This window comes from Rathayibacter sp. AY1G1 (assembly GCF_002932095.1).
Classification (GTDB): domain Bacteria; phylum Actinomycetota; class Actinomycetes; order Actinomycetales; family Microbacteriaceae; genus Rathayibacter.
This window is the reverse complement of sequence record NZ_PSUZ01000001.1, coordinates 57,672-114,945: the sequence shown is the minus strand read 5'-3', so window position 1 is coordinate 114,945 and position 57,274 is coordinate 57,672. Positions and strand designations below refer to the sequence as shown.

Here is a 57,274-nt window from a genome sequence, read left to right as displayed (position 1 = left end):
GACGGCCATCGTGAGCATGAAGGCGGTCGAGAGCCACTGGCCCACGTGCGCCTCGACGTCGAAGTCGCGCATGAGGTCGGGCAGCGCCACGCTCATGATCGTCTCGTTGAGGATCACGACGAACGCCGACACCAGCAGGAGGCTGATGACCAGGCGGCTGCGCGGCTCGAGGGTCGTGGCGGCGGCGGGTGCGGCGGGCCGCGCGGCGGGAAGGGTGCTGCGCTCGGTCACAGGTGTTCTCCGGTCGTGAGGGGATCGGTGTGAGGGGCGCATCGACGGCTCGACTCGCGGGCGCGGATGCGGGGTACGGAGGGAGAACAGCGGCGGACGCCCCGGACATTCCCGATCGACGGGGATCCGCTGCGAGAGGTCTCAGGTGAGGACCGTGGAGAGCGCGGAGGACGCGGCCTCGGCCTCCTCGAGCGTGGCGCCCTCGCCGAAGCTGAACCGCACGGCGGTCCGGGCGACGTCGGGGTCGAGGCCGAGGGCCAGCAGCGCGGGCGAGGGCTCGTCGCGCCCGGCGGCGCACGCCGAGCCGCTCGAGACGACGACGCCGCGCTCCTCCAGCTCGAGGAGCGTCGACTCGCCGCTGCGCCCGGGGACGGCGTACGCGGCGATCGAGGGGAGCCGGTGCGCCGCGGAGCCCAGCGGCACGGCCCGGGGCGCCAGGGCCGCGACCCGCTCGGCGAACGCGTCCCGGACCGCTCCGACCCGCGCCGCGCGGTCCGGATCGAGCAGGCGCACCGCGGTGCCGAGCGCGACCGCGAAGGCCACGTTCTCGGTGCCCGAGCGCCGCTCCCGCTCCTGGCCGCCGCCGTGCAGCAGGGGCTCGAACGGGAGCCGGCTGCGCAGCAGCAGCGCCCCCACGCCCTTCGGCGCCCCGAGCTTGTGCCCCGAGACCGAGACCGCGTCGGCGCCCCAGCCCGCGACGTCCAGCCAGCCGGCGGCCTGGACGGCGTCCACGTGCAGCGGCACGCCGCGCGATCGGCAGAGCGCCGCGATCGCCGGAACGTCCTGCACCGTCCCGATCTCGTTGCTCGCCGCGAGCACCGAGACCAGCGCGGTGTCCGGCCGGACCAGCGCGGCGAGCGCGTCGAGGTCGAGCAGGCCGGTCGCGTCGACGGGGGCCGTCGACACCTCGAAGCCGTGCAGGCGCCGGAGGTGGTCGGCCGACTCGACGGTCGCCTCGTGCTCGAGCGCCGAGATCACCAGGTGCCGTCCGCGCGGCGATCCCAGCGCGAGGCCCTTGACCGCCGTGTTGATCGACTCCGTGCCGCCGGAGGTGAAGAGCGTCTCGGAGGCGCGGCCGCCGAGGAAGCGGGCCACGTGAGCGCGCGCCGCCTCCAGCGCGCGCGCCGCGGCGTCGCCGAGCGAGTGGCTGCTCGACGGATTGCCGTACTCGGCGGTGAGGAACGGCCACATGGCCTCCAGCACCTCGCGGCGCACGGGCGAGGTCGCGGCGTGGTCGAGGTAGATCACTCGACCGCGATGTCCAGGCCGAGGTCGAGCGAGCGGACGCTGTGGGTGAGCGCGCCGACGGAGATCACGTCGACCCCCGCCTCCGCGATCGCGCGCACGGTCGAGAGGTCGACGCCGCCGCTCGCCTCGACCACGGCCCGCCCGCCGATGAGGGCGACGCCCTGGCGGAGCAGCTCGGGGGTGAAGTTGTCGAGCATGATCGTGTCCGCGCCTCCCGCCAGCGCGGGCTCGATCTGGTCGAGCCGGTCGACCTCGACCTCGAGGTGCGCCGTGTGCGGGATCGAGGCGCGCGCCGCCCGCAGGGCCGCGGTCAGGTCGATCCCGCGCGCGGCGAGCACCGCGAGGTGGTTGTCCTTCGCCAGCACCGCGTCCGAGAGCGAGAAGCGGTGGTTGCGGCCGCCGCCGCTGCGGACGGCGTGCCTCTCGAGCGCACGCAGACCCGGCGTGGTCTTGCGGGTGTCGACGATGCGGGCGCGCGTCCCCTCCACCGCTGCGACGTACTGCGCCGTCAGGGTGGCGATGCCGCTCATCCGCTGCACGAGGTTGAGCGCGACCCGCTCGCCGCGGAGCACGCCGCCCGCGGGGCCCTCGATCCGGGCGAGGGTCTGCCCGGCCTCGAAGACCGCGCCGTCCTCCACGAGCACAGAGCAGCGGATCCGGGAGTCGGCCTGCCGCATCGTGCCGACGAGGACGGCGCCGCCGCTGAAGACGCCGGGCTCGCGGGCCACGAGGGCTGCGCTCGCGGTGGCGTCCGCGGGGAGGAGGGTGTCGGAGGTCAGGTCGCCCCAGGGCGCGTCCTCCTCGAGGGCGAGGGTGACGACGCGGTCGATGCTCTGGCGGGTCAGCACGGAAGGGCCGCCTCTCTGGTGGGGGCGGCGGCGCTCGCCGTCGCGGGGTCGGGGGAGTCGGTGCGGTGGTGGGCGCCGACGGAGTGCGTGCGCGCGGTCGCGGCGTCGATGAGAGCGAGGGCGCAGGTCAGCAGGTTCGCGTCCTCGAGCGTCCTCAGTCCGAGCGGAGCGGGCGAGGCGGAGGCGACGAGCGCGTCGCGCGCCGCTGTGAGCCCCGCCGCGTCCCGGGAGAGGCCGGCTCCCGCCCACATCGCGTCCTGGAGAGCGGTGCGGTCGAGCGTCATCGGGACGACGGCGCGGGGAGGCGCGACCGGGCCGCCGCTCCAGGAGAGGGAGTCGAGGGCGAGCGCCGCGCGGCGCGCGAACACGACGCCCTCGAGCAGGCTGTTGGAGGCGAGGCGGTTCGCGCCGTGGACGCCGGTGCGGGCGACCTCGCCCACTGCGAGCAGCCCGGGGAGGCTGGTGCGCCCGTCCAGGTCGGTCGCGATCCCGCCCATCCAGTAGTGCGCGGCCGGAGTCACGGGCAGCAGGTCGTCGGCGAGCGAGAGCCCGTTCTCGCGGCAGGCCGCCGAGATCGTCGGGAACCTCTTCGCCAGCACCTCGGGGTCGATCGCCCGGGCGTCCAGGTGCACGGGCAGCCCGCCCTGCAGCCGCATCCGCTCCGCGATCGCGCGCGCCACGACGTCGCGCGGCGCCAGCTCGGCCTCGGGGTGCACCCCGACCAGGAACCGCTCGCCCGCGGCGTCGCGCAGCACCGCGCCCTCGCCGCGCACCGCCTCCGAGACGAGGAAGCCGCCCGGCAGCGCGAGCGTGGTCGGGTGGAACTGGTAGAACTCCAGGTCCGCCGTCTCCGCTCCCGCCCGCAGTGCGGCGGCCAGCCCGTCCCCGGTCGCGACGGACGGATTGGTGGTGTGCCGGTAGAGCTGCCCGGCGCCTCCCGTGGCCAGCACGACCGCGTCGGCCGTCAGGCGCTCGAGCACGCCGTCGTGCAGGACGTCGGCGCCCGTGACCGAGCCGCCCTCCCGCACCAGGTCGACCAGGGCGGCGTGCTCGCGCACCTCGACGGACGAGCCCCGCACCGCCGCCACGAGCGCGGCCTCGATCGCGGCGCCCGTCGCGTCGCCGCCGGCGTGCAGGATCCGCGGACGCGAGTGGGCGCCCTCGAGTCCCCGCGCCAGCTCGCCGCCCTCGCGGTCGAAGCCGACGCCCCACTCCTGCAGCACCGCGACCGCCTCCGGCCCCTCGGCGCAGAGCACCTCGACCGCCGAGCGCACGGCGAGGCCCGCACCGGCGGTGAGCGTGTCCTCCACGTGCAGCGCCACGGAGTCGCCCGGCGCCGTGACCGCGGCGATCCCGCCCTGCGCGGCGCGCGTCGACGACTCCGCCAGCGCGCCCTTGGTGACGAGCAGCACCTCGTGGCGGCGCTGCGCCGTCAGCGCGGCGACCAGCCCGGCGATGCCGCTGCCGACGACGACGACCCGCGCCATGTCAGACCGCCGCCGGCCCGGCGGGCGGAACGGCCGCGAGCATCCGCTCGAGGGCGATGCGCGCCTCGGCCTGCACCGACTCCGCGACCTCGATGCGGTTGAGCACCGTCCCCGCGACCAGTCCCTCGAGCACCCAGGCGAGGTAGCCGGGGTGTATGCGGTACATGGTCGAGCAGGGGCAGACCACGTCGTCGAGGCAGAAGATCGTGTGCTGCGGGTACTGGACAGCGAGGCGCTGCACCAGGTTGATCTCGGTGCCGATCGCGAAGGTCGATCCCGCGGGTGCCGCTTGGATCGCCTTCACGATGTAGTCGGTCGAGCCGTACTCGTCGGCCGCGTCGACGACCGCCATCGGGCACTCCGGGTGCACGATCACGCGCACGCCCGGGTGCTCGGCGCGCGCCTTCGCGATCTGGGCCGTCGTGAAGCGCTTGTGCACCGAGCAGAAGCCGTGCCAGAGGATCACCTGCGCGTCCAGGAGCGTCGCGGTGTCGGAGCCGCCCTGCGGCTTCCGCGGGTTCCACATCGGCATCCGCTCCAGCGGCACGCCCATCGCCTTGGCGGTGTTGCGGCCGAGGTGCTGGTCGGGGAAGAACAGCACCCGCTGCCCGCGCGCGAACGCGTCCTCGAGCACGGTCGCCGCGTTCGAGGAGGTGCAGACCACGCCTCCGTTGCGGCCGCAGAACGCCTTCAGCGCGGCGGAGGAGTTCATGTACGTGACCGGGACGAGCGGCACGCGGCCGTCGGTGTCCGGCTCGGTGCCGTAGAGCTCGGTGAGCTCGGCCCAGGCGTCCTCGACGGAGTCGATGTCGGCCATGTCCGCCATCGAGCAGCCGGCCGCCAGGTTCGGGAGGATCACGGCCTGCTCCGGACCGGAGAGGATGTCGGCCGTCTCCGCCATGAAGTGCACGCCGCAGAAGACGATCGCCTCGGCGTCGGGCCGGCTCGTCGCCGCCTTCGCCAGCTGGAACGAGTCGCCCACGTAGTCGGCGTACTGCACCACCTCGTCCCGCTGGTAGAAGTGCCCGAGCACGACGACCCGCTCGCCGAGCGTCTCCTTCGCCGCGAGGATGCGGTGGTGCAGCTCGTCGGCGCTCGCCGTCGTGTACTCCTCCGGCAGACGTCCCTGGACCGGGGCGTCGGCCGGGATCGGGTCGGCCTGGGAGGCGCCGGGCCCGTAGGCGGGCAGGCCGAGGTCGAACGACCAGGGGGCCTCCGCGAGCTCGGGCGCGCAGGTGGCGCCGGGCGCGGAGCCGCCCTCGATGAGCCGGATGGTGCTGTCGACGGATGTCACGGTGTTCTCCTCGTGAGGCGGGTGGGGGAGTCGGGCGGCGCGCTCAGACGGGCAGCGGGCCGTTGTCGACGAGCGCCGCCGACTCGTCGTAGCGGTAGAGGCGCGGGGGACGGTGGCGGGTGCCCGTCAGGCGCTCCCCGGTGGGCACCACGGTGCCGGAGCTCTCGATCGTCCGGCGGAAGTTGGCCGGGTCGAGGGGCTTCTGCAGGACGGCCTCGTGGACCTCCCGCAGCTGGGACAGGGTGAAGGCGCCGCCGAGGAAGGCCTGCGCGATGCGGGAGTACTCCATCTTGTTGCGCAGGCGCCAGAGGGCGTAGTCGACGATCAGTCCGTGGTCGAAGGCGAGCTCGAGCGGCAGATCGGTGCAGAGCCAGGCGACGTTCTCTCCCACGATGGCCTCGTCGGCCTCGGCGGAGCGCACGAGCGCCCAGTAGACGATCGACACGACGCGGTCCTCACCGGGGGAGCGGTCGGTGCCGCCGACGGCGTAGAGCTGCTCGAGGTAGCGCGGAGCCAGGCCCGTGGTCTCGCGGAGAGTGCGGCGGGCCGATTCGGCGAGATCCTCGTCCGGATGCAGCGGTCCGCCGGGCAGTGCCCAGAGTCCCTCGAACGGCTCGCGGATGCGCCGGACGACGGGGATCCAGACGGTGCTCGCTCCGGTCTCCGGGTGCGGCCGCAGGGCGAAGATCACCGTCGACACGGCGAGCTGCACGTCCGGCATCCGATGCCCCCTACTAAGAGTCGCACCGACTGTAAGTGCTGGGATCACCTTAGTGTCACCAACACCTGAACACCTAGCGGGAGAAGCGACACGCCGCTACGGGCCCGCCCCGCCCGCTAGGCTGACCGCACAACCGAATACCGGGCCGCAATACGCGACGCGGGAGAGCCGACTCCGGTCGGCACCGAAGGAGCAAGCCTCCCCGCCAATCTCTCAGGTCTTGTACCGCGTCGAACTGGCCACTCTGGAAAGCGATCCGCTCGGATCCGCCCATGGTGAAAGCGCTCGACCCCGCGGGGCGGCGCGAATCTCTCAGGCTCCACGACAGAGGGGGAGTTCCCACGGCACTGCTGTGCTCTGCCGCGAACGCGGCGCGAGTCCAGCACTGCGACGAAATGGAGAACTCATGTCCGAGACCCCGACGACCAGCCCCGAAGCCCGCTACTCGCCCCTGCACGAGGTGCATGTCGCCGCCGGCGCGTCCTTCACCGACTTCGCCGGGTGGCAGATGCCGGTCCGCTACTCCGGCGATCTCGCCGAGCACCACGCCGTGCGCACCGCCGCCGGCCTCTTCGACCTCTCGCACATGGCCGAGATCCTCGTCGTCGGCCCCGAGGCGGTCGACGCCCTCGACTACGCGCTGGCGAGCGACATCTCGGCCGTCGCCGCCGGCCGCGCGAAGTACACCCTCCTCCTGGAGCGCACGGGCGGCGTGATCGACGACCTCGTCGTCTACCGCACGGGCGAGGACCGCTTCATGGTCGTCGCGAACGCGGCCAACCGGCACATCGTCGTCGAGACGCTCCGCGACCGCACCGCGATGTTCGAGTGCGAGCTGTTCGACGAGAGCGACGACGTCGCCCTCATCGCGCTGCAGGGCCCGCGCTCGCTCGAGATCCTGCAGAACGTCCAGGGCCTCGCCGTCGAGACCGAGCGGGGAGCGGAGTCGGTGCTCGACACGGACGACGCCGCCCGCCTCCTCGCGGAGCTGCGCTACTACCGCGCCGTGCCCGCGACCTTCGAGGCGCACCCGATCCTGATCGCGCGCACCGGGTACACGGGGGAGGACGGCTTCGAGATCTACGTCTCGCCCGACTCCGCTCCCGCGCTCTGGCGAGCTCTCGCCGAGACCGGCGCCGGAGCGGGCCTCGTCCCCGCCGGCCTCGCCGCCCGCGACACCCTCCGCCTCGAGGCGGGCATGCCGCTCTACGGCCACGAGCTCTCCCGCGACGTCTTCCCCGCACAGGCCGGCCTCGGCCGCGTCGTCGCCTTCGGGAAGCCGATCGACTTCGTCGGCCGCGCGGCCAGCGAGGAGGGTCCCTCCGGAGACGCTCCCGTGCTCGTCGGGCTCGTCGGCGAGGGCCGCCGCGCCGCCCGTGCCGACTACACCGTCCTCTCCGGCGACGACGAGGTCGGAGTGGTCACCAGCGGCGTCCTCTCGCCGACCCTGGGCGTCCCGATCGCGATGGCCTACGTCGCCCCCGCCTCCGCGCAGCCCGGGACGGCGCTCGCCGTCGACATCCGCGGCACGCGCCTCCCGATGACCGTCACCGAGCTCCCCTTCTACTCGAGAAAGAAGAACTGACATGGCCGTGCCCACCGAGCTGCAGTACACCTCCGACCACGAGTGGATCCGGGTCGACGGAGAGGTCGCGACCGTCGGCATCACCGCCTACGCCGCCGACAAGCTGGGCGACGTCGTCTTCGTCGAGCTCCCCGAGGCGGGAGCCCGCGTCGAGGGCGGAAGCGTCGTCGGCGAGATCGAGTCGACCAAGTCGGTGGGCGAGCTGTTCGCCCCCGTCGACGGCGAGGTCCTCGAGGCCAACACGGCCGTCGTCGACAGCCCCGAGCTCGTCAACTCCGATCCGTTCGGCGAGGGGTGGCTGATCCGGGTCCGCTTCGACGCCCTGCCCGACGGCCTCCTCGACTCCGCCGCCTACACCGAGCTGGTCGGCGAGTAGATGGCGGCCACCAGGACCCCCGGCGCCTTCGAGTCCCGCCACATCGGGACCGACGCCGACGCGCAGCGCACCATGCTCGCGGCTCTCGGCTACGACTCCGTGGAGGAGCTCGTCACCGCCGCCGTCCCCGAGTCGATCCAGGTCCGCGACCTCCCGCGGGTGCTGCCCGCTCCGGCCACCGAGACGGAGGCGCTCGCCGAGCTGCGCGCCCTCGCCGCGAAGAACACGGTGCGTCGGCCGATGATCGGCCTCGGCTACTACGGCACGCACACCCCCGCCGTGATCAAGCGCAATGTGCTCGAGAACCCCAGCTGGTACACGGCCTACACGCCGTACCAGCCCGAGATCTCGCAGGGGCGCCTGGAGGCGCTGATCAACTTCCAGACGATGGTCTCCGACCTCACCGGCCTCGACACGGCCGGCGCGTCGATGCTCGACGAGGGCACCGCCGTCGTCGAGGCGATGCTGCTCGCGCGCCGCGCCTCGAAGGCGCGCACCGACGTCTTCGTCGTCGACTCCGACGCTCTCCCGCAGACCCTCGCGCTGCTGCGCGGCCGCGCGGAGGCCGTCGGCATCCGCATCGTCGAGCTCCCGCTCTCGCGCACCGCCGCGGAGGAGGTGCCGGAGTGCTTCGGCGCCCTCGTGCAGTACCCCGGCGCGTCCGGGCACCTCTGGGACCCGTCGGCGGTGCTCGCCGCGGTGAAGGCCCACGGCGGCCTGGCCGTCGTCGCCGCCGACCTGCTCGCGCTGACCCTGGTGCGCTCGCCGGGCGAGCTCGGCGCGGACGTCGCGGTCGGCACCACGCAGCGCTTCGGCGTCCCGCTGGGCTTCGGAGGACCGCACGCCGGCTACCTCGCCGTCCGCAAGGGACTCGAGCGCCAGCTGCCCGGCCGCCTCGTCGGCGTCAGCCAGGACGCGGACGGCCACCCCGCCTACCGCCTGTCCCTCCAGGCCCGCGAGCAGCACATCCGCCGCGAGAAGGCCACCTCGAACATCTGCACCGCGCAGGTCCTCCTGGCGGTCATGGCCGCGATGTACGCGGTCTACCACGGGCCGGACGGGCTCGCCGCGATCGCCGAGCGCGTGCACGGCCGGGCCGCGCTCCTCGCGCGCCTCCTCCTCGACCGGGGCCACTCCCTCCGGCACGCCGACTTCTTCGACACCGTCTCGGTCGTCGTGCCCGGCGGTGCGGAGGCGGCGGTCGCCCGCGCCCGCGAGGCCGGCTTCGACGTGCGCCTGGTCGACGCCGACACGGTCTCGGTGTCGATCGACGAGACGGTCACCGACCTCGAGGTGATCGCCGTCGCGACCGCCGTCGGGCAGCTGGACTCGTCGTTCGGCTTCCTCAGCGGCTCCGCGCGGAGCATCCCCGCCGAGCTCGACCGCCGCACGCCGTTCCTCGTGCACCCGGTCTTCAGCAGCCACCACAGCGAGACCTCGATGATGCGCTACCTCAAGCGCCTCGCCGACTCGGACTACGCGCTGGACCGCGGCATGATCCCGCTCGGCTCCTGCACCATGAAGCTCAACGCCGCCACCGAGATGGAGGCGGTCAGCTGGCCCCAGTTCGCGGACCTGCACCCGTTCGCCCCCGAGGCGGACGTGCAGGGCTCCCTGGCGCTGATCGACCAGCTGGAGGGGTGGCTCGCCCACCTCACCGGCTACGACTCCGTGTCGCTCCAGCCCAACGCCGGCTCGCAGGGCGAGCTCGCGGGCCTGCTGGCGATCCGCGGCTGGCACCGGTCGAACGGCGACGAGGACCGCACGGTCTGCCTGATCCCCTCGAGCGCCCACGGCACCAACGCCGCGAGCGCGGTCCTCGCCGGCATGCGCGTCGTCGTCGTGGCCTGCGACGAGCTCGGCAACGTCGACCTGGACGACCTCCGGGCGAAGATCGCCGAGCACGCGGGCTCCCTCGCCGCGCTGATGATCACCTACCCGTCGACCCACGGCGTCTACGAGCACGAGGTCGCCGAGATCTGCCGCCTCGTCCACGAGGCCGGCGGACAGGTGTACGTGGACGGCGCGAACCTCAACGCGCTCCTCGGCTTCGCCCGCTTCGGAGACTTCGGCGGCGACGTCTCGCACCTCAACCTGCACAAGACGTTCTGCATCCCGCACGGCGGAGGCGGTCCCGGCGTCGGTCCCGTCGCCGCGAAGGCGCACCTCGCGCCGTTCCTGCCCGGCCACCCGCTCGCGCAGCGGCTCGATCACGGCGTGGGCACGCAGGGCGAGCGGATCGTCCACGGCGGCGCACCGGTGTCGGCAGCGCCCTACGGCAGCCCCGGCATCCTGCCGATCTCGTGGGCGTACGCCCGGATGATGGGCGAGGAGGGCCTGCGGGCCGCGACCGGGGCGGCCGTCCTCTCGGCCAACTACGTCGCCGCGCGCCTCCGCGAGCACTACCCGGTGCTCTACACGGGGGACAACGGGCTCGTCGCCCACGAGTGCATCCTCGACATCCGTCCGCTGACGGCGGCGACCGGAGTGACCGTGGACGACGTCGCCAAGCGCCTCGTCGACTACGGCTTCCACGCCCCGACCATGAGCTTCCCCGTCGCCGGGACCCTGATGGTCGAGCCGACGGAGAGCGAGGACCTCGCCGAGATCGACCGCTTCATCGACGCGATGATCGGGATCCGGGCGGAGGCCGACCGCGTCGGCGCGGGGGAGTGGCCGGTGGACGACAACCCGCTGCGCGGCGCCCCGCACACCGCCGAGTGCCTGACGGCCGAGGAGTGGACGCACCCCTACAGCCGCGAGCAGGCCGTCTACCCGGTCCGCTCGCTGGTGCGCGGCAAGTACTGGCCGCCGGTCCGCCGGATCGACCAGGCCTACGGCGACCGCAACCTCGTCTGCGCCTGCCCGCCCATCGAGGCCTTCGCCTGATCCGCCCGCACGCGCTCGTCCGCAACCGAGGGTGAGAGAGCAGGAACGGAGCCTCGAGCCCGTCCTGTCATCTCCCACCCTCGGCTGCGGACACCGTCGGTCCCGCACAGGCGCGGAGTGGGGCGCAGTTCTCCCGATCCGGGGGGAACGGCGCACGGCGACTCCGATGCACGAGGGAGCCCGACCGTGTGGAACGCGTGGTGGAGGTGCCGGCAGGGCTCGACGGAGTCGCGACGAGCGAGCAGCTCCACCGTGCGGGCGTCACGCCGCGGCAGTGGAGAGCCGCGGCGCGGTCCTGCGGCTCCTCAAATGCGATCGGTCCGTCGTCACGGCCGCGGAGCCGGCGGCGCGAACAGCTCGGGCCAGAGGGCGACGGCCAGCGGGTAGCCGACGAACGAGACGATGTCGATGATCGAGTGGGCGATCACCAGGGGCAGGGTGCGTCCGAAGCGCTGGTAGAACAGTCCGAACACCAGGCCCATGACCACGTTCCCGATGAAGGGCCCGATGCCCTGGTACAGGTGGTAGCTGCCCCGGAGCAGCGCACTGGTCACCAGGATCCGCCACCGCCCCCAGCCCAGATCGCCCAGGCGGGCGAAGAGGTACCCGATCACGACGACCTCCTCCTGCACTCCCGCCCGGATCGCGGAGAGCACGAGCACCGGCACCGTCCACCAGTACGCATCCAGCGGCGAGGCCACCACCGCCACGGTGATGCCCAGCGCGCGTCCGACGGCGTACAGCGCGATGCCCGGCGCGCCGATCGCCACCGCGAGGACGGTCCCGGTCCCCAGGTCCGCGAACGGCCGGCGTAGGTCGAGCCCCAGGCGCCCGAGCGGACGGCCCGAGCTCTGCCAGAGCAGGAACGCGCAGAGGGCCACCGGCACCAGGTCGAAGAAGAGCGCGAGCAGCTGGTAGACGAGGTCGAAGCCCGGGCGGTCGCTGAGGGCGCCGTTGATCGTCGCGGTCTGGTCGGCCAGTGCGGTCGAGCGGGTGAGCCGGTTGGCGATGGAGACCACCGAGTAGACCGCGGAGGCGCCCAGCGAGAGCCCGAGGACCAGCAGGATCTCGATGCGGATCCGGCGCCGTCCGGGCGCGGATCCTGACAGGTCGGTGGACACTCCGTGCGTCTCCTCTGAAGTCGATGTGTTGCGCGACGGCCGCCCGGTACGCACGTTTCGTGCAGAACAGCGCAAGGATTCCACCTCCCGGTTACCGCTGTGTAACGGTTGCCACATGCTTTTGTGCAGATAGCGGGCGAATACATAGTCTCGTTGAAGGCATCCGCGCGACGGCCACCAGTCTCGTGCGCCGCCGCCGTCGCCACGCGCACGGCACTCCACGCGTCAGGGAAACCACTTCTCGCGCGCCCCCACATCACTGGAGGAATAGTGAACATCAGACGTTACGGATTCGGGGCTCTGGCGCTCGTCGCCGCGAGCACGCTGGTCCTGGCCGGCTGCAGCAGCTCGAACGACTCGGGCGGAGGTGCATCGGGAGGCGACGCCGCCGCGATCATCTCCACCAACGGCTCCGAGCCGCAGAACCCGCTGATCCCGACGAACACCAACGAGGTGGGCGGCGGCAAGATCCTCGACGAGATCTTCGCGGGCCTGGTCTACTACGACGCCAAGGGCGCCCCCGAGAACGACGTCGCCGAGTCCATCGAGTCGGACGACGCGCAGAACTACACGATCAAAATCAAGTCGGGCCTGACCTTCACGAACGGCGACCCGGTCACCTCCAGCTCGTTCATCGACGCCTGGAACTACGGCGCCAAGCTGTCGAACAACCAGCTCAGCGCGTCGTTCTTCTCGAACTTCGAGGGCTTCAGCGACACCGAGGACAGCGAGCTCACCGGCCTCAAGGCCGTGGACGACACCACCTTCACCGTCGCGCTCAAGTCCCCGCAGTCGGACTTCCCGATCAGCCTCGGCTACTCGGCGTACTACCCGCTGCCCGCCGCCGCGTTCGACGACATGGCCGCCTTCGGTGAGAACCCGATCGGCAACGGCCCGTACAAGCTCGACGGCGACGACGCGTGGCAGCACGACGTCCAGATCGAGCTCGTCAAGAACGACGAGTACACCGGCCCCCGCGAGGCCCAGAACGGCGGCCTGAAGATCGTCTTCTACGCCACCCAGGACGCCTCCTACGCCGACCTCCTCGGCGGCAACGTCGACGTGATCGACCAGATCCCGGACTCCGCCTTCGGCACCTTCGAGAGCGACCTCGGCGACCGCGCCGTGAACCAGCCCTCGGCCGTGTTCCAGTCCTTCACCATCCCGGGCCGTCTCCCGCACTTCGACGGCGAGGAGGGCCAGCTCCGCCGCCAGGCGATCTCGATGTCCTTCGACCGCAAGGAGATCACCGACGTGATCTTCGAGGGCACCCGCACCCCGGCCTCCGACTTCACCTCCCCGGTGATCGACGGCTACAGCGACGCCCTCTCCGGCGCCGACGTGCTCGAGTACAACCCCGACGAGGCCAAGGCGCTGTGGGCTCAGGCCGACGCGATCAGCCCCTGGGACGGCACCTTCAAGATCGCCTACAACGCCGACGGCGGCCACCAGGGCTGGGTCGACGCGGTGACCAACTCGATCAAGAACACGTTGGGCATCGACGCCGAGGGCGACGCGTACCCGACCTTCGCCGAGGCGCGCACCAAGATCGTCGACCGCTCGATCGAGACCGCGTTCCGGACCGGATGGCAGGCCGACTACCCGAGCCTCTACAACTTCCTCGGACCGCTCTACGTGACCGGCGCCTCGTCCAACGACGGCGACTACTCGAACCCCGAGTTCGACACCCTGCTCCAGCAGGGCCTGTCGGACGCCGACGCCGACGCTGCGAACAAGACGTTCCAGCAGGCCCAGGAGATCCTCCTGAAGGACCTCCCGTCGCTGCCCCTGTGGTACGCGAACGTGACCGGCGGCTACGGCGAGGGCGTGTCGAACGTCGAGTTCGGCTGGAACTCGGTGCCGCTCTACTACGAGATCACCAAGAACTAAGCTCGAACCACTGGGGCGCTTCGCCCGTGCCGTCGGCCACCAGGTCACGGCACGGGCGGAGCGCCCTGTTTCGGTCACAATCGAATGAGGTCCCCATCCATGCGACTCCGGAACCGGCTGGGCTGACATGCTCGCCTACATCGTCCGACGCATCCTGCAAGCCGTCCCCGTGCTCATCGGCACCACGTTCCTCATCTACTTCATGGTCTTCTCCATGCCGGGGAACCCGCTCCTGTCGCTCTTCGGCGACAAGACGCCGAGCCCCGCACTCCTCGCCCGCCTCGAGGAGCAGTACCACCTGAACGAGCCCTTCTTCGTCCAGTACCTGTACTACCTGGGAGGCGTCGTCCGCGGCGACTTCGGCATCTCGTTCTCCGGCCAGTCCGTCAACGAGATCCTCGCCCGCACCTTCCCGGTCACCCTGACGCTCGCCATGATGGCGATCGTCATCGAGATCGTCGTCGCGCTGACCATCGGCCTCGTCAGCGGTCTGCGCAAGGGCAGCTTCTTCGACGCGAGCGCGCTGGTCGTCAGCCTCCTGCTCGTGTCGGTGCCGATCTTCGTGCTCTGCTTCATCGCGCAGTCCTTCTTCGCGATCCAGCTGGGATGGTTCCCTCCGACCGTCGGAGCCGACGCGTCGTTCCAGAGGCTGCTGCTGCCCGCGATCGTGCTCGCCCTGTTCGTGGTCGCCTCGGCCATCCGCCTCACGCGCGGCTCGGTCATCGAGACGGCCGGCTCGGACTTCGTCCGCACCGCGTACAGCAAGGGGCTCTCGCGACGCCGCGTCATCCCCGTGCACGTCCTGCGCAACTCGCTCATCCCGGTCACGACGCAGTTCGGAGCCGACTTCGGCCTCCTGATCGTCGGCGCGACCGTGACCGAGGGCATCTTCAACGTTCCCGGAGTCGGGAACACGCTCTATCAGGCGATCATCCGAGGTGAGCGGCCGACCGTCGTCTCCTTCGTCACGGTCATGGTGCTGTTCTACCTCGTGGTGAACATCCTCGTCGACCTGCTCTACGCCGTACTCGACCCGAGGATCCGCTATGCCAAATGAGTCCACCGGCGGCGCGCAGAAGGCCCGCCGCATCGACCACTTCGTGGCCCCGCTCGAGGAGACGCCGATCGCGTCGGTCGACGCCGTCAGCCTCGACGAGAAGCCCAGCAACCTCTGGACCGACGCGTGGCGCGACCTGCGCAAGCGGCCCATGTTCTGGATCTCGGGCGTCCTGATCCTCGTCATCATCGCCGTCGCGCTGTTCCCGGGCCTGTTCACCTCGGTGGACCCCCGCCAGTGCGCGCTCTCGTTCAGCAACCAGGGCCCCGGCGACGGCAGCCTGCTCGGCTACACCAAGCAGGGGTGCGACGTCTTCTCGCGGATCATCCACGGCACGTCCACGTCGCTGACCGTCGGCCTCATCGTGATCGTGATCACGACGGTCTCCGGCGTCATCGGCGGCGCTCTGGCCGGCTTCTTCGGCGGCTGGGTCGACACCGTGATCATGCGCCTCGGCGACATCTTCTTCTCGATCCCCTACATCCTCGCCGCGGTCGTCATCATGTCCGTCTTCTCGGCCTACCGGAACGTGTTCGTCATCGCCCTGGCGATCGGCGCGTTCGCCTGGCCGACGACGGCGCGCGTCCTGCGCTCCGAGGTCCTCCGCGTGAAGCAGGCCGACTTCGTCGGCGCCGCCACCGCGACCGGCCTCTCCCGCATGGCGATCCTGTTCCGGCACGTGCTGCCGAACTCGATCGCTCCCGTCATCGTCGTCACGACGATCTCGCTCGGCGCGGCCATCACCGCGGAGGCGACGCTGTCGTTCCTCGGCGTCGGCCTTCCCGGCTCGGTCATGTCGTGGGGCAACGACATCAGCCAGGCCCAGCGCGATCTGCGCACCAACCCGCAGACGCTGATCTACCCGTCGATCGCCCTGACGGTCACGGTGCTGAGCTTCATCCTCCTCGGCGAATCGCTCCGCGACGCGCTCGACCCGAAGGCGAGGGCCCTCCGATGACCGCCACGACACCGAACGCACCGCACGGGCCGCTGCTCGAGGTCACCGACCTCGAGGTCGGCTTCCAGACCGGCAGCGGACTGGTCCCCGCCCTCCGCGGCGTGAGCCTCACGATCGAGCACGGCCAGACCGTCGCGATCGTGGGGGAGTCGGGCTCCGGCAAGTCGACGACCGCCGCCGCGATCATCGGCCTGCTCCCCGGCACCGGCCAGGTCACCGCCGGCTCCGTGCTGTTCGACGGCAAGGACCTCGCGAAGGCGACGAGGACCGAGCTCGAGGACATCCGCGGCCGCCGGATCGGCTACGTCCCGCAGGACCCGATGTCGAACCTGAACCCCGTGTGGTCGGTCGGCTTCCAGGTCGAGGAGACCATCAAGGCCAACGGCCTCGCGACCGGTCGCAAGGAGGTGCGCGCCAAGGCGATCGAGGTCCTGCAGAACGCGGGCCTCGCCGACGCGGAGAAGCGCCTCAAGCAGTTCCCGCACCAGTTCTCGGGCGGCATGCGCCAGCGCGTGCTGATCGGCATCGGCCTGGCCGCGGCTCCCCAGCTGCTGATCGCCGACGAGCCCACCTCGGCGCTCGACGTCACGGTCCAGCGCCGGATCCTCGACCACCTCGAGACGCTGACGAAGACCGACGGCACCGCGCTGCTCTTCATCACGCACGACCTGGGCCTCGCCGCCGAGCGCGCCGAGAAGCTCATCGTCATGTACAAGGGCCGCATCGTCGAGTCCGGCGCCTCGGTGGAGGTGCTGCAGAACCCGCAGCACCCCTACACGCAGCGCCTGATCGCGGCGGCGCCCAGCCTCGCGTCGCGCCGCATCCAGTCGACGGCCGGCCGGGCCGTGGAGTCGGTCTCCGGCGAGTCGGAGGCCGTGCGCGAGGTCGACCTGGTCGGCGCGGGCGCCGCGCACCACGCCGGCGCGGTCGCCTCGGGCGCCCCGATGATCGAGGTCGACGGCCTCACGAAGGTCTTCAAGATCCGCCGCGGCGGCCTGAAGGCCGAGGACTTCACCGCCGTCGACAACGTGTCGTTCTCGATCCCGAAGGGCACCACCACGGCGCTCGTGGGCGAGTCCGGATCGGGCAAGTCGACGATCGCCCGCCTGGTGCTGGGCCTCGAGACGGCGACGTCCGGAGCGATCTCGATCGCCGGTCGCCGGACCGAGAAGCTCAAGGGCCGCGACATGCTGGCGCTCCGGCGCTCCATGCAGCCGGTGTTCCAGGACCCGTACGGCTCGCTCGACCCGCTGCACAACATCGGCAACACCATCTCGGAGCCGCTGCGAGTGCACAAGGTCGGCGACCGGACGTCGCAGCGCGAGCGCGTCCTCGAGCTGCTCGACCAGGTGTCCCTCCCGCGCGTGATCGCGAGCCGGTACCCGAACGAGCTCTCCGGCGGCCAGCGCCAGCGCGTGGCGATCGCCCGCGCGCTCGCGCTGAAGCCGGAGATCGTGGTGCTCGACGAGGCCGTGTCGGCTCTGGACGTCCTCGTCCAGGCGCAGATCCTCCGCCTCCTCGCCGACCTGCAGGCCGAGCTCGGGCTGACCTACCTGTTCATCACGCACGACCTGGCGGTGGTCCGCGTGATCGCCGACGACGTCTGCGTGATGCAGAAGGGCAGGATCGTCGAGCACGCCCCGACGGACACCGTGTTCGACTCGCCGCAGCAGGAGTACACCCGCGAGCTGCTCGACGCCATCCCCGGCGCCGGCATCGAGTTCGCGGTCTGACCGACCGTCACCAGGGCCCCGGCCCCGCCTGGAGCGCTCCTCGGAGCCCTCCGGAGCGGGGATCCGGGGCCCTTCGCCGTGCGGACGCCTCGCTGCGGTACGATGGATGGTCCCCCTTTTGCACGAGAACACGAGACGAGTCCGTATCCATGGCAAGTGCCACCCGCTCCGACCTGCGCAACGTCGCGATCGTCGCCCACGTCGACCATGGCAAGACCACGCTGGTCGACGCCATGCTCAAGCAGACGAACTCCTTCGACGCGCACGCCCACGTGGACGAGCGCGCGATGGACTCCAACGAGCTCGAGCGCGAGAAGGGCATCACGATCCTCGCGAAGAACACCGCTGTCTCGTACAGCGGCAAGCACGCGAGCGACGGTCCCATCACCATCAACGTCATCGACACCCCGGGCCACGCCGACTTCGGCGGCGAGGTCGAGCGCGGCCTGTCGATGGTCGACGGCGTCTGCCTCCTCGTCGACGCGTCCGAGGGCCCGCTGCCCCAGACCCGCTTCGTGCTGCGCAAGGCGCTCGAGGCGAAGCTCCCCGTCATCCTCCTGGTCAACAAGACCGACCGCCCCGACGCGCGCATCGACGAGGTCGTCGCCGAGAGCCAGGACCTGCTCCTCGGCCTCGCCTCCGACATGGCCGACGACGTGCCGGACCTCGACCTCGACGCGATCCTCGACGTCCCCGTGGTCTACGCCTCCGGCAAGGCCGGCCGCGCCTCGGCGAACAAGCCCGAGGACGGCACGCTGCCGGACGCCGAGGACCTGGAGCCGCTGTTCGAGGCGATCCTCAAGCACATCCCCGCGCCGACCTACGACGACGACGCGCCCCTCCAGGCCCACGTCACCAACCTCGACGCGTCGCCGTTCCTCGGCCGCCTCGCCCTCCTCCGCGTCTTCAACGGCACGATCAAGAAGGGGCAGACGGTCGCCTGGGTCCACCACGACGGCACCCACACCAACGCGCGCATCACCGAGCTGCTGATCACCAAGGCGCTCGACCGCTACCCGGCCGAGTCCGCGGGCCCCGGCGACATCGTCGCGATCGCGGGCTTCCCCGAGATCACCATCGGCGAGACCATCGCCGACCCCGAGGACATCCGCCCGCTGCCGGCCATCACGGTCGACGACCCGGCGATCTCGATGACGATCGGCACCAACACCTCGCCGCTCGTCGGCAAGGTGAAGGGCCACAAGCTCACGGCGCGCATGGTCAAGGACCGCCTCGACCGCGAGCTCATCGGAAACGTGTCGCTCAAGATCGTCGACATCGGACGCCCCGACTCGTGGGAGGTCCAGGGCCGCGGCGAGCTCGCGCTGGCCATCCTCGTCGAGCAGATGCGCCGCGAGGGCTACGAGCTGACCGTCGGCAAGCCCCAGGTGGTCACCCGCCAGGTCGACGGCAAGACGCACGAGCCCTTCGAGCACCTCACGATCGACGCCCCGGAGGAGTACCTCGGCGCGATCACGCAGCTCCTCGCCGCCCGCAAGGGCCGCATGGACGGCATGTCGAACCACGGCACCGGCTGGGTCCGCATGGAGTTCATCGTTCCGTCGCGCGGCCTGATCGGCTTCCGAACCGAGTTCCTCACCACCACGCGCGGCACCGGCATCGCGAACGCGATCCTGCACGGCTACGAGCCGTGGGCCGGCGCGATCGTCACCCGCAACAACGGGTCGATCGTCGCGGACCGCAACGGCGTCGTGACCCCGTTCGCCATCATCGCGCTCCAGGAGCGGATGACCTTCTTCGTGAACCCCACCGAGGAGGTATACGAGGGCATGGTGATCGGCGAGAACTCTCGCAACGACGACATGGACGTCAACATCACCAAGGAGAAGAAGCTGACCAACATGCGTCAGTCCACCTCCGACACCTTCGAGTCGATGACGCCGTCGCGTCAGCTGACGCTCGAGGAGTGCCTCGAGTTCGCCCGCGAGGACGAGTGCGTCGAGGTCACCCCCGAGGTCGTCCGCATCCGCAAGGTGGAGCTCGATGCGAACGCCCGCGCGCGCATGACGAGCCGCCTCAAGAAGCAGGGCTGAGCCCCGGGCGCCTCGGCGCCCGCCCACGACGAGACCGGCCGGAGCGATGCTCCGGCCGGTCTCGTCGTCTCCGCCCGGTGCTGCAGCGTGCAGCGCCGATCCCGTCCCTCGCGGTCCGGATCAGCCCGCCGGACTCGGAAAGGGAGAGGGGGTCGAGGACTCCGCCTCGAGCGTCGAGGTGACGAAGGAGACGAACGCCGCCGCGTCGTCCGGCTTCCCCGTGTACTGCTCGCCGTTCACCAGCACGGTGGGCGTCGACTCGAGCTTCGGCAGCGAGGAGTTCGCGAGGGGGAGCGAGGTGGCCCGCTCGGTCGCGGCCTTCACCCAGGGCCGGAACTCGCCCGCGGTCATGCAGGCGAGGACGTCGTCGTCGGTGACGCCCGCTCCGGTCACCAGCGCCCGCAGAGCGTCGTCGTCGAGGCCGGTCGACCCCTCCGCCGGCTGCTGCGCGAAGAGCGCCGCGTTCACGGCGAGGAAGCGGTCCGGATCCTCGTCGGCGACGCACGCCGCGGCGTTCGCGGCCCGGCTGGAGTACTCGGAGCCGGCCGAGGAGGAGTCGAGGATCGCCACCGGGTGGATCTCGAGCGTGATCGCCCCCTTCGTCAGCCACGACTGCAACTGCTCGGCGTTCGCCTTCTCGAACTGCCCGCAGTACGGGCAGAGGTAGTCGACGTAGAGGTCGACGGCGACGACTCCGCCCGCCCGTGTGGCGCTCTCGTCGGTCGGGACGGGGGAGGCTCCCGGAGCGAGTGCCGCGGTCGTCGTCGCCGACACGGCCGAGCCGTCGCCCGCGAGGACGATGCCGTCGCTGAGCATGTTCGCCGGGCCGGCGCTCGCGACCTCCTGCTGCGACCAGACGTTCCAGCAGACCAGGGCCACGACCGCGAGGAGCCCGACGACCGCTCCGCCCTGCCCGAGCAGCCGGTTCCGGCGCCGCCGGCGCCTCTCCGCTTCGCGGCGCTCCCGCGCCTGCGCTCGGGCGAGCTCCTGGCGCTCGCGCTTGGTCAGGCCGCTTCTCGCACTGTTCCCGGACATCGCCGACGACGCTACGGGCGCAGGCTTCGGCGCGCCGTGGAGTGCGCCCGCCGGATCCTGGGACGAAGTGCGGGTCCTCTCAGGGATCAGGCGAAGAGGCCGGAGCCGAGGAAGTCAGTCTCGTCGCTGGCACCGGGCGGCACCGCGAACACGGCCGAGCCGACGTGCTTCACGTACTCGTTCAGCGCGTCCGTCGCGAGGTTCCGCTGCACGGTGACGAACTGCTCCGGGGAGCGCTGGAACGAGAGGAAGAACAGCCCCGCGTTCAGGCGTCCGAGCTCGTCGTTGCCGTCGACGAAGTTGTAGCCGCGGCGCAGGAGCCGCACCCCGTTGTTCACGCTCGGATGCGCGAGGCGCACGTGCGACTCCTGATCGATCAGCGGGGCACCGGTGGCGCCGGCCGCTGCGAAGTCCGGCTCGGTGGACTCCGTGCCGCCCGAGAGCGGCGCTCCGGACCCCTTGCTGCGGCCGATGACCCGCTCCTGCTCGCCCAGCTGGCTGCGGTCCCACGTCTCGATGATCATCCGGATCTTCCGCGCGACCAGGTAGCTGCCGCCGACCATCCACGCGGGGCCGTCGGAGGAGGGGACCCAGACGTGCTCTTCTACGGCGTCGGCCTCCTCGGACTTCACGTTCGCCGTGCCGTCCTTGAAGCCGAAGAGGTTGCGCGGAGTCGCCTGGGCGGTGGACGTCGAGGAGGTGCGGCCGAAGCCGAGCTGCGACCAGCGGAGCGAGGCCCGGCCGAACGCGATCCGGCTCAGGTTGCGGATGGCGTGCACGGCGACCTGCGGATCGTCGGCGCAGGCCTGGATGCAGAGGTCGCCGCCGCCGGCCGACGGGACGAGCGCGTCGCCGCGGAAGCGGGGCAGGGCCTGCAGCTGCGGAGGCCGGCGGTCGGCGAGGCCGAAGCGGTCGGCGCCGGACTCGTCCGTGAAGAGGGTGGGTCCGAAGCCGACCGTGACGGTGAGGGACGCGGCGTCGAGCCCGAGCGCCTCCCCGGTGTCCTCCGGGGGAGCCGTGTCCGGCCCGTCCACCGCGCCGGTCTCGCCGATCTCGAGGCCCTGGGTCATCCGCGAGGCGGCGAGCGTCCAGTCCTTCAGGAGCTCGACGAGGTCCTCGCGCGTGGTGCCCGCGGCGAGGTCGAACGCGGCGAAGTGCAGCCGGTCCTGAGCGGCGGTGGTGATGCCCGCCTGGTTCGCGCCGAAGAACGGCACGGTGCGCGTGGCGGAGGAGGCCGTCGCGCTCGCAGACGATGTGACGGCCACCGTGCCGCCCACTCCGGCGGCCAGCCCGGCCGTCCCCGCCGAGACGAGGCCGAGAAGCCCGCGCCGCGAGAGGCGGCGGGGCTCGTCGGAGGGCTGTTGGGAAGCCGTCGGCCGGGCTCCCTCGTGATGCTCGGCGCCCACTAGGCGGCCGGCTCCTCGACGCCCAGCACCGTGTGGGTCAGCTGCGAGAGCGGCTCGGAGAGAGCGTTGACCGCGTCCGAGAGCTCCTTCTTCTGCTCCGCGGTGACGGTGGAGTACGCAGCGAAGCCGGAGTCGATCGAGCCGTACTGCGCGAGCAGGGCGTCGAGCTCGGAGAACCGCTGCGTGATCCGTCCGGTGAGGTCGGCGCCCTCGTCGCCGCTGGCGGTCGCGATCGGCTCGACGTTGCCGAACGCCACCTCCGCGCCCTGGACGTTCGCGGCGAAGTCGGTGAGGTCAGTGCTCGACCACCAGTCCTCCTCGCCCGTGATCTTGCCGGCCGCGACCTCGTCGAGCAGGCCGATGGCGCCGTTGGAGATGTCGCCCACCGAGACGGTGAAGCCGGGCGCGTTCACGAGGTCGGCCAGGCTCTGCACGTCGTCGACGAGGCCCTGGCCGAACTGCGCGCGCTGCTCGGGGGTGGAGGGCGCCCAGTCGAGGAGCGCGCTCGTGCCGTCGGAGTTGAGCGCACCCTCCGCGGGGGCCCACAGGTCCTTCTCGATGCGGTGGAAGCCGGTCCAGTCCAGGCCCTCGGCGACGGCGTCGACCTCGCGGTAGTCGATGCGCGGGTCGAGGTCGCCGAACGCCTCCGCGGTCGGCTCGATCCGCTCGTAGAAGACGCGGGTCGACGCGAAGAGGCCGCGCGCCTTCTCGTCGTCGCCGGCCTCGTAGGCCTGGGCGAACTCGGCCACCGCGGGGAGCAGCTCGCCCACCTGCGACTTCACGTACGCCACGTAGTTGGTGACCGCCGCCTCCGTCGCCGCCTTCTCGTCCGCCGACTGCGCGGTGGCCTCACCGGTCACGGTGAACTCGCTCAGCCCGACCGGGGCGCCGACCTGCTGGAACTTGCAGGCGGTGTAGTAGGTGCCCGGCTCGAGCTGAGCGACGTAGGAGACGCTCTGGCCCGGGGTCACGTTCTCCTTCTCGCCCACGATCCGCAGCTTGTCCTCGGCCAGGATCTCGAACTCGTTGACGTCCGAGCCGCCGTTGGTCAGTGAGAACGTCACCGCTCCCGCCTCGGCGGTCGCCGTCGACACCTCGCAGGCGTCGTCCCTGATCGCGACGTCGAGCGCGGCGGAGGAGGAGGACGCGGGAGTGTTCGGCACGCAGCCCGTGAGGATCAGCGCCAGGGCGCCGGCGCCGGCGAGGCCGAGGGTGACGCGGGGGAGGGTGGGACGAGCGCGCGAGGACATGCTTCTCCTGGATCGGGGCGAGTGCGCCGGCGGTGCCGGAGCGGGTCAGACGGAGGTGGGAGCGGGAGCGGCGACCGGGGCCGCGCTGCCCCGTCGCGGACCGCGCAGGCGGACCTGGCGGACGAACAGGGCGCCGACGACGACGAGGTAGAGCAGCCAGGCGGCGAACTGCAGAGCGGTCGGCTCGGGCGTGTAGTTGAAGAGGCCGCCGACCACGGCGGTCACGGGCGGCGGGAGGATCGGGCCGAGCGAGAACAGCGGGGTGCCCCAGCCGGGCAGGAGCGACGCCTCCTGCAGGTCGCCGACGCCGTAGGAGAGGACGCCGGCCGCGACAAGGATGAGGAAGCCGCCCGTCCAGGTGAAGAAGCGCCCGAGGTCGATCCGGACGAAGCCCCGGAAGATCAGGTACGCGATGACGACCGAGCTGAGGATGCCCAGCATCGCGCCGACCGTGCCGACCCACGCGCTGGATCCCGACCCCGCAGTGCTCGAGGACACGCTCGCCCAGACGAAGAGCGCCGTCTCGATGCCCTCGCGGCCGACGCTGATGAAGCCGAGGACCACGATGCCGAGGGCCGAACCCGCGACGGCGCCGTCGAGCCGGGACTCGAGGTTGCCCTTCATGCTGCGGGCGTTCGCGCCCATCCAGAAGATCATCCAGGTGACCAGGCCGACCGCGAGGATCGAGAGGCCGCCGCCGATGAGCTCCTGAGCCTGGAACGACAGGGTCGAGGGGCCCCAGGTGAGGATCGCACCAGTGACGAGTGAGATCGCGATCGCGGCGGCGATACCGGTCCAGAGCCGCGGCAGCACGTCGCGCCGGCCGAGCTTGGTCAGGTAGGCCACGAGGATGCCGACGACGAGGCCGGCTTCGAGGCCTTCGCGGAGGCCGATGAGGTAGTTTGCGAGCACGCGTGTTCTCTTGGTCGATGGTGGACGAGGAGGGGGCGACTCCCGCCCCGAGTCGATCCGGTCGGCGGGGCTCCGTTGTTCGGTAAGCCTTGCCTAACCCGGGTCGACTGTAGTCCGCTGCCCGGTCGCTGTCCAGAAGCACCCGCAGCGGAGGACGCGCAGGACGAGAGGCGGAGAGTGGACGCGGGCCGGGACGCAGCAGCGGAGCGGGTGGTGGCGGTGCACGCCCACCCCGACGACGAGACGATCACCATGGGCGGGACCCTGGCGCGGCTGGTGGCGCAGGGCGCCTCCGTCACCGTCGTCACCGCCACGCGGGGCGAGTGCGGCGAGGTCATCCCCGAGGACCTCGCTCCGCTCGAGGGCTCGGCCGAGCTGGCCGCGCACCGGACGACCGAGCTCGTCGTCGCCCTGACGGCCCTCGGCGTCGCCGACCACCGCTTCCTCGGCGAGGGGGGCGCCCGCGCACCCGGCCTCGCTCCGCGCGTCTACCGGGACTCCGGCATGCAGTGGGGGCCCGGCCGCGTCCCGGTGCCGCTCGAGCCGGTGCATCCCGCGTCCTTCACCGCCGCGCCCGAGGACGAGGAGGTGGCGGATCTCGTCGCCGTCCTCCGGCAGGTCGACGCGGGCGTCGTGCTGTCGTACGACGCGGGCGGCGGCTACGGCCACCCGGACCACGTCCGCACCGCCCGGGTCGCCGAGCGCGCCGCCGAGCGCCTGGGCCTGCGCTTCCTCGCCGTCCTCCCCGACGCGGCCCCGCCCCTCCCCGGGGACGTCGTGATCGAGCTGTCCGCCGAGGACCACGCCCGCAAGCGCGCGGCCCTCGAGGCGCACGCGACGCAGCTGGTGGTCGAGGGCGACGAGGCCCGCCTCTCGAGCGGTCCGCCGTTCCCCATCGGCCGCATCGAGCGCTTCCGCCCGGTCGCGCAGGCGGGCCGTCCGGCGCCGCTGCCGGAGGAGCGTCCGACGCTGGGATCGCGCGTGCTGTCGGGCGTCGCCGGAGTCCTGGTCGGCGCGGTGGTCGGAGCGATCACGACGGTCGCTCACCAGAGCACCGTGTCGGTCGGCGGAGTCGTCCTCCCGGTCGGCCTGGCCGCCTCCCTCGCCGGCGTGCTGCTGCTCCTGCTCGGGCTGCGCCTCGTGCTCATCGACCGGTTCGTCGCGTTCTGCACTGCAATGGGCCTGCTCGGGATGATCGGGCTGCTCGCCCTGCGCAGCACCGGCGGATCCGTCCTCGTCCCGGCGAACGGCCTCGGCGTGGCCTGGACCTTCCTCCCCGCCCTCATCGCCCTCGTCGTGATCGCCTGGCCGCGGCTGCGGGCGGCCGCTCCCGCCGCCGCCCCGCGGCCCGCGGACGCCGACGCCCCGTCGGCCCCCGTACGATAGAGACACTGTTCGAAGGGACCTGGAGCACCGTGACCTACGTGATCGCACTTCCGTGCGTCGATGTCAAAGACCGCGCCTGCATCGACGAGTGCCCGGTCGACTGCATCTACGAAGGCGAGCGCTCGCTCTACATCCACCCGGACGAGTGCGTCGACTGCGGTGCCTGCGAGCCGGTCTGCCCCGTCGAGGCGATCTACTACGAGGACGACCTCCCCGAGGAGTGGTCCGACTACTACAAGGCCAACGTCGAGTTCTTCGACGAGATCGGCTCCCCGGGCGGAGCCGCCAAGGTCGGCGTGATCGCGAAGGACCACCCGGTCATCGCGGCGCTGCCTCCGCAGAGCCACTGAGGCCGCTCCCGTGGCCCTCAGCGCGCTGCCCGACTACCCCTGGGACCTGATGGCGCCCTTCGCCTGCACGGCGGCGGAGCACCCCGGCGGGATCGTCGACCTGTCGATCGGCTCGCCGGTGGACCCGACGCCCGCCCCGATCCGCGACGCGCTCGCCCGCGCGACGGACTCGCACGCGTACCCCACGACCGTGGGCACCCCCGCTCTGCGCGAGGCGATCGCCGCCTGGTACGCGCGGCGGCGCGGAGTCGAGGGCCTCGGGATCGACGAGGTCCTGCCGACGATCGGCTCCAAGGAGCTCGTCGCCTGGCTGCCCTTCCTCCTCGGACTCGGGGAGGGGGACGTGGTCGTGCATCCGCGCGCCGCCTACCCGACGTACGCGATGGGCGCGGCGATCGCCGGCGCTGAGGCGCTCGCCTCCGACGACCCCGCCGAGTGGCCCGCGACGACACGCCTGGTCTGGCTCAACTCTCCCGGCAACCCCGATGGCGCCGTGCTCGACGTGCCCGCCCTGCAGCGCGCCGTCGCCCGTGCCCGTGAGCTGGGCGCTGTGATCGCGGGGGACGAGTGCTACGCCGAGCTCGGCTGGGACGGCCGCTGGGCCGACGAGCCGATCCCGAGCGTCCTCGACCCGCGCGTGGTGGGGGAGGACCGCACCGGGGTCCTCGGCGTCTACTCGCTGAGCAAGCAGTCGAACCTCGCCGGCTACCGCGCCGCCTTCGTCGCCGGGGACGCGGCCCTGATCGCGCGCCTGGTGACCGTCCGCAAGCACGCGGGCATGATCGTGCCCGGTCCGCTGCAGGAGGCGATGATCGTCGCCCTCGCCGACGACGAGCACGTCGCCGCGCAGAAGGAGCGCTACCGCTCCCGCCGCGACTGCCTCCGGCCCGCCCTCGAGTCCGCGGGCTTCCGGATCGACCGCAGCGAGGCCGGCCTCTACCTGTGGGCGACCGAGGGCCGCCCGGCCTGGGAGTCCATCGACCGCCTCGCCCGCCTCGGCGTCCTCGCGGGCCCCGGCGTCTTCTACGGGGAGGGCTTCCCCGAGCACGTGCGCCTCTCGCTGACGGCCTCCGACGAGCGGATCGACGCGGCCGTGGAGCGCCTGTCCGGCGGCCTCTGAGGCGTTCGACCCGGCCGATCCTGGCGGGTTCCGACAAGGCCCCGGCCCCAGCGCTGGGCGATGTCACAGTGCCCCCGCTTTGCCCATAGGCTGTATGTGGTTCGGTCGACGGCGCCTCGCGAGGCCCCGGCTGCACCACGATCCAGACCCGGCGCCGCCCGCTCCGCGCGAGCGCTTCCGGGGTGCGACCGCGACGACCTGGGAGGCGTTGTGACCGAATCCGGCACGCAGAGCGACGGAACCGCGACGGTGGGCTCCACGGAGCCCGCGACCGGGAGCGCCACGACATCGCCTCCCGCGCCGGCGGAGCAGGAGCTCCCCGAGAAGGTCACGCTCACCTTCGGCGACCGCACCGCGGACTTCCCGGTCCTGCGCAGCGTCGACGGCTCCTCGAGCATCGACTTCTCGACCCTGTCGAAGCAGACCGGCTTCATGTCGCTCGACTACGGCTTCGTGAACACGGCGGCGACCAAGTCGCAGATCACCTACATCGACGGCGACCAGGGGATCCTCCGCTACCGCGGCTACCCGATCGAGGAGGTGGCCACCAACGCGACCTACCTCGAGGTGGCCTGGCTCCTCATCTACGGCGAGCTGCCGACGGCCGACGAGCTCGCGGGCTTCGACGAGCGCATCCGCCGCCACACGCTCCTCCACGAGGACCTCAAGCGCTTCTTCGACGCGCTCCCTCACAGCGCGCACCCCATGTCGGTGCTCTCGGCCGGAGTGTCGGCCCTGTCGACGTACTACGAGGACAGCTCCAACCCGAAGGATCCGGAGGCTGTGGAGCTCACCTCGATCCGCCTCCTGGCGAAGCTGCCCGTGATGGCGGCGTACGCCCACAAGAAGGCGATCGGCCAGGCGTTCCTCTACCCGGACAACTCGCTGAGCTTCGTCGACAACTTCCTCCGCCTCAACTTCGGCACGATGGCCGAGCAGTACCAGGTCGACCCGGTGCTCTCGAAGGCGCTCGACCGCCTCCTGATCCTCCACGAGGACCACGAGCAGAACGCGTCGACGTCGACCGTCCGCCTCGTCGGCTCCACCGAGGCGAACCTCTACGCCTCCGTCTCGGCCGGCATCAACGCCCTGTTCGGCCCTCTGCACGGCGGAGCGAACGAGGCGGTGCTCACCATGCTCGGCCGGATCCGCGAGTCGGGCGAGAGCGTGTCGACGTTCGTCGAGCGGGTGAAGAACAAGGAGGAGGGCGTGCGCCTGATGGGCTTCGGCCACCGGGTGTACAAGAACTACGACCCGCGCGCGAAGCTGGTCAAGGAGAGCGCCTCCGAGGTCCTGCAGGCCCTCGGCGTGAAGGACCCGCTGCTCGACATCGCGATGGAGCTCGAGGCCCTCGCTCTCGAGGACGACTACTTCAAGGAGCGGCGCCTCTACCCGAACGTCGACTTCTACACGGGCGTCATCTACAAGGCGATGGGCTTCCCGACCCGGATGTTCACCGTGCTCTTCGCGATCGGCCGCCTGCCCGGCTGGATCGCCCACTGGCGCGAGATGAACACCGACAAGCAGACCAAGATCGGCCGCCCGCAGCAGCTCTACATGGGCGCGCCCGAGCGCCACTGGCCGACCGACCGCTGACCGGTCCCCGAGAGCCCGTCCCCGCCGGGGGCGGGCTCTCGCCGTGCGGCGCACCCGCCTCTCGTCGGCCGTCCGAGGCTCGAACCGCTTCTTCGAGGCGGGACGCAGAGCGGCGTGGTCGCCGCGGACTCGATCAGCTCGGATCGTTCCGGGGCGCCGCATGCGGGACCAGCGGCGCCGGACGCCCGCCCTCAGGCGTGCAGGGCGGCGTTCAGCTCGATGCCGGCGCCGGTGCGGGGGAGGACCTCGACGGCCCCGGTGAGGGAGTTGCGGCGGAAGAGTAGGTTCGGCACGCCCGAGAGCTGCACGGCCTTCACGGTCTGCGGGGCGCCGTCGGCGCGCGGCGCTCCGCCGACCACGACGACCTTGGTGCCAGCGGTCACGTAGAGGCCGGCCTCGACGACGGTGTCGTCGCCGAGGGAGATGCCGATGCCCGAGTTCGCACCCAGCAGCGCCCGCGCGCCGATCGAGACGCGCTGCACTCCTCCGCCCGAGAGGGTGCCCATGATGGAGGCGCCGCCGCCGATGTCCGAGCCGTCGCCGACCACGACGCCCTGCGAGATGCGCCCCTCGACCATCGAGCTGCCGAGAGTCCCGGCGTTGAAGTTGACGAAGCCCTCGTGCATCACCGTCGTGCCGGGTGCCAGGTGCGCGCCGAGGCGGACGCGAGAGGTGTCCGCGATGCGCACCTTCGCCGGAGTGACGTAGTCGGTCAGCCGCGGGAACTTGTCGATGCCGGTGGCCTGGATGCCGTGGCGCCGGAGCGAGGGCCGCAGGCGGGTGAACGACTCCGGCGAGACCGGACCGGCGTTCGTCCACACCACGTTCGGCAGGTGCGCGAAGACGCCGTCGAGGTTCACCTCGTTCGGGCGGACCAGGAGGTGCGAGAGCAGGTGCAGCCGCAGGTAGGCGTCGGACGTGGAGGCGGGCGGCGCCTGCACGTCGATCTGCAGGGTGACCACGTCGATGCGGACCTCGCGGCGCGGATCCTCGCCGGCCTGCTCCTCGAACTCCGCCGGCACGATCCAGGGGTCGCGGCCGGCCGGGATGGTGCCGAGGCGCGGCTCCGGGAACCAGGTGTCGAGGACGGTGCCGTCGGCGGCCACGGTGGCGAGCCCGTATCCCCAGGCGGAGGCGGGCGCGGAGGAGTCTGCGGAGTGCTCGAGGGTCATGCCGATCAGGGTAGCGCGGAGCGTCCGGCCGCTACCCTGGGGCGCATGGCCGATCCGACCACCGCCCCTCCGCTCGATCTGCGCACCGATCCGGTCGCCCTGACGCGGATCCTCTGCGACATCCCGTCCGTCTCGGGCGACGAGCTCGAGATCGCGGACGCTGTGCAGTGGGCGCTCGAGCAGTACGACCACCTCGAGGTCATCCGCGACGGCCACACCGTCGTGGCGCGGACGAACCTCGGCCTCGCCCAGCGCGTCGTGATCGCCGGGCACCTCGACACGGTGCCGGTCAACGGCAACCTGCCCGTCGTCGCCGAGACGATCGACGGCGTCGAGCACCTGGTCGGCCGCGGGACCGTCGACATGAAGGCCGGAGTGGCGGTGCAGCTCGTCCTCGCCGCCGAGCTCTCCGATCCGGCCGTCGACATCACCTGGATGTGGTACGACAACGAGGAGGTCGCAGCGGACCTCAACGGCCTCGGCCGTCTCTCCCGGCACCGCCCCGACCTCTTCTCCGCCGACTTCGCCGTGCTCGGCGAGCCGACGAGCGGAGCAGTGGAGGGCGGCTGCAACGGGACGCTCCGGGTCGACGTGGTCACCCGCGGCGTCCGCGCCCACTCCGCCCGCAGCTGGGTCGGCGAGAACGCGATCCACGCGGCCGCGCCGATCCTCGACCGCCTCGCCGCCTTCGTGCCGCGCGAGGTCGAGGTCGAGGGCCTCGTGTACCGCGAGGGCGTCAACGCCGTGCGCGTCACCGGCGGGGTCGCGGGCAACGTGATCCCGGACCTCTGCACGGTGCAGGTCAACTACCGCTTCGCCCCCGACCGGTCCGGGGAGGAGGCGCTCGCCCACCTCGAGGAGCTCTTCGAGGGGTTCGAGGTGACGGTGGACGATCTGGCCGAGGGCGCCCGCCCGGGGCTGGACGCACCTCTGGCCCAGGCCTTCCTCGCGGCCGTCGGAGCCGAGGCGAAGCCCAAGTACGGCTGGACCGACGTCGCGCGGTTCTCCGCCATGGGCATCCCGGCTGTCAACTACGGACCGGGCGACCCGCTCCGGGCCCACGCCGACGACGAGCGCGTGGCGGTGCACGAGATCACCGAGTGCGCCGAGGGCCTCCGCCGCTGGCTGACCGCGTCCTCGTGAGCGCGAGCGCCACGGCCGTCCCCGTCCGACTCCGCCTCCGCCTGCGCCTGGTCCCGTGGTGGGCGCGGGTCCTCCTGGTGTACATCGCGACCCGCGTGGTCACGACCGTGATCCTGCTGCAGTTCGCCGCGCACCAGCTCGCGAACCCGTGGACCGGCCCCTCCCCGTCCTACTCGGCCTTCGCGTCGATGTGGGACGGCCGCTGGTACGAGATCATCGCGGCCACCGGGTACCCCGGCTTCCTGCCGATCACGCAGGACGGCCACGTGGGGGAGAACGCCTGGGCCTTCATGCCGCTCTACCCGGGGGTCGTGAAGGCGCTGATGGCGGTCACCGGCCTCACCTGGGCTCCGGCCGCCGTGACCGTCTCCGTCCTGTGCGGAGCCGGAGGCTGCCTCGTCCTGTACCGCCTCTTCCGGCACTCCCTCGGCGAGTCGCAGTCGCTGACGGCGGTGCTGCTGTTCTGCGTGGCGCCGACCTCGCCGCTGATGCAGCTCGCCTACGCGGAGTCGATGGCGATGCTCCTGACCGCGGTCACGCTCCTCCTCCTGGTGCGGCGGCGCTGGCTCGCGGTCGTGCCCGTGGTGCTGCTGCTGGGCCTGACCCGGCCGAGCGGGCTCGCCTTCGCCGCCGCGCTCGGCCTGTACGTCGTCTACCGGTTCGTCCGGCGCCGCACGGAGCCGTTCCCGCGGTCGGAGTGGCTGCCGGCCGTGGGCCTGACGGCGTGGGGGCTCGTGGTCGGCTTCCTCTGGCCTGCCGTGGCGTGGGTCGTCACCGGGTCGATGACCGCGTACACCGACACCGAGCTGGCGTGGCGTGCGGTCTACATCGGCTACCAGGAGCTGCTCCCGCTGACTCCGTGGTTCCAGGGCGGCGCCTGGTGGGGCTCGTGGTGGTTCGGTGCTCCGGCCGTCGGCGTCGTGCTGGTGGTGCTCCTGCTGGCGGCGTTCGTCGGGATCCTCGCCGCACCGTGGACACGGCGGCTCGATCTCTTCAGCCGGGCCTGGGTCGCCGGGTACGGCGTCTACCTGCTGGCGTTCTTCTTCCCGCAGTCGAGCACCTTCCGGCTGCTGGGCCCGATGTTCCCGCTCGTCGGAGCGCTGGCGGTGCCGCGCTCGCCGGTCTTCCGCGTCGCGCTGGTCCTGCTCGGGATCGGCGGCCAGATCGTCTGGATCTCGATCTGCTGGGCCGTTGCCGGATCGGACTGGACCCCGCCGTGATCGTGCCGCGCGCCCGCCCGGCGCGGTGCTCCTCCGGGGACTCCCGACTCCCGCACGGGTATGCTCGTCGGAATGTCTCCCCTCACGCCAGCCGGTGAGCCGCGACACGCGTCGCCCCTCCTCCGGCCGACCCGCCGGCGAGCCGCGGCGACACCCGCCCGCTCCCCGCTGACGACCGCCTCCGCCTCCTCGACGGACCGCGGGCCTCTCGCGTGAGCGCCACCGCGATCGCGCCGGAGACGGAGGACGCCTCTCCGTCCCGCTCCCGCTGGGGTCTGCTCCGGAGGATCCCGTGGTGGATCCAGGTGCTCCTGGTCTTCGCCGTGTCCCGCGTCGTCACGACCGTGATCATGCTCCGTGTCGGCGCCGTGCGTCAGGGCGTCGAGTGGACGGGACTCCGCGACACCTACGTCCGGTTCGCGACGACGTGGGACGGCGGCTGGTACGAGCGGATCGGGATGACGGGGTACCCGTCGGTGCTGCCGCTCTCGCCGTCCGGAGCCGTGGAGCAGAACCCCTGGGCGTTCATGCCCGTCTACCCGTTCACCGTCCGCGGCCTGATGAACATCACCGGGCTCGACTGGGCGAACGCGGCGGTGCTCGTCGCCCTGGTCTGCAGTGCAGCGGCGTGCCTGGTGATCTACCGGCTGTTCCGCGTCTCGCTCAGCGAGGGCCAGGCGCTGATGGGGATCGTCTTCTTCTGCGTCGCTCCGACGTCCCCGATCCTGCAGATCGGCTACGCGGAGTCCGGCGGCATCCTCCTGACGGCCGTGCTGCTCCTCCTGCTGGTGCGTCGCAAGTGGATCTGGACGTTCCCCGTCGTGCTGGTCGTGGGGCTCCTGCGCCCGAGCGGCCTCGCGATCGCGGCGATGACGGGCCTCTACTTCCTCTACCGCGTCTGGCGCCACGGGCGCGGCACCGAGCCGTTCGCCCGCCGGGAGTTCGCCTTCACGGTCTCCCTCACGGTCTGGTCCCTCGCGGTGGGCTTCGCCTGGCTGCTCATCGCCTGGGCCGTGACCGGCTCCTTCACCGCCTACACCGACACCGAGCTCGCCTGGCGCAGCGTCTTCATCGGCGAGGGCGAGCTCATCCCCTTCACCTCCTGGTTCGCCGGTGGAGGCTGGTGGGGAGGCCTCTGGTTCGGCTCGCCGATCACGGGCATGGGCATCACTGTCGTGGTGGTGCTCGGATTCCTGGCGATCCTGTTCTCGCGGGCCACGCGCAGCCTCGACGTCTTCTCGCGGCTCTGGGTCGGCGGCTACGCGATCTACCTCTTCGCGTTCTTCTACCCGCAGTCGAGCACGTTCCGCATCCTGATGCCGATGTTCCCGCTGGCCGGGGCGCTCGCGGTGCCGCGGTCGACCCTCCTGAGGGTGTTCGTGGTGGCCGCATCGATCGTCGGGCAGATCGTCTGGGTGCTGCTGTGCTGGGTGTTCACCCCGGGCGACTGGTCCCCGCCGTGATCGGCTGACGCCCGACTTCCGGGCGCGGTTCGGAACACCCCCGCGGATGCACGATAATAGGGGGATACGTCACGAAAGGGGAACTCTATGGCGGCCATGAAGCCGAGGACCGGAGACGGACCGATGGAGGCTGTTAAGGAGGGCCGACTCATCGTCGTGCGCGTTCCGCTCGAAGGAGGCGGACGCCTCGTCGTCTCGGTCAACGATGCAGAGGCGAAAGAGCTGCACGACGCGCTCGCGTCGGTGGTGTCTCCCGCCTGATCCGCACCGTCGTGAACGCCCGTCGCACACCGTGCGGCGGGCGTTCCGTCTTTCCTCGGTCGGCCGCGCTCGTCAGGCGCGGCGCTTGTTGGCCTGCAGCAGGCCGTCGCCGATCGGCGAGAGCACGCTGACCACGGCGGGGGAGGCGCAGACCTCGGCCACCAGCGTGCGGAACGCCGTCGCGATCTCGTCGCGCTGCGCGGGGTTGGCCACGCGTCCGCGCCAGAGCGCGTGGGGGACGAGGACCGTCCCGCCCGGACGGACGAGCCGCAGCGCGTGCTCGACGTTCTCGATGACCTGCAGCGGATCGCCGTCGACGAAGACGATGTCGTAGGAGTTCTCGTTCATCCGGGGCAGCACCTCGAGGGCGCGGCCCGGGATGAGCCGCAGCCGGTTGGGCGAGATGCCCGCCTCGTGGAACTGGGCGCGCGCGTGCTGCTGGTGCACGGCCTCGGAGTCGATCGAGGTGAGCATCGCCTCGGGGGCGCCGTCGAGCAGCCACAGGCCGCTCACTCCGGTGCCGGTGCCGATCTCGATGATGGAGGTCGCGCGCGCCGCGGCGGCGACCAGCGCGGCCTGCGCTCCGATCGAGGGGGAGACGGCGTCGATGCCCAGCTCGACCGAGAGCCGGCGGGCCGAGGCGATGGCCTCCGACTCGACGACCGCGTCCTCGGCGTACTTCCAGTTGGCATCCTTGTCGGACACGGGGGCGCTCCTCTGATCGGTGCACCGAGCGGATCGCGCCCGGGCATCGTCAGGGTACGGTGGCGCGCGGGCTCCGCGAGGGAGGCGCGGCGGGTTAGTGTTGTCCTCGTGTTCGGTCTGACGTTCGACAAGCTCCTCATCATCGGGGTCATCGCTGTCTTCGTGCTGGGTCCCGACCGCCTCCCGCACTACGCCGCCCAGCTCGGGCAGCTCGTGCGTAAGGTGCGCGGATTCGCCACGCAGGCCCGGGAGCGCGTCAAGGACGAGATGGGCGACGAGTTCAACGACGTCGACTGGAAGAAGCTCGACCCGCGCCAGTACGATCCCCGCCGCATCATCCGCGACGCCCTGCTCGAGGACGATCCGGCCCCCACCGTGAAGCCGCCCACCGCTGTCGCCGCTCCGGTCGTGCCGGGCGGCACCGGCTCCGCGCAGGACAGCTACTACACGACGATGCAGCGCTCCGTCTCGTCCGGCACGCTCTCGAGCGTCGCGCCGCCGCCGATCGACTCCGAGGCCACCTGAGCCCTGCTCCGCGAGGAGCGTCGGGCGGGCGTCTCGACCGACGCCGCCCGCACGAAGCCGCGCGGAGGCGTCAGCCGACGGCGAGCGGAAGACGACGGCCGGTCAGTCCCCGCGGCCGCGCGGCGAGCGTCGCCGCCAGGGTGTCGATCGCCCGGGCGGCAGGATCCTCCGGATCGCCGACGACGACGGGCACGCCCTCGTCGCCCCCTGCCCGCAGCGCCACGGAGATCGGCAGCGACGCGAGCAGCGGCACCTCGTCGCCCGTCGCAGTGAGCCGACGCGCGACCTCGGCCCCGCCTCCGCTGCCGAAGAGCTCCAGCACCGAGCCGTCGGGCTGCGGAAGCCCCGACATGTTCTCGACCACTCCGACGATGCGCTGACCCGATTGGCGGGCGAGCGCGCCGCTGCGCTCGGCCACGTCGGCGGCCGCCGGCTGCGGGGTGGTGACGATGAGGACCTCCGCATGCGGGAGCAGCTGCCCGATGGAGATCGCCACATCCCCCGTGCCGGGAGGCAGGTCGAGCAGGAGCACGTCGAGGTCGCCGAAGTACACGTCGGTGAGGAACTGGGAGATGGTGCGGTGCAGCATGGGTCCGCGCCAGGAGACGGCCGCCCCCCGGGTGTCGCCCTCGAGGAACATCCCGATCGAGATGACCTTCACGCCGTGCGCCACCGGCGGCAGCATCAGCTCGCCGACGCGGGTGGGCCCCGCGACGCGCCCGTCGTGCATCAGGCCGAGCAGGCCGGGGATGGAGAAGCCGTGCACGTCGGCGTCCACGAGGCCGACCGCGAGCCCCCGCTGAGCGAGGGCGACCGCGAGGTTGGCGGTGACGGTCGACTTGCCGACACCGCCCTTGCCGCTGGTGACCGCGTACACGCGGGTGAGCGAGTCCGGGCCGAAGGGCATGCTCCGGCGCCCGCCTTGGAGGCGCTCGGTGAGGGCGGTGCGCTGCGCCGGCGTCATGACTCCGACCACGACGTCGACCGCCGTGACTCCGGGAGCCGAGGCCGCGGCCTCGCGCACGTCGCGCTCGATCGCGGAGGCGGCCGGGCAGCCGACGATGGTCAGCCGGATCGCGACGCGGACGGCTCCGTCGGCCCCCGCCTCGACCGACTCGAGCATGTCGAGCTCGGTGATGGGCTTCCGGATCTCCGGATCGACGACGCGGGCCAGCGCCGTCCTGACGGCGGTCTCGATGGCGGCGACGTCAGGCATCGCGCCGCTCGGGCTCCTGCGCCCGATCCTTCTCGAGCTCCTCGAGCAGGCCGCGCAGCTCCGAGCGGATGAAGTCCTTGCTCGCCATGTCGCGGATCGCCAGGCGCAGGGCCACGACCTCGCGCGCGAGGTACTCGGTGTCCGCGAGGTTGCGCTCGGCCCGCTGACGGTCCTGCTCGATCTGCACGCGGTCGCGGTCGTCCTGGCGGTTCTGCGCGAGCAGCAGCAGCGGCGCGGCGTAGGAGGCCTGCAGGGAGAGGATCAGCGTCAGCACCGTGAAGCCGAGGGCCTGCGAGTCGAAGCGCGCGTCCGCGGGCCCGTAGGTGTTGAACATCAGCCAGAAGACGCAGAAGATCGTCATCCCGACCAGGAACCACGGCGTGCCCATGCCGCGGGCGAACGACTCGGTCAGGCGGCCGAAGCGGTCGCTGCTCGGGCGGTTCCGCCGCGAGAGGACGCGGGTGCGCAAGCCCTTGGGAGCGTCGAGGCGCCGGTCCTGCTTGGTGTCCCTAGCCACGCGCGCCCCTCCGTCCCCGTCGTGTCCTGCCTGTCGCCGCGGGTGCCGGCGGCACGAGCGGGACGCCCTGCGTCGCCGTCGTCACCGGCTTCCTCGGTTCGTCGTCGTCGCCGTGGCTGCGCCAGTCGTCGGGGAGGAGGTAGTCGAGGACGTCGTCGATGGTCACGACGCCGACGAGGCGGTGGGACGCGTCGACGACGGGCACCGAGACGAGGTTGTAGCTGGCCAGGATCCGGGCGACCTCGGCCGCCGAGGTCTCGGGCGTGATCGGGTCCATGCTCTGGTCGAGCAGGGTGCCGAGGCGCTCGTGCGGCGGGTAGCGGAGCATCCGCTGGAAGTGCACCATGCCGAGGAAGCGGCCGGTCGGCGGCTCGTAGGGCGGCAGTGTGACGCAGACGGCGGCGCCGAGGGCCGGGGCGAGCTCGTGGCGGCGGATGAGGGCGAGACCCTCGGCGACGGTCGCCTCGGAGGAGACGATGATCGGCTCCGTGGTCATCAGACCGCCGGCGGACTCCGGGGCGTAGGTGAGGAGCATGCGGACGTCGTCCGCCTCCTCGGGCTCCATCAGCTCCAGGAGCGCCTCGCCGCGCTCCTCCGAGAGCTGGGCGATCAGGTCGGCCGCGTCGTCCGGCTGCATCTGGTCGAGGACGTCGGCGGCGCGGTCGTCGTCGAGCCGGCCGAGGATCTCGACCTGCTCGCTCTCGGGCATCTCCTCGAGCACGTCCGCGAGGCGGTCGTCCGAGAGCTCGCCGGCGACCTCGAGCATCCGCTGCTGCGGCAGGTCGAGGAGCGTGCTGGCGAGGTCGGCGGGCTTGAGCTCGGAGAGGCTGGCGACGTACTGCTCGGCGGACTGCGCCTCGGTCGAGACGCTCTCGCGGACCTCGCGCCAGCCGGCGAAGGCGGTCGCGCCCTTGGCGAAGGGGGAGGGGCTGGTCTTGGGCCGGCGGACGAAGAGCTGCGCGAGCTCCCACTCGCCGGGAGCGGCCTCCTCGATCGCGACGTCCTCGACGACCGCGTCACCGGAGCCGTCCACGAAGCTCACCCGGCGGCCGAGGAGCTCGGCGATGACGCGGACCTCGCCGCCCCGCTGCTCGAAGCGGCGCACGTTGATGAGCCCGGTGGTGATGATCTGGCCGCTGCCGATGCTGGTGACCCGGCCGATCGACACGAAGACGCGACGGCGCCCGGGGATCTCGACCACCAGGCCGACCACCCGCGGGGCGTCGTTCTGCCGGTAGACCAGGAGCACGTCGCGGACCTTGCCGACGCGATCGCCGGCCGGGTCGAAGACACTGCATCCGGCCAAGCGCGCGACGAAGACTCTGGCGGAACTCACGGCTACAAACCTAGTCCCGTGCAGCCGGGCGGACGCCGAGCGTTCCCGGCTCGCCCTCGGCCGGTTCTCCGAATCCGTTCAGAGACCTTCAAGTGGCCTGTGCGATTCTGTCCGGGTGACTCAGCAGACGCCGTTCAGCGGCCGAGGGCCGGCCTTCCCCACGATCCCGCGCGGGGAGATCCTCGCCACGTTCGACACCTACCAGGAGGCGCAGGCCGCCGTCGACGTGCTCGCCCGCGCCGACTTCCCGGTGCGCCAGCTCGCCATCATCGGCAACGAGCTCAAGAGCGTCGAGCGGGTGACCGGCAAGCTCACCTGGGGCCGCGTCGCCCTCGCCGGAGCGGCCTCCGGCGCCTGGCTCGGTGTGTTCCTGGGCCTCCTGCTCATCATCTTCTCGCCGACGACGGAGCTCTCCTTCCTCATCGCGGCGGTCCTCCTCGGCGCCGGCTTCGGGATGCTCTTCGGGCTCGCCTCCTACGCCGTGAACCGCCGCCGTCGCGACTTCACCTCGACCATGCAGGTGATCGCGACCAGCTACTCCGTGCTCGTGGACCCCGAGGTGGTCAACCGCGCGCGCAACCTGCTCGACGGCGGCACCTCCCCGGCGGAGGCGCCGCAGACGGCCTGGGCTCCCCCGCCCGCTGCGATCGGCGACCCGCAGCCGCAGCCCGTCCGCCCCGAGGACGACCCTCGCTGACGATCCTCCACGAAGGCCCCCGGTCCGCCGGGGGCCTTCGTCGTTCCCGGGGCGGGGCGGCTCAGGCGGAGCCGACGGGCGGGAGGACGATGTCGACCGCGAGACCCCGGGGGGAGCGGTTGACCAGGGCGACCGTCCCGCCGGCCGAGAGCACGGTGGTGTGCACCAGTGCCAGTCCGAGACCGCTGCCGCCGGAGGCGAGGGTCCGGGAGTCGTCCGGGCGGGAGAAGCGGTCGAAGGCGACCGGGATGAAGGCGTCGGGCATCCCCGGTCCGTCGTCCGAGACGCTGAGCATCAGGCGCCCGTCCGACTGCGAGAGGGAGGCGACGATCATGCCGCCGCCGTTCATCGCCTGGATCGCGTTCCTCACGAGGTTGTCGATCACCCGGCCGAAGTCCTGGGACGCGACCGCGTAGAGCCGCGCGGGCTCGCGCTCGTCGATCTCGTAGTCGATCTCCACCCCCGACTCCGAGGCGAGCAGGCGGGTGCGGTCGACGGCGCCCACCAGCTCGTCGACGAGCTCGGCGAAGGGAGCGGTCGGGCGGACGGTGCGGCTCTCGATGCGCGAGATGTCGAGCAGGGCGGACGCGAGGCGCACGAGCCGGTCGACGCTCTTCTGCGCATCGAGGATGACCCGGTCGACCGCGACCGGATCGTCGACGCGGTGGTGGGCGATCTCGAGCTGCGCGGAGAGCGCGGCGAGGGGAGTGCGGAGCTCGTGGCTCGCATCCGACACCATCTGCTTCTCCCGGGCCAGCGACGCGGTCTGCTTGGTCAGGAACGCGTTCAGCGTCACCGCGAGCTCGTCGATCTCGTCGCGCGTGCCGACGACCGGGAGCTGGTCGCCCTGCCCGGGCTCGGCGGCGATCTGATCCGCGCGCGCCCGCATCCGGCGCACCGGGGCGAGGGCCGCGCCCGTCAGGATCCACGAGGCGAGCCCGAACGTGACGACGAGGAAGATCGCGGCGTAGACGAGCACGTGGGCGAAGTCGTCGAGGACGAGCTGCGACGCGGCCTGATCGCGGGCGGAGGCGACCTGCCAGACGCCGCGATCGCTCTCGATGGCCGTGAAGCGGACCAGGTAGCTGCCGTTCGCCGTCGTCACGTCGGAGTACCGGGGCGAGGTGTCGGCCGACTCCTCCGCCAGAGCGCTGAGCACCTCGCCGCTCAGGCGCGAGGGCATGGTCGAGGTGCTGACGCTCCCGTCGGGAGCGAGGGCGAGGAACAGCTGGCCCGTCGACGAGCCCTGCGTGCGCGGGACGTTGCCCGCCGAGATGTCGCGGCGCACCTCGTCCTCGATCGACATCAGGATCGTCCGCTCGCTGCGGTCGACGATGCCGGTGACCACCTGGTAGAAGAGCAGCGCCGCGAGCGCGAAGAGGGCGGTCGCCACAGCGACCGTTCCCACGGTGATCCTCGCGCGGATCGAGAGCGCGCCGACCCGGCGGCGTGCCGTGCTCATCCGCGACACGGGCTACTCGACCGGGCGGAGGAAGTAGCCCTTGCCGCGGACGGTCACGATGCTGACGCCCGTGTCCTCGGTCGGGAGCTTCTTGCGCAGGTAGCTGACGTACTGGTCGACGATGTTGTTGTCGACGATCTCGCCGCCGCCCCAGATCTCGGAGAGGATCCGCTGGCGGGTCACGACGGAGCCGACGGGAGTGATGAGGAGCTTGAGGAGCTCGAGCTCCTTCGGGCTGACGTGGATGCGCGAGCCGTCGGCGGTGCGCCGGATGCTCGATCCGTCCACGGTGATGCGTCCGACGTCGATCGAGGTGGACATCAGCGACGGGCTGCGGCGCAGGAGGGCCCGGAGGCGCGCGTTGAGCTCGGTGAACGCGAACGGCTTGGTCAGGTAGTCGTCCGCTCCGGCGTCGAGGCCGAAGACGCGGTCCTCGATCGCGTCCCGCGCGGTCAGCAGCATGATCGGCGTGGGCCGGCCGAGCTCGCGGATCCGGCGGCAGATCTCGAAGCCCGACATCGCCGGCAGCATGACGTCCACGATGGCGGCCGAGAACTCGGCGTTGCTGAACGCGACGAGCGCGTCGATGCCGTTCGTGGTCAGCACGGCCTCGTAGCCGGCGTCTTCGAGGCCGCCGACGAGGGCCTCACCCATGGCTGGATCGTCTTCGACGACAAGGATCTTCACGCGCTCACCCTACGGCCCGGCTCCCAGGAGGACGCACTGGGCGGGCCGTGTGTCGATCGGATGCGGGATCGACCCATCCGATCGGCGCTGGGCGCTCGGGGGCGTGGCGGGAGAGGCGCGATCAGTGGCGCATTTCTACTCTTCTCTCCCCGTCGGCCCGATGATCCTGTTCGCGAAGTTCACCTCTACCGTCACCCGAAGGCGGCACAAAAATGCTCAATATTCTTTCCATCTGGGCGCGTCTCGCGCTGTCGGTCCTCCTGTGGATCGTCCTTCTTCCCGTCATGCTCGTCCTGCTGCCGTTCCGCACGGGCAGGAGCGCCTCGCTCCCCGCCCTGCGACCGGTGCCGGTTCCCGCACCGACGGTGGCGATCGACACCCGGAGCACCAGCGGCGCGTACCAGGCCCACTTCCCGGTCGTTCCGGGCTCGACGCCCCGCTCCCATGAGCTCCGGCGTCGTCCGCCCACCGATCCCCGACGCCCGAACAGCCGTGCCTCTCTCCGCCAGGAGGGGGCGCGGCTGTTCGTCGTTCCCCGGGTCGATCCCGACTGACCGACAGATGTCGATTTCGGCTCCTCTCGATCGCGAGCCGCGTCAAGCCCTTCGCAGAATCTCAGGGACTGGCAATACAGTGCTCGCACATGGTTCACCGATCGGAAGGAACACGGATGCTTCGCGCCACGCTCGACACCGCTGGGATCCAGCTCGATTCGACCACGGGAGCCCCCGTGCGCCCCGACACCCCGGTCTCGGTGGTCGCGTCGGCGCCTCAGAGCCTGATCTCGCGGATGCTCGGACGCCGCCGCTGCGAAGCCTGCGGAGCGGCCTCGGCCCGTCGCCGCGACGGCTTCTGCTCGGCCGACTGCGCCGGCACCTTCCACCTCTACGAGTGAGCCCGACCGGCCGAGTGCCGGTGGTGAACGTCCCGAAGGCCCGTGATCGACGATCGCGGGCCTTCGTGCTGTCCGGGGAGGGTCGGAGCGCCGGGTGAGGAGCGCCACGGTCGGACTCGGTCGCCCACCGGGTGACGCCGCTCGGTCCGTGGTGGAGGGGTGCGCCACGAGGGGCGTCGAGCACCGGAGCTGAGCTCCCGCAGGCGAGGGAGGGGAGCGAAGGACCGCAGATGTGCCCCCAGTAGGATTCGAACCTACGCCCCTGCCTCCGGAGGGCAGTGCTCTATCCCCTGAGCTATGGGGGCCAGGAGTGCCTGACCACATTAGCACCCGGGCGGGGCGGGCCCCGACGCCGGGAGCGGTCCTCGCGCATGCCACGATGGAGCCATGCTGCGCACCGTCTCCGCCTCGCTGGATCTGCGTCTGAACGGCCCGACCGACCTGATCTTCCTGGTGGCGGCGACGCCCACGGGCGACTCGTTCGAGGACTCCTTCACCGTCCGGCTCGACGGGCAGGACGTGCCGGTGCGGGAGTTCCCGGCGCGGCACGGCGCCCGCGTGCACCGCGTCGCGGGGAACGAGGGCGACCTGCGGGTCGAGTACCGGGCGCGGGTCGCCGGGCACGGCGCTCCGGACGAGCCGAGCGAGCTCGAGCTCGTCGAGTACCTGCGGCCGAGCCGGTACGCCGAGGCGGACGTGCTCGGCGGGATAGCCCGGCGCGAATTCGGGCGGGCCCGGGGCTTCGAGGCGCTGACGGCCGTCGAGGAATGGGTGCACGGCCACCTGTCGTACGTCTACGGGTCGACGGTCGGCACCGGGGGAGCGGCGCAGGTCATCGAGAGCGGCCAGGGCGTGTGCCGGGACTTCGCGCACACGGTCGCCGGGCTGCTCCGCGCCCTCGACATCCCCGCCCGGGTGACGGCGGTCTACGCGCCGGGCCTCGAGCCGCGGGATTTCCACGCGGTCACGGAGGCCTGGGTGGGCGGCGCCTGGCACGTCGTGGACGCGACCCGGCTGGCTCCGCGCGGGTCGATGCTGCGCATCTCGTCCGGCCGGGACACGGCTGACACCGCGTTCCTCAGCAGCTACCTGACGGACCTGCGCCTGACCGGGATGAGCGTGGAGGCCGACTGCGACGCGGCGCTCGTCGACGACCACGTCTCGCCGGTGCGCCTGGGCTGACGCCGGGGCTCAGCCGGCGAGGACGCCGATCGCCGACCGCACGAGCGGCTCGGGGTCGCCCGGCTCGACGAAGGAGGCGCTGGACGCCTCGATCCAGTACTCGCCGACGAAGGCGTCCGCGACGCCCCGCCCCTCGGCCACCTGGTAGTAGCCCTCGATCTCCGGCGGCTTGCCGTAGGTGGGGACGGCCTTGCTGGTGGTGAAGAACTCGTTCTTGAGCGCCTCGATCACCGCGGGGTCGAGGTGGGCCACGGCCAGCTGCAGCTCGGCGCCCGAATCGTCGGACCATCCGCAGACCAGGCCGTCGTACTGGGCGATCTCCTCGGAGACGGCGGTGGTCCCGATGCCGTCGTCCGGGGAGAATCCGCCCCACAGGCCCGCGAGCGCCGAGGCCGGGACCAGCTGCTCGCAGGCGAGGGGGATCGGCGTGCCGCTGACGGCGCCGCTCGCGCTCGGCTCCGGGTCGGCCGCGGGGGAGCAGCCGGAGAGGGCCGCCGCGGCGAGGGCGACGAGGAGGAGGGCGGCGGGACGGCGCATGCGTCGCACCCTAGCAACGCCGCCCTGCCGAGCGGCCCCGCGGTGCAGGAGGGACGGGGGGCGCGGGCGCGGCGGCCGGTAGAATCGCTCCCCGTGACTCCCGAACAGCTCGCCGCCTCCCTGCACGCCCTCGTCCTCGACGCCGTGCAGCGACGGGGGAGCGATGCGGGCGTCGAGCTCTCGGACGTCGTGCTGGAGCGCCCGAAGAACCGCGACCACGGCGACTGGGCCTCGAACATCGCGATGAAGCTCGCGAAGCGGGTCGGCGCGAACCCGCGCGAACTCGCCGCCGAGCTGGCCGAGGGGCTGGGCGCGGTCGAGGGCGTCGCCACCGTCGAGGTCGCCGGTCCCGGCTTCCTCAACGTCCGGCTCGAGGCCGCGGCCGCGGGCGCACTTGCCGGCGCGATCGTCGAGGCGGGCGAGGCCTACGGCACCGGGTCCGCCTACGCCGGCGTCCGGATGAACCTCGAGTTCGTCTCCGCCAACCCCACCGGCCCCATCCACATCGGCGGGACGCGCTGGGCGGCGGTCGGCGACAGCCTGGCACGGATGCTCCTCTCGCAGGGCGCCGAGGTGACCCGCGAGTACTACTTCAACGACCACGGCGCGCAGATCGACCGCTTCACGCGGAGCCTCCTCGCCGCCCACCGCGGCGAGCCGACCCCGGAGGACGGCTACGGCGGCGCCTACATCGGCGACATCGCCGAGCGCGTCGCGGCCGCCTACCCGGGCGACCTCGCCGTCCTGCCCGAGGAGGAGCTCGCCGAGACGTTCCGCTCGATCGGCGTCGAGCTGATGTTCGGCGAGATCAAGCAGAGCCTGCACGAGTTCGGCGTCGACTTCGACGTGTACTTCCACGAGAACTCCCTGCACGAGTCGCGCGCCGTCGACCGCGCGATCGAGCGCCTCCGCGAGCTCGGGCACATCTTCGAGGCGGACGGCGCCACCTGGCTGCGGACCACGTCGTTCGGCGATGATCGCGACCGCGTCATCATCAAGAGCGACGGGGAGGCGGCCTACATCGCGGGCGACCTCGCCTACTACCTCGACAAGCGCGAGCGCGGCTTCGATCGGGCGATCATCATGCTCGGCGCCGACCACCACGGCTACATCGGCCGGATGATGGCGATGTGCGCGGCGTTCGGCGACACCCCGGGCGTGAACCTCGAGATCCTGATCGGCCAGCTGGTCAACCTGCTCCGCGACGGGGAGGCGGTCCGGATGTCCAAGCGGGCGGGGACCGTCGTCACGATGGAGGACCTCACGGAGGCCGTCGGCGTGGACGCCGCGCGCTACTCGCTGGTGCGCTCCTCGGCCGACTCGACCCTCGACATCGACCTCGACCTGCTGACCAAGCGGAGCAACGACAACCCCGTCTACTACGTGCAGTACGCCCACGCGCGCACCCGCCAGGTCGCGGCGAAGGCCGCGGCGTCGGGCGTCCCCGTCGAGCCGTTCGCGCCCGAGACGCTGGTGCATCCGACCGAGTCGGCGCTGCTCGGCGGCCTGCAGGAGTTCCCGCGCATCGTGGCGCACGCCGCGGAGCTGCGCGAGCCGCACCGCGTCGCGCGGTACCTCGAGGAGGTCGCCGGCCTCTACCACCGCTGGTACGACAACTGCCGGGTCGTGCCGCAGGGCGAGGACCCGGTCGAGGCCGTGCACTCGACCCGGCTGCGCCTGAACGAGGCGACCGGGCAGGTGCTCCGCAACGGGCTCTCCCTGCTGGGCGTCACGGCCCCGGACCGGATGTGAGCGCGTCGGGGGCGGCGCCGCGGCGCCGGCGCGGGGGACGCGCGGCCGTGGTGGTCGTCGTCGTGCTGGTGCTGCTCGTGGTCGCGGCGGTGGTGGGCGACTCGCTCGCCCGCCGCGCCGTCGCGGACCGCGCCGCCGCGAGCCTCCGCGAGGCGCTCGCACTGCCCGCGGACCGGGCGGTGGACGTCGACGTCGCCGGCTGGGCCGTTCTCCCGCAGCTCGTCTCGGGGCGGCTGGACCGGCTCGACCTGCGCAGCTCGGACGTGACGTTCGGCGAGCTCGACGGCGACGTCGCCGCGACCCTGATCGGGGTGCCGGTGAGCGGCGTCGGAGCGGTCGAGTCCGGCAGCACGACGGTCGCGATCGACGCGGCCTCGGTCTCGCGGCTCGTCACCGAGCGCAGCACCGTACCTGTCGACGAGGTGACGCTGGACGCTCCGCTCGTGCGCGTGACCGCTTCCGTCGAGGTGCTGGGCCTCCGGCTCGGCGCGGGCGTGGGGATGGAGCTCGCCGCCCTGGACGGCGCCATCCGGCTGACCCCGGCCGAGGTCTCCGCCGCCGGTGCGACCTTCTCGGCGACCGACTTCCGCGACCGCTTCGGCGCCGTCTCCGGCGACCTGCTCGCTCCGTCGTCCGTGTGCATCGCGGACTCGGTGCCGCGCGGACTGACGCTGACCGGGGTCGAGGTCGCCGACGAGTCGCTGAACGCGAGCTTCGCGCTCTCTCCGACGTTCCTCAGCGACCCCGCGGAGCAGGAACCGGGCACCTGCGCCTGAGCCCGCGCGGCGCCGCCGCCCCGGACCGGTAGGATCGGAGCCCTGTGCCGGCGTCTTCCGCGGGCCGAACACTGACATCGCTGGCTTCAGGGGTCAATCCGGACCCGCTCGCCCCGCAGTGACGCTCCCACTCTCTCCTGTGAGGTCTCACCCGTGGACACCGTCGACGCCCGCGCCCGCGCCCCCCGGCATCCGCTCGCGCCTGAGTGGCTGCACACGCCCGCCGACCCGAACGCCCTGGCCGACGGCGTGTGGCCGGACAGCGCCGAGCGCGGCGAGGACGGCGGGATCCGGATCGCCGGAGTGCCCGTCGCCGAGCTGGTGCGCGAGCACGGCACTCCTCTCTACGTGGTGGACGAGGCCGACGCCCGCCGCAGGGCCGTCGAGATGCGCGAGGTCTTCGCCCGCGAGCTCGGCCGGATCGGCACCGGCGTCACGGTCTACTACGCGGGCAAGGCGTTCCTCTCGACCGAGGTCGCCCGCTGGATGCGCGACGAGGGCCTGAACCTCGACCTCTCCAGCGGCGGCGAGATGGCAGTGGCCCTCGCCGCCGGGATCGAGCCCGAGCGCTTCGGCCTCCACGGCAACAACAAGTCGCTCCGCGAGATCGACAGGGCCGTCGAGGTGGGCGCGGGCACGATCGTGCTCGACAGCCTCGTCGAGATCGAGCGCGTCGCAGCCGCGGCCGAGCGGCACGGCCGCGTGCAGGCGGTGCGCCTCCGGGTCAACAGCGGAGTGCACGCGCACACCCACGAGTTCCTCGCCACGGCGCACGAGGACCAGAAGTTCGGCCTCGCACTCGCCGACTGCCCGGCCGCGGTCGCCTGCATCCGCTCCTTCTCCTCCCTGCGGTTCCTCGGGCTGCACTGCCACATCGGATCCCAGATCTTCGGCTCCGCCGGGTTCGCGGAGTCGGCGTCGCGCCTGCTCGACGTCCACGCGGCACTGCTCGCGGACGGCCCCGTGCCGGAGCTCAACCTCGGCGGCGGCTTCGGCATCGCGTACACCAGTGCCGACGACCCGACCCCGATCGCCGAGATCGCGGCCGCCGTCGCCGACGCGGTCGCCGAGCAGTGCTCCGCCCGCGGCGTCCCGGTGCCGCACATCGCGATCGAGCCCGGCCGCTCGCTGATCGGGCCCGCCGGCGTCACCCTCTACGAGGTGGGCACCGTGAAGGACGTGACGGTCGGCTCCGAGGGCTCGACCGCGGTCCGCCGCTACGTCAGCGTCGACGGCGGCATGAGCGACAACGCCCGTCCGGCGCTCTACGGCGCCGACTACACGGCGCGGATCGCCGACCGCTCCTCCTCGGCCGAGCCCGCCCTCGTGCGGGTGGCCGGGAAGCACTGCGAGTCGGGCGACATCGTCGTCCACGACGACTTCCTGCCCGCGGACGTGCGGCCGGGCGACCTGCTCGCCGTCGCCGCGACCGGCGCCTACTGCTGGTCGCTCGCCAGCAACTACAACTACCTCGGGCGCCCCCCGGTGGTCGCCGTCCGCGACGGGCGCTCGCGCGTCCTCGTGCGCGGCGAGACCGAGGAGGACCTCCTCCGCCGCGACGCCGGCATCGAACGAAAGGCCACCTCCCGATGATCGAGTACCGCAGCCTCCGCGTCGCCCTGCTGGGCGCCGGGTCCGTCGGTGCCCAGGTGGCGCGCCTCCTGCTCGACCACGGCGACGAGCTCGCCCAGCGCGTGGGGGCGCCGCTGGAGCTCGTGGGCGTGGCCGTCAGGGACGTGGACGCGCCCCGCACCGCCGACATCCCGAAGCACCTGCTCACCACCGACGCCGAGTCGCTGATCCTGGGCGCCGACATCGTGGTCGAGCTGATCGGCGGGCTCGAGCCCGCCCGCAGCCACATCCTCACGGCGATCTCGTCGGGCGCGGACGTGATCACAGCCAACAAGGCGCTGCTCGCCGCCCACGGCAACGAGCTCTTCGAGGCCGCCGACCAGGTGGGCGCCCAGCTCAACTACGAGGCGGCCGTCGCCGGCGCGATCCCGATCATCCGGCCGCTGCGCGACAGCCTCGCGGGCGACCGGGTCCACCGCATCCTCGGCATCGTGAACGGCACGACCAACTACATCCTCGACCGGATGGACACCGAGCACGCGAGCCTCGAGGACGCGCTCGCCCGCGCGACCGAGCTCGGCTACGCCGAGTCCGACCCGACCGCCGACATCGAGGGCTACGACGCGGCGCAGAAGGCGGCGATCCTCGCCCGCCTCGCGTTCCACACCGACGTCCCGGTCACCCTGGTGCACCGCGAGGGCATCACCGGCATCACGAAGGCGCAGGTCGACCAGGCCCGCGACTCCGGCTACGTGATCAAGCTGCTCGCGATCTGCGAGCGGTTGACCGACGCCAAGACCGGCGTGGAGGGCGTGTCCGCGCGGGTCTACCCCGCGCTCGTGCACCGCTCCCACCCGCTCGCGGCCGTGCACGGGGCCAACAACGCGGTCTTCGTCGAGGCGGAGGCGGCCGGCGACCTGATGTTCTACGGCGCCGGCGCCGGCGGGATCGAGACGGCCTCCGCCGTCCTCGGCGACGTCGTGTCGGCCGCCCGTCGCCACGTCGTCGGCGGCCCCGGCCTGGTGACCAGCGCGAGCTCCGGGCTCGCGGTCCTCCCGATCGGCCACGTCACCACCCGGTACCAGGTCACCCTCGAGGTGCTCGACCGCCCCGGCGTGCTCGCGCAGATCGCGGGCGTCTTCGCCGACCACGGCGTCTCGGTCGAGACCCTGGTGCAGACCCCGCCCGGCGCCGACCCGCTGGAGGAGCAGGGCGGTGCGGAGCGGCGCGAGCCGACCGCTACCCTGGTCATCGGCACGCACGCCGCGGCGGAATCCGATCTGGCGGCCACCGTCACCGCCCTCCATTCCCATGGTTTCGTCGGCGCCGTGACGTCCGTTCTACGAGTTGAAGGAGCCTGAGATGGCCAAGCAGTGGCGCGGAGTCCTGCACGAGTACGCGGACCGCCTCGATGTCACCGAGGCGACCCCGGTCATCACTCTCGGCGAGGGCGGCACGCCGCTCATCCCCGCGGCGGCCCTCTCGGCGCGCACGGGCGCGAAGGTGTGGGTCAAGTACGAGGGCATGAACCCGACCGGCTCCTTCAAGGACCGCGGCATGACCATGGCGATCTCGAAGGCCGTCGAGCACGGCGCGAAGGCCGTCATCTGCGCTTCGACCGGCAACACCTCCGCGTCGGCCGCCGCCTACGCGACGCACGCCGGCATCACCGCGGCCGTCCTGGTGCCGGAGGGCAAGATCGCCCTGGGCAAGCTCAGCCAGGCGATCGCGCACAACGCGCAGCTGCTGCAGGTGCAGGGCAACTTCGACGACTGCCTCGACATCGCCCGCGACCTCGCGAAGAACTACCCGGTCCACCTGGTCAACTCGGTGAACCCGGACCGCATCGCCGGCCAGAAGACCGCGGCCTTCGAGGTCGTCGAGGTGCTGGGCGACGCGCCGGACTTCCACATCGTCCCGGTCGGCAACGCGGGCAACTACACCGCCTACTTCCGCGGCTACTCGGAGGAGCTGGAGCGCGGCGAGTCGACCCGCCTCCCGCGCATGTTCGGCTTCCAGGCCGAGGGCTCCGCTCCGATCGTGCACGGCGCCCCGGTCCGCCACCCCGAGACGATCGCCAGCGCGATCCGGATCGGCAACCCGGCCTCGTGGGAGCTCGCCCTGAACGCGCGCACCGTCAGCGACGGCTACTTCGGCGCGATCAGCGACGAGAAGATCCTCGAGGCGTACCGCATCCTCGCGGGCGAGGTCGGCGTCTTCGTCGAGCCGGCGTCGGCGATCAGCGTCGCGGGGCTCCTCGAGCGCGCCGAGGCCGGAGCGATCCCGAAGGACGCGACCGTCGTCCTGACGGTCACCGGCCACGGGCTCAAGGACCCGCAGTGGGCGCTCCGCACGGCCGACGGCGCGGACATCACGCCGACCGTCGTCCCGGTCGACACCGCCGCGATCGCGGACGTGCTGGGGCTGGCCGGCGCATGACCTCGGCGGTTCCCGTCGGCCGCACCGTCCACGTCAAGGTCCCCGCCACCTCGGCGAACCTGGGCCCCGGCTTCGACACGCTCGGCCTGGCGCTCTCGTTCTACGACGAGCTCGACGTGACGGCCGTCGCGGCCACGGGTGCGCGGGTCACCGTGCACGGAGTCGGCGAGGGCGAGGTGGCGACCGACGAGACGAACCTCGTCGTGCAGGCCATCGCGTACACGTTCGCCGACCAGCGGCAGGAGATGCCCGGCATCGAGGTGATCGCGCGCAACATCATCCCGCACGGCCGCGGGATGGGCTCGTCCGGCGCCGCGATCGTCTCCGGCATCATGGCCGCGAAGGGCCTGCTCGAGGGCGTCGTCGAGCTCGACTCGGACGACCTCCTCCGCATCGCCACCGAGATGGAGGGGCACCCCGACAACGTGGCGCCCGCACTGTTCGGCGGCCTCACCATCGCCTGGGTCGAGCCGCACGCCTCCGGCGCCGACGACTCGCCGCTGCGCCCGCGCTCCAAGAAGCTCATGGTCCACCGCGGCGTGTCCCCGGTCGTCTTCGTGCCCGAGCACACCATGTCGACGCGGCTGGCACGCTCGCTGCAGCCGCAGAGCGTGCCGCACGAGGACGCGGTGTTCAACGTCTCGCGCTCCTCGCTCCTGATCGCCGCTCTCATCCAGAGCCCGGAGCTGCTGTTCGCGGCGACCGAGGACAAGCTGCACCAGAACTACCGCGCGGCCGCCATGCCCGAGACCTCAGCGCTGATCGCGCTGCTGCGCTCGCACGGCTACGCGGCCGTCGTCTCGGGTGCCGGACCGAGCGTCCTGGTGCTCTGCAGCGACCCCGCGCAGCGCCTCGCCGCCGCGGATCTGGTGGAGCGGGAGGTCCCCACGCCGTGGCGCGCGCACATGCTGGCCGTCGACTTCAAGGGTGCTACAGTGGGGACCGCATCCCGAGGAACCGCGTAACGAGCGGAATCTGTCCGACGGATCGTCCCGACAACCACGGCCATCACATCGTGTGAAGGGCGCCCCTGCTCCTCTTGCAGACCGGCGCCTGGTCTCCGGGCCCTCTCCTCGCTCTCTGCGGCAGTCGGTCCCGGCGGCCGAGAGCATCGCGTGGATCAGAACACGCGATGGCACCGCACGGTCGATGAGCTCTCCCGGTGAGCACTCGTTCCCGGGGGGAAGGAACCCTCTCCAGTGACAGACGTCAACACCCACGGCTCGGCCGTGGACCTCACCGCCGACCTCTCCGGTCTGCGCGTCGCCGAGCTCCAGGCTCTCGCGACGCGGCTCGGCCTCGGCGGCGCCTCCAAGCTCCGCAAGGGCGAGCTGGTCCAGGCCATCTCGGACCTGCGCGCCGCCTCCGCCGAGGACACGCCCGACGCGGTCGCTCCGGACGACGCAGCGGTCGCCCCGGACGTCGACGCCACCGGCGTCGAGGCCGAGCCGGCCGATGTGGCCGAGCAGTCCGCTCCGCAGCCCGAGGCGCCGGCGGAGCTGCCGACGCCCGTCGAGAGCACCGAGGCCGACACGGCCGACGTCCTCGAGCAGGCCGCGCCCACCGTCGACGAGCCCTCCGCGACGGCCGCCGAGTCGGCTCCCGTCGAGCTCGAGCTCCCCGCGGCGGCCGAGCCGGTCGCCGAGCCCGCCGAGCGCGCGCCCCGCCGACGCAGCTCGCGCCGCGCCTCCAGCGGCACCGTCGCCGCCGGCGAGCACCTCAACATCCCCGGCGGGACCGGCGTCGAATCGCTGATCCCCGACCTCCCCGTCATCGAGCAGGACCGCGACGCCGACCAGGCCGCGAAGCCCGTCATCGACATCGAGCTGCCCAACGGGCCGGAGTCGGACGACTCCTCCCGCGAGGGCGGCCAGCGCGAGCGCCGCGGACGCCGCCGCAGCCGCGGGGGCGCCTCCGAGCAGAGCGAGCAGGCCGAGCAGGCGCCCGCCGAGAACGACGCCGACTCCTCCGACTCCGGCGACCAGCAGGAGCAGCAGGGCGGCGACCAGCAGCAGAACGGCGACCAGCAGGGCACCGGCCGCGGCCGCAACCGCCGCAACCGGAACCGCAACCGCGGGGACGACCGCCAGAACGACGCTCAGCAGAGCCCCGCCGCGCAGTCCCAGCCGCAGAACGGCCAGGGCGCGCGCGGCGCCGCGCAGTCCGAGGGCCAGCAGGCTCCTCAGCAGAACGGCTCCGGACAGCCCCAGAACGGCCAGCAGGCCGAGGGCGAGGACGGCCGCCGCAGCCGCTACCGCGACCGCAAGCGCCGCGGCGGAGCGATCGGCGACGACTTCGAGCCCGAGATCGGCGAGGACGACGTCCTCATCCCGGTCGCCGGCATCCTCGACGTCCTCGACAACTACGCCTTCGTGCGCACCACCGGGTACCTGCCCGGCGTCAGCGACGTCTACGTCTCCCTCGGCCAGGTCAAGAAGTACAACCTGCGCAAGGGCGACGCGGTCGTCGGCGCCATCCGCCAGCCCCGCGAGGGCGAGGGCGGCGGCCGCCAGAAGTACAACGCGATCGTCCGCGTCGACTCGATCAACGGCCAGACCGTCGAGGAGGCCGCTGCGCGCGTCGAGTTCCAGAAGCTCACGCCGCTCTACCCGACCGAGCGCCTGCGCCTCGAGACCGAGCCCGGCAAGCTGACCCAGCGGATCATCGACCTGGTCGCCCCGATCGGCAAGGGACAGCGCGGCCTGATCGTCGCGCCGCCCAAGGCAGGCAAGACCATCGTCCTGCAGCAGATCGCCAACGCGATCGTGCAGAACAACCCGGAGGTCCACCTGATGGTCGTCCTGGTCGACGAGCGTCCGGAGGAGGTCACCGACATGCAGCGCACCGTGCGCGGCGAGGTCGTCGCCTCCACCTTCGACCGCCCGGCCGAGGACCACACGACCGTCGCCGAGCTCGCGATCGAGCGCGCGAAGCGCCTGGTCGAGCTGGGCCACGACGTGGTCGTGCTGCTCGACTCCATCACCCGTCTCGGCCGCGCCTACAACGTGACCGCTCCTCCCTCGGGCCGCGTGCTCTCGGGCGGCGTGGATGCCTCGGCGCTGTACCCGCCGAAGAAGTTCTTCGGAGCGGCGCGCAACATCGAGAACGGCGGCTCGCTCACCATCCTCGCGACGGCGCTCATCGAGACCGGCTCGAAGATGGACGAGGTGATCTTCGAGGAGTTCAAGGGCACCGGCAACATGGAGCTCCGCCTCTCCCGTCACCTCGCCGACAAGCGGATCTTCCCCGCCGTCGACGTGAACGCCTCCGGCACGCGCCGCGAGGAGATGCTGCTCAGCGCCGACGAGGTCAAGATCACCTGGAAGCTGCGCCGCGCCCTCGCCGGGCTCGACCAGCAGCAGGCGCTCGAGATCATCCTGTCGCGCCTGAAGGAGACCTCGTCCAACGTCGAGTTCCTCATGCAGGTCTCGAAGTCGGCCGTCGGCCCGGCCACCGCCGGCCACGGCAACGGCCACCACTAGCGCCCCGACGTCCGCGGTCGCCCCTGTCACCGGGGGCGGCCGCGGACGTTTTCGCGTCCCCGGGCGATGAGCCCGACCCCGACCACCTCCGGAAGCCAGGACCCCATGTTCGAATCCGTCAGCGTCCTCCTCGCCGAGCACGAGGACCTGCAGACGCAGCTCTCCGACCCGGCACTCCACGCCGATGCCGCCCGCGCCAAGAAGGTCAACCGGCGCTACGCGGAGCTGAGCCAGATCAAGGCGGCCCACTCCGCCTGGATCCAGGCCGGCGAGGACCTCGAGGCCGCGCGCGAGCTCGCCCGCGAGGACGAGGCCTTCGCGGAGGAGGTCCCCGAGCTGGAGGAGTCGCTGCGGGTGGCGCAGGAGAAGCTGCGGCGCCTGCTCATCCCGCGCGACCCCGACGACGGCCGCGACGTCATCATGGAGATCAAGGGCGGCGAGGGCGGAGCCGAGAGCGCGCTGTTCGCGGCCGACCTCCTCCGGATGTACCTGCACTACGCCGAGGCGAAGGGCTGGAAGACGGAGATCCTCGACCGCGACGAGTCCGACCTCGGCGGCTACAAGAACGTGCAGGTCGCGATCAAGAGCAACGCCACCGATCCCTCGCAGGGCGTGTGGGCGCACCTCAAGTACGAGGGCGGCGTGCACCGGGTGCAGCGCGTCCCCGTGACCGAGTCGCAGGGGCGGATCCACACCTCGACCACGGGCGTGCTCGTGTTCCCCGAGGTGGACGCGCCCGAGGAGGTCGCGATCAACCAGAACGACCTGAAGATCGACGTCTACCGCTCCTCCGGTCCCGGCGGGCAGTCCGTCAACACGACCGACTCCGCCGTGCGGATCACCCACCTCCCGACCGGCATCGTCGTGTCGATGCAGAACGAGAAGAGCCAGCTGCAGAACCGTGAAGCGGGCATGCGCGTGCTGCGCGCCCGCATCCTGGCCCGCCAGCAGGAGGAGATCGCCGCGGCGGCCTCGGACGCGCGCAAGACGCAGATCCGCACGATGGACCGCTCCGAGCGCATCCGGACCTACAACTTCCCCGAGAACCGCATCGCCGACCACCGCACCGGCTACAAGGCGTACAACCTCGACGGCGTGATGAACGGCGCGCTCGACCCGGTGGTGGAGAGCGCCATCCAGGCCGACGAGGAGGCCCGCCTGGCCGACATCGGCTCCGAGGAGGCGTGACCCTCGTGACCACCGGCGTCGACGCGCGCACCCTCCTCGCGGATGCGGTCGCCCGCCTCGCCGCCGCCCGCGTCCCCACGCCGGACGTCGATGCGGAGCTGCTTCTCGGGCACCTGCTCGGGCTCGGCCGCGGCCGGCTGCAGGCGCGCCTCATCACGGGGTTGAGCGTCGACGAGGAGCACGCCGCGGCGTTCGCGAGCGCTATCGAGCGCCGGTCGGCTCGCGAGCCCCTGCAGCACATCACCGGGATCGCACCGTTCCGCTCGCTCGAGCTCGCGGTCGGACCCGGCGTGTTCGTCCCGCGACCCGAGACCGAGGGCGTCGCGCAGATCGCGATCGACGCGCTCCGAGCGGTCGTCGATCCGGAGCCGATCGCCGTCGACCTCGGCACGGGCAGCGGAGCCCTGGCGCTCGCGCTCGCGCACGAGGTGCCGCACGCGCGCGTGATCGGCGTGGAGAACGCTCCCGAGGCGTTCATCTGGGCCCGCGGCAACCGCGAGCGGCTCGGGCTCGAGAACGCCCGCATCGTCTTCGACGACCTCGCCCGGGCACTTCCCGAGTTGGACGGCACCGTCTCCGTCGTCGTCTCCAACCCGCCCTACATCCCGGCCGCCGCCGTCCCGCGCGACCCGGAGGTGCGCCTGTTCGACCCGCCCTCGGCGCTCTACGGCGGCGAGGACGGCCTGGACGTCGTCCGCTCGCTCTCGGCGACCGCCCTCCGCCTGCTCCGCTCCGGGGGAGTGCTGGTGATGGAGCACGGCGAGCTGCAGGGCGCCGATATCCGCGCCCTGCTCACTGCCGACGGCTGGCGCGGAGCGACCACGCAGCGCGACCTCACCGGCCGCGACCGCGCGACGGTGGCGGTGCGCTGAGGCGTCGCGGAGCTCTGCTAGCCTCAGCGGCGATCCGGTGGCCGCACCGGGCAGGCAGGCTCGGGAGGCTCGCATCGCCGCCGCACGCGATCGGCCGCGCCATCGGCTCCGCCGCCCGCTGCTGATCGTCCTGGCGGTCGTGGTGGTCGCAGCCCTCGTCGTGGTCGCCGTGCGGCTCCTCGAGCGGAGCGACGGAACTGCTCCCGTGGCCTGCGCGCCGTCGTCCGCCTTCGCGTCGCCCGCGCCTGCCATCGGCTCGGTCGACGACTACCTGGGCGGCCGGTCCTACCTCCGCGGCGTGAACGTGTTCGATCTGCAGTCGCGCGTCGACGTCGGAGTCGACTGCACCGCCGGGAATCCGGCCGAGAGCTACGAGTTCCTGGCGGACCGCGGGCTCACCCTGGTCCGGCTCGCGGTGCCCTGGTCGCTCCTGCAGCCGCAGGCCGACGGGGAGAGCACCGACGACGCTCTGGCGAAGGGGCTCGATCCGGCGGCGGTCGCGCTGCTCCGGACCGAGATCGCCGCCATCGGCGCCGCCGGCATGCGGGTCGTGCTCGACCTGCACAACAACGGCACTTATCCGGCGAGCCAGGGCGATCTGCCCGAGGGGACCGTCTGGTTCGGATCCGGGCTCTCGGTATCCCAGGCGCAGAGGGTCTGGACCCTGCTCGCGGCGGAGTTCCAGAACGACGGACGCATCGCCGCCTACGACCTCTTCAACGAGGTGAAGCGGTCGCTGGTCCCCGTCGAGACCTACAAGGCCTACACGCAGGCCGTGGTGTCGGCCGTCCGGGGAACCGGCGATCGGCACACGATCTGGGTCGAGGGGATGCGGGAGGCGACGACGGGCACGGTCGCCGCGATCGCACCCGACGGGCCGTGGATCCAGGACCCGCTGGACCGGACCGTGTACTCGCAGCACTTCTACCCCGGCGGCACGGGCACGACCCTGCGCTCGGACAAGCAGGGCGGCACCGACGAGCATGTCTTCGTGGCGGCGGTGACGACCTTCGGGCAGTGGTGCCGGCGGTACGGGGTGCACTGCTCGGTCGGGGAGGTCGGCTGGCCCAGCGATCAGAGCCTCTCTCTCACCGCGGGCGGCGCGGGCTCCTGGACGGACGTCGGCGAAGCCTTCTACACAGCACCGACTGGCTGTTCCCGCTGATCGAGAACGACGAGCCTCTGGTGGTGGTCGCCGTGGGCGGCACGCCGGAGTCCTCGGCCAAAGCGGCGGAGGCGGTCGCCGCCCGCACGTCCCGGATGACCTGGCTCGCGTACGACGGATTCGACCAGCAGTGGCACGGCATCGGCGAGGAGCGGCCGCTCGCCGAGTCGCTCGCCCGTGCCGATCTCGTCCTGGTCGGGATGGGCATGCCCCGCCAGGAGCGCTGGATCCTGGAGAACCGGGACCTCGCCCCGCGGGCGGCGTTCGCGAACGTGGGGGGGCTGCCTCGACTACATCGCCGGCACGCAGGCGCTCGCCCCGCGGTGGATGGGCGCCCTGGGCGTGGAGTGGCTGTTCCGCCTGGCGCGCGACCCGCGCCGGCTCGCGGCCCGCTACCTCCTCGAGCCACTGCAGCTGCTCCGCATCGTCCTGTCCGGTCGGTCCAGCGCGAAGCGGACGCCCG

51 protein-coding genes, 1 tRNA gene, 1 pseudogene and 1 riboswitch (2 of these 54 only partly in view) are annotated in these 57,274 nt (G+C 72.1%); of the genes and pseudogenes, 33 read left to right on the top strand and 20 right to left on the bottom strand.

Features of this window, described 5'->3' with window-relative positions; all coding sequences use genetic code 11:
• The 6 genes from C5C36_RS00525 to C5C36_RS00500 all read right to left on the bottom strand — a co-directional run.
• Positions 1-273, bottom strand: the start of a protein-coding gene (locus tag C5C36_RS00525) for a DHA2 family efflux MFS transporter permease subunit (RefSeq protein ID WP_104309074.1). 1,245 nt of this gene lie to the left of the window's left edge; only the first 273 of its 1,518 coding nucleotides appear in the window; it begins with the start codon at positions 271-273; its stop codon lies beyond the left edge, outside the window.
• 99 nt (positions 274-372) lie between these two features.
• Positions 373-1,479, bottom strand: coding sequence for a cysteine desulfurase family protein (locus tag C5C36_RS00520; RefSeq protein ID WP_104246615.1), 1,107 nt, complete (start codon positions 1,477-1,479; stop codon positions 373-375).
• Positions 1,476-2,327: a carboxylating nicotinate-nucleotide diphosphorylase gene (gene nadC / locus C5C36_RS00515; protein ID WP_104309073.1), complete on the bottom strand. Its 852-nt coding sequence runs from the start codon at positions 2,325-2,327 to the stop codon at positions 1,476-1,478. The genes C5C36_RS00520 and nadC overlap by 4 nt, the downstream gene beginning before the upstream one ends.
• The gene (gene nadB / locus C5C36_RS00510; protein WP_104309072.1) at positions 2,321-3,814 is read right to left on the bottom strand and encodes an L-aspartate oxidase; all 1,494 of its coding nucleotides are present in this window, start codon (positions 3,812-3,814) and stop codon (positions 2,321-2,323) included. The genes nadC and nadB overlap by 7 nt, the downstream gene beginning before the upstream one ends.
• 1 nt (position 3,815) lies before the next feature.
• Entirely contained in the window at positions 3,816-5,108 is a 1,293-nt protein-coding gene (gene nadA / locus C5C36_RS00505) for a quinolinate synthase NadA (protein ID WP_104309071.1), read from the bottom strand.
• A 43-nt stretch (positions 5,109-5,151) separates the two neighbouring features.
• Positions 5,152-5,829: an NUDIX domain-containing protein gene (locus C5C36_RS00500; protein WP_104222969.1), complete on the bottom strand. Its 678-nt coding sequence runs from the start codon at positions 5,827-5,829 to the stop codon at positions 5,152-5,154.
• A gap of 150 nt (positions 5,830-5,979) precedes the next feature.
• Positions 5,980-6,067: riboswitch (glycine riboswitch) on the top strand.
• A gap of 168 nt (positions 6,068-6,235) precedes the next feature.
• On the opposite strand from C5C36_RS00500, the gene gcvT reads away from it, so the two are divergent.
• From gcvT to gcvP, 3 genes are read left to right on the top strand one after another with little or no spacing between them, the layout of a single operon-like run.
• Entirely contained in the window at positions 6,236-7,414 is a 1,179-nt protein-coding gene (gcvT, locus tag C5C36_RS00495; RefSeq protein WP_104309070.1) for a glycine cleavage system aminomethyltransferase GcvT, read from the top strand.
• Position 7,415: 1 nt separating this feature from the next.
• Positions 7,416-7,790: a glycine cleavage system protein GcvH gene (gene gcvH / locus C5C36_RS00490; RefSeq protein ID WP_104237541.1), complete on the top strand. Its 375-nt coding sequence runs from the start codon at positions 7,416-7,418 to the stop codon at positions 7,788-7,790.
• Complete coding sequence (gene gcvP / locus C5C36_RS00485; protein ID WP_104309069.1) at positions 7,791-10,679, top strand: aminomethyl-transferring glycine dehydrogenase; 2,889 nt, start codon at positions 7,791-7,793, stop codon at positions 10,677-10,679. It begins immediately after the preceding gene.
• Between the two features lie 326 nt (positions 10,680-11,005).
• Here the strand turns inward: gcvP and C5C36_RS00480 are convergent, their stop codons facing one another.
• Positions 11,006-11,800 (bottom strand): CPBP family intramembrane glutamic endopeptidase, encoded by a 795-nt coding sequence (locus C5C36_RS00480; protein ID WP_258065360.1) that lies wholly within the window; start codon positions 11,798-11,800, stop codon positions 11,006-11,008.
• Positions 11,801-12,070: 270 nt separating this feature from the next.
• Here C5C36_RS00480 and C5C36_RS00475 point away from each other — a divergent pair, with 270 nt between their 5' ends.
• From C5C36_RS00475 to typA, 5 genes are all read left to right on the top strand, one after another.
• Complete coding sequence (locus tag C5C36_RS00475) at positions 12,071-13,690, top strand: ABC transporter substrate-binding protein (RefSeq protein ID WP_104232745.1); 1,620 nt, start codon at positions 12,071-12,073, stop codon at positions 13,688-13,690.
• 127 nt (positions 13,691-13,817) lie between these two features.
• Positions 13,818-14,747 (top strand): ABC transporter permease, encoded by a 930-nt coding sequence (locus tag C5C36_RS00470; protein ID WP_104268461.1) that lies wholly within the window; start codon positions 13,818-13,820, stop codon positions 14,745-14,747.
• Entirely contained in the window at positions 14,737-15,705 is a 969-nt protein-coding gene (locus C5C36_RS00465; protein ID WP_104222976.1) for an ABC transporter permease, read from the top strand. Before C5C36_RS00470 ends, C5C36_RS00465 begins: the two co-directional genes overlap by 11 nt.
• Positions 15,702-17,438: an ABC transporter ATP-binding protein gene (locus tag C5C36_RS00460; RefSeq protein ID WP_104260189.1), complete on the top strand. Its 1,737-nt coding sequence runs from the start codon at positions 15,702-15,704 to the stop codon at positions 17,436-17,438. The genes C5C36_RS00465 and C5C36_RS00460 overlap by 4 nt, the downstream gene beginning before the upstream one ends.
• Positions 17,439-17,587: 149 nt before the next feature.
• Entirely contained in the window at positions 17,588-19,492 is a 1,905-nt protein-coding gene (typA, locus tag C5C36_RS00455; protein ID WP_104222978.1) for a translational GTPase TypA, read from the top strand.
• A 120-nt stretch (positions 19,493-19,612) separates the two neighbouring features.
• Here the strand turns inward: typA and C5C36_RS00450 are convergent, their stop codons facing one another.
• The 4 genes from C5C36_RS00450 to efeU all read right to left on the bottom strand — a co-directional run bounded on the left by C5C36_RS00450 (position 19,613) and on the right by efeU (position 24,095).
• The gene (locus C5C36_RS00450) at positions 19,613-20,527 is read right to left on the bottom strand and encodes a thioredoxin domain-containing protein (RefSeq protein ID WP_104309068.1); all 915 of its coding nucleotides are present in this window, start codon (positions 20,525-20,527) and stop codon (positions 19,613-19,615) included.
• 86 nt (positions 20,528-20,613) lie between these two features.
• Positions 20,614-21,933 carry an iron uptake transporter deferrochelatase/peroxidase subunit gene (efeB, locus tag C5C36_RS00445; protein WP_104309067.1) on the bottom strand — a complete coding sequence of 440 codons (1,320 nt, stop codon included), beginning with the start codon at positions 21,931-21,933 and terminating at the stop codon, positions 20,614-20,616.
• Positions 21,933-23,183, bottom strand: coding sequence for an iron uptake system protein EfeO (efeO, locus tag C5C36_RS00440; RefSeq protein ID WP_104237549.1), 1,251 nt, complete (start codon positions 23,181-23,183; stop codon positions 21,933-21,935). Before efeO ends, efeB begins: the two co-directional genes overlap by 1 nt.
• A gap of 45 nt (positions 23,184-23,228) precedes the next feature.
• The gene (gene efeU / locus C5C36_RS00435) at positions 23,229-24,095 is read right to left on the bottom strand and encodes an iron uptake transporter permease EfeU (protein ID WP_104309066.1); all 867 of its coding nucleotides are present in this window, start codon (positions 24,093-24,095) and stop codon (positions 23,229-23,231) included.
• A gap of 177 nt (positions 24,096-24,272) precedes the next feature.
• Here efeU and C5C36_RS00430 point away from each other — a divergent pair, with 177 nt between their 5' ends.
• The 4 genes from C5C36_RS00430 to C5C36_RS00415 all read left to right on the top strand — a co-directional run bounded on the left by C5C36_RS00430 (position 24,273) and on the right by C5C36_RS00415 (position 28,547).
• The gene (locus tag C5C36_RS00430; RefSeq protein WP_104309065.1) at positions 24,273-25,481 is read left to right on the top strand and encodes a PIG-L family deacetylase; all 1,209 of its coding nucleotides are present in this window, start codon (positions 24,273-24,275) and stop codon (positions 25,479-25,481) included.
• A 29-nt stretch (positions 25,482-25,510) separates the two neighbouring features.
• Positions 25,511-25,831: a ferredoxin gene (gene fdxA / locus C5C36_RS00425; RefSeq protein WP_104222984.1), complete on the top strand. Its 321-nt coding sequence runs from the start codon at positions 25,511-25,513 to the stop codon at positions 25,829-25,831.
• A gap of 10 nt (positions 25,832-25,841) precedes the next feature.
• Positions 25,842-26,951 carry a succinyldiaminopimelate transaminase gene (dapC, locus tag C5C36_RS00420; RefSeq protein WP_104262480.1) on the top strand — a complete coding sequence of 370 codons (1,110 nt, stop codon included), beginning with the start codon at positions 25,842-25,844 and terminating at the stop codon, positions 26,949-26,951.
• A gap of 210 nt (positions 26,952-27,161) precedes the next feature.
• The gene (locus tag C5C36_RS00415; protein WP_258068982.1) at positions 27,162-28,547 is read left to right on the top strand and encodes a citrate synthase; all 1,386 of its coding nucleotides are present in this window, start codon (positions 27,162-27,164) and stop codon (positions 28,545-28,547) included.
• A 191-nt stretch (positions 28,548-28,738) separates the two neighbouring features.
• Here the strand turns inward: C5C36_RS00415 and dapD are convergent, their stop codons facing one another.
• A complete protein-coding gene (gene dapD, locus C5C36_RS00410; protein ID WP_104232738.1) occupies positions 28,739-29,719 on the bottom strand; it encodes a 2,3,4,5-tetrahydropyridine-2,6-dicarboxylate N-succinyltransferase in 981 nt (326 codons plus the stop codon).
• 45 nt (positions 29,720-29,764) lie between these two features.
• Between dapD and dapE the strand changes: the two genes are divergently transcribed.
• The 4 genes from dapE (at position 29,765) to C5C36_RS00390 (ending at position 33,806) form a co-directional block, all read left to right on the top strand.
• A complete protein-coding gene (gene dapE / locus C5C36_RS00405; RefSeq protein WP_104309064.1) occupies positions 29,765-30,862 on the top strand; it encodes a succinyl-diaminopimelate desuccinylase in 1,098 nt (365 codons plus the stop codon).
• A complete protein-coding gene (locus C5C36_RS00400) occupies positions 30,859-32,082 on the top strand; it encodes a hypothetical protein (RefSeq protein ID WP_258072152.1) in 1,224 nt (407 codons plus the stop codon). The genes dapE and C5C36_RS00400 overlap by 4 nt, the downstream gene beginning before the upstream one ends.
• Positions 32,083-32,294: 212 nt before the next feature.
• A complete protein-coding gene (locus C5C36_RS00395) occupies positions 32,295-33,545 on the top strand; it encodes a hypothetical protein (RefSeq protein WP_104309063.1) in 1,251 nt (416 codons plus the stop codon).
• A gap of 87 nt (positions 33,546-33,632) precedes the next feature.
• The gene (locus C5C36_RS00390; RefSeq protein WP_068208299.1) at positions 33,633-33,806 is read left to right on the top strand and encodes a DUF3117 domain-containing protein; all 174 of its coding nucleotides are present in this window, start codon (positions 33,633-33,635) and stop codon (positions 33,804-33,806) included.
• A gap of 72 nt (positions 33,807-33,878) precedes the next feature.
• Here C5C36_RS00390 and C5C36_RS00385 read toward each other — a convergent pair whose 3' ends face one another.
• Complete coding sequence (locus C5C36_RS00385; RefSeq protein ID WP_104222989.1) at positions 33,879-34,511, bottom strand: O-methyltransferase; 633 nt, start codon at positions 34,509-34,511, stop codon at positions 33,879-33,881.
• Positions 34,512-34,619: 108 nt separating this feature from the next.
• Between C5C36_RS00385 and C5C36_RS00380 the strand changes: the two genes are divergently transcribed.
• Entirely contained in the window at positions 34,620-35,036 is a 417-nt protein-coding gene (locus tag C5C36_RS00380) for a twin-arginine translocase TatA/TatE family subunit (RefSeq protein WP_146076468.1), read from the top strand.
• A 70-nt stretch (positions 35,037-35,106) separates the two neighbouring features.
• Here C5C36_RS00380 and C5C36_RS00375 read toward each other — a convergent pair whose 3' ends face one another.
• The 3 genes from C5C36_RS00375 to C5C36_RS00365 are packed head-to-tail and all read right to left on the bottom strand — an operon-like array spanning position 35,107 to position 38,105.
• Positions 35,107-36,252, bottom strand: coding sequence for an Mrp/NBP35 family ATP-binding protein (locus C5C36_RS00375; RefSeq protein ID WP_104309062.1), 1,146 nt, complete (start codon positions 36,250-36,252; stop codon positions 35,107-35,109).
• Positions 36,245-36,769, bottom strand: coding sequence for a DUF1003 domain-containing protein (locus C5C36_RS00370; RefSeq protein WP_104222991.1), 525 nt, complete (start codon positions 36,767-36,769; stop codon positions 36,245-36,247). The genes C5C36_RS00375 and C5C36_RS00370 overlap by 8 nt, the downstream gene beginning before the upstream one ends.
• The gene (locus C5C36_RS00365; protein WP_104225554.1) at positions 36,762-38,105 is read right to left on the bottom strand and encodes a magnesium transporter MgtE N-terminal domain-containing protein; all 1,344 of its coding nucleotides are present in this window, start codon (positions 38,103-38,105) and stop codon (positions 36,762-36,764) included. Before C5C36_RS00365 ends, C5C36_RS00370 begins: the two co-directional genes overlap by 8 nt.
• A 115-nt stretch (positions 38,106-38,220) precedes the next feature.
• On the opposite strand from C5C36_RS00365, the gene C5C36_RS00360 reads away from it, so the two are divergent.
• Positions 38,221-38,802 (top strand): general stress protein, encoded by a 582-nt coding sequence (locus C5C36_RS00360; RefSeq protein WP_258062215.1) that lies wholly within the window; start codon positions 38,221-38,223, stop codon positions 38,800-38,802.
• Positions 38,803-38,863: 61 nt separating this feature from the next.
• On the opposite strand, the gene C5C36_RS00355 is transcribed toward C5C36_RS00360, so the two are convergent.
• Both C5C36_RS00355 and C5C36_RS00350 read right to left on the bottom strand, forming a co-directional pair.
• Positions 38,864-40,264, bottom strand: coding sequence for a cell wall metabolism sensor histidine kinase WalK (locus C5C36_RS00355; RefSeq protein ID WP_146085291.1), 1,401 nt, complete (start codon positions 40,262-40,264; stop codon positions 38,864-38,866).
• Positions 40,265-40,276: 12 nt separating this feature from the next.
• A complete protein-coding gene (locus C5C36_RS00350; protein ID WP_258059273.1) occupies positions 40,277-40,951 on the bottom strand; it encodes a response regulator transcription factor in 675 nt (224 codons plus the stop codon).
• Positions 40,952-41,163: 212 nt separating this feature from the next.
• Here C5C36_RS00350 and C5C36_RS00345 point away from each other — a divergent pair, with 212 nt between their 5' ends.
• Positions 41,164-41,505, top strand: a complete 342-nt coding sequence (locus C5C36_RS00345; RefSeq protein ID WP_104309060.1) for a hypothetical protein — start codon at positions 41,164-41,166, stop codon at positions 41,503-41,505.
• 116 nt (positions 41,506-41,621) lie between these two features.
• Complete coding sequence (locus C5C36_RS00340) at positions 41,622-41,846, top strand: hypothetical protein (RefSeq protein ID WP_104249561.1); 225 nt, start codon at positions 41,622-41,624, stop codon at positions 41,844-41,846.
• 233 nt (positions 41,847-42,079) lie between these two features.
• On the opposite strand, the gene C5C36_RS00335 is transcribed toward C5C36_RS00340, so the two are convergent.
• A tRNA-Arg gene (locus tag C5C36_RS00335) sits at positions 42,080-42,151 on the bottom strand.
• 82 nt (positions 42,152-42,233) lie between these two features.
• On the opposite strand from C5C36_RS00335, the gene C5C36_RS00330 reads away from it, so the two are divergent.
• Positions 42,234-43,028: a transglutaminase family protein gene (locus C5C36_RS00330; protein ID WP_104232730.1), complete on the top strand. Its 795-nt coding sequence runs from the start codon at positions 42,234-42,236 to the stop codon at positions 43,026-43,028.
• 9 nt (positions 43,029-43,037) lie between these two features.
• On the opposite strand, the gene C5C36_RS00325 is transcribed toward C5C36_RS00330, so the two are convergent.
• Positions 43,038-43,565, bottom strand: a complete 528-nt coding sequence (locus C5C36_RS00325) for a hypothetical protein (protein WP_104237561.1) — start codon at positions 43,563-43,565, stop codon at positions 43,038-43,040.
• A gap of 93 nt (positions 43,566-43,658) precedes the next feature.
• On the opposite strand from C5C36_RS00325, the gene argS reads away from it, so the two are divergent.
• The 12 genes and pseudogenes from argS to C5C36_RS18215 all read left to right on the top strand — a co-directional run.
• Positions 43,659-45,317, top strand: coding sequence for an arginine--tRNA ligase (gene argS, locus C5C36_RS00320; protein WP_104222999.1), 1,659 nt, complete (start codon positions 43,659-43,661; stop codon positions 45,315-45,317).
• A 47-nt stretch (positions 45,318-45,364) separates the two neighbouring features.
• Complete coding sequence (locus C5C36_RS00315) at positions 45,365-46,093, top strand: LmeA family phospholipid-binding protein (RefSeq protein WP_181133755.1); 729 nt, start codon at positions 45,365-45,367, stop codon at positions 46,091-46,093.
• Between the two features lie 153 nt (positions 46,094-46,246).
• Positions 46,247-47,686: a diaminopimelate decarboxylase gene (gene lysA, locus C5C36_RS00310; protein WP_104309058.1), complete on the top strand. Its 1,440-nt coding sequence runs from the start codon at positions 46,247-46,249 to the stop codon at positions 47,684-47,686.
• Positions 47,683-49,026: a homoserine dehydrogenase gene (locus C5C36_RS00305; protein WP_104223002.1), complete on the top strand. Its 1,344-nt coding sequence runs from the start codon at positions 47,683-47,685 to the stop codon at positions 49,024-49,026. The genes lysA and C5C36_RS00305 overlap by 4 nt, the downstream gene beginning before the upstream one ends.
• A gap of 1 nt (position 49,027) precedes the next feature.
• On the top strand, positions 49,028-50,104 hold the full coding sequence (gene thrC, locus C5C36_RS00300; protein WP_104223003.1) for a threonine synthase: 1,077 nt from the start codon (positions 49,028-49,030) through the stop codon (positions 50,102-50,104).
• Positions 50,101-51,069 (top strand): homoserine kinase, encoded by a 969-nt coding sequence (thrB, locus tag C5C36_RS00295; protein ID WP_104309057.1) that lies wholly within the window; start codon positions 50,101-50,103, stop codon positions 51,067-51,069. The genes thrC and thrB overlap by 4 nt, the downstream gene beginning before the upstream one ends.
• Before the next feature lie 234 nt (positions 51,070-51,303).
• On the top strand, positions 51,304-53,586 hold the full coding sequence (gene rho, locus C5C36_RS00290) for a transcription termination factor Rho (RefSeq protein WP_104262486.1): 2,283 nt from the start codon (positions 51,304-51,306) through the stop codon (positions 53,584-53,586).
• A gap of 105 nt (positions 53,587-53,691) precedes the next feature.
• Positions 53,692-54,774 (top strand): peptide chain release factor 1, encoded by a 1,083-nt coding sequence (prfA, locus tag C5C36_RS00285; RefSeq protein WP_104232724.1) that lies wholly within the window; start codon positions 53,692-53,694, stop codon positions 54,772-54,774.
• Positions 54,771-55,646, top strand: a complete 876-nt coding sequence (prmC, locus tag C5C36_RS00280) for a peptide chain release factor N(5)-glutamine methyltransferase (RefSeq protein ID WP_104260199.1) — start codon at positions 54,771-54,773, stop codon at positions 55,644-55,646. The genes prfA and prmC overlap by 4 nt, the downstream gene beginning before the upstream one ends.
• 139 nt (positions 55,647-55,785) lie before the next feature.
• Positions 55,786-56,811: a glycoside hydrolase family 5 protein gene (locus C5C36_RS00275; protein ID WP_181133754.1), complete on the top strand. Its 1,026-nt coding sequence runs from the start codon at positions 55,786-55,788 to the stop codon at positions 56,809-56,811.
• Between the two features lie 20 nt (positions 56,812-56,831).
• A pseudogene (locus tag C5C36_RS18220) lies at positions 56,832-57,035 on the top strand (WecB/TagA/CpsF family glycosyltransferase); the annotation flags it as partial.
• Positions 56,989-57,274: the 5' portion of a WecB/TagA/CpsF family glycosyltransferase gene (locus C5C36_RS18215; RefSeq protein ID WP_258072339.1), read on the top strand. 59 nt of this gene lie beyond the right edge of the window; only the first 286 of its 345 coding nucleotides appear in the window; it begins with the start codon at positions 56,989-56,991; its stop codon lies beyond the right edge, outside the window. The pseudogene C5C36_RS18220 and the gene C5C36_RS18215, both read left to right, overlap by 47 nt.

Bases quoted from the DNA above. Each gene is read 5' to 3' on its own strand.
- nadB (WP_104309072.1), bottom strand. From the start codon at position 3,814: ATGGCGCGGGTCGTCGTCGTCGGCAGCGGCATCGCCGGGCTGGTCGCC.
- C5C36_RS00500 (WP_104222969.1), bottom strand. From the start codon at position 5,829: ATGCCGGACGTGCAGCTCGCCGTGTCGACGGTGATCTTCGCCCTGCGG.
- gcvT (WP_104309070.1), top strand. From the start codon at position 6,236: ATGTCCGAGACCCCGACGACCAGCCCCGAAGCCCGCTACTCGCCCCTG.
- gcvH (WP_104237541.1), top strand. From the start codon at position 7,416: ATGGCCGTGCCCACCGAGCTGCAGTACACCTCCGACCACGAGTGGATC.
- gcvP (WP_104309069.1), top strand. From the start codon at position 7,791: ATGGCGGCCACCAGGACCCCCGGCGCCTTCGAGTCCCGCCACATCGGG.
- C5C36_RS00470 (WP_104268461.1), top strand. From the start codon at position 13,818: ATGCTCGCCTACATCGTCCGACGCATCCTGCAAGCCGTCCCCGTGCTC.
- C5C36_RS00465 (WP_104222976.1), top strand. From the start codon at position 14,737: ATGCCAAATGAGTCCACCGGCGGCGCGCAGAAGGCCCGCCGCATCGAC.
- C5C36_RS00460 (WP_104260189.1), top strand. From the start codon at position 15,702: ATGACCGCCACGACACCGAACGCACCGCACGGGCCGCTGCTCGAGGTC.
- typA (WP_104222978.1), top strand. From the start codon at position 17,588: ATGGCAAGTGCCACCCGCTCCGACCTGCGCAACGTCGCGATCGTCGCC.
- C5C36_RS00450 (WP_104309068.1), bottom strand. From the start codon at position 20,527: ATGTCCGGGAACAGTGCGAGAAGCGGCCTGACCAAGCGCGAGCGCCAG.
- efeO (WP_104237549.1), bottom strand. From the start codon at position 23,183: ATGTCCTCGCGCGCTCGTCCCACCCTCCCCCGCGTCACCCTCGGCCTC.
- dapD (WP_104232738.1), bottom strand. From the start codon at position 29,719: ATGACCCTCGAGCACTCCGCAGACTCCTCCGCGCCCGCCTCCGCCTGG.
- dapE (WP_104309064.1), top strand. From the start codon at position 29,765: ATGGCCGATCCGACCACCGCCCCTCCGCTCGATCTGCGCACCGATCCG.
- C5C36_RS00390 (WP_068208299.1), top strand. From the start codon at position 33,633: ATGGCGGCCATGAAGCCGAGGACCGGAGACGGACCGATGGAGGCTGTT.
- C5C36_RS00375 (WP_104309062.1), bottom strand. From the start codon at position 36,252: ATGCCTGACGTCGCCGCCATCGAGACCGCCGTCAGGACGGCGCTGGCC.
- C5C36_RS00355 (WP_146085291.1), bottom strand. From the start codon at position 40,264: ATGAGCACGGCACGCCGCCGGGTCGGCGCGCTCTCGATCCGCGCGAGG.
- C5C36_RS00345 (WP_104309060.1), top strand. From the start codon at position 41,164: ATGCTCAATATTCTTTCCATCTGGGCGCGTCTCGCGCTGTCGGTCCTC.
- C5C36_RS00340 (WP_104249561.1), top strand. From the start codon at position 41,622: ATGCTTCGCGCCACGCTCGACACCGCTGGGATCCAGCTCGATTCGACC.
- C5C36_RS00330 (WP_104232730.1), top strand. From the start codon at position 42,234: ATGCTGCGCACCGTCTCCGCCTCGCTGGATCTGCGTCTGAACGGCCCG.
- C5C36_RS00325 (WP_104237561.1), bottom strand. From the start codon at position 43,565: ATGCGCCGTCCCGCCGCCCTCCTCCTCGTCGCCCTCGCCGCGGCGGCC.
- C5C36_RS00305 (WP_104223002.1), top strand. From the start codon at position 47,683: ATGATCGAGTACCGCAGCCTCCGCGTCGCCCTGCTGGGCGCCGGGTCC.
- thrC (WP_104223003.1), top strand. From the start codon at position 49,028: ATGGCCAAGCAGTGGCGCGGAGTCCTGCACGAGTACGCGGACCGCCTC.
- thrB (WP_104309057.1), top strand. From the start codon at position 50,101: ATGACCTCGGCGGTTCCCGTCGGCCGCACCGTCCACGTCAAGGTCCCC.
- prfA (WP_104232724.1), top strand. From the start codon at position 53,692: ATGTTCGAATCCGTCAGCGTCCTCCTCGCCGAGCACGAGGACCTGCAG.